The 57,671-nt window shown below is 66.9% G+C and carries 39 protein-coding genes and 2 tRNA genes (1 of these 41 only partly in view); 14 read left to right on the top strand and 27 right to left on the bottom strand.

The annotated features are described in order from the left end of the window. From G503_RS14630 to G503_RS0109315, 4 genes are all read left to right on the top strand, one after another. Positions 1-4,485: DUF11 domain-containing protein (locus G503_RS14630; protein ID WP_202805176.1), on the top strand; the 4,485-nt coding region annotated here is incomplete at its 5' end. 300 nt (positions 4,486-4,785) lie between these two features. Beyond that, positions 4,786-5,064, top strand: coding sequence for a helix-turn-helix transcriptional regulator (locus G503_RS14635; protein ID WP_035022689.1), 279 nt, complete (start codon positions 4,786-4,788; stop codon positions 5,062-5,064). Beyond that, complete coding sequence (locus G503_RS14640; protein ID WP_051191094.1) at positions 5,061-6,380, top strand: type II toxin-antitoxin system HipA family toxin; 1,320 nt, start codon at positions 5,061-5,063, stop codon at positions 6,378-6,380. Before G503_RS14635 ends, G503_RS14640 begins: the two co-directional genes overlap by 4 nt. Positions 6,381-6,952: 572 nt before the next feature. Further along, positions 6,953-11,473 (top strand): isopeptide-forming domain-containing fimbrial protein, encoded by a 4,521-nt coding sequence (locus tag G503_RS0109315; RefSeq protein ID WP_028027360.1) that lies wholly within the window; start codon positions 6,953-6,955, stop codon positions 11,471-11,473. A gap of 277 nt (positions 11,474-11,750) precedes the next feature. On the opposite strand, the gene G503_RS0109320 is transcribed toward G503_RS0109315, so the two are convergent. From G503_RS0109320 to G503_RS14655, 6 genes are all read right to left on the bottom strand, one after another. Beyond that, positions 11,751-14,411, bottom strand: a complete 2,661-nt coding sequence (locus G503_RS0109320) for a valine--tRNA ligase (protein ID WP_235715535.1) — start codon at positions 14,409-14,411, stop codon at positions 11,751-11,753. An 81-nt stretch (positions 14,412-14,492) separates the two neighbouring features. Continuing rightward, positions 14,493-15,893, bottom strand: a complete 1,401-nt coding sequence (gene clpX / locus G503_RS0109325; protein WP_028027362.1) for an ATP-dependent Clp protease ATP-binding subunit ClpX — start codon at positions 15,891-15,893, stop codon at positions 14,493-14,495. Between the two features lie 6 nt (positions 15,894-15,899). Further along, complete coding sequence (clpP, locus tag G503_RS0109330) at positions 15,900-16,532, bottom strand: ATP-dependent Clp endopeptidase proteolytic subunit ClpP (protein WP_028027363.1); 633 nt, start codon at positions 16,530-16,532, stop codon at positions 15,900-15,902. A 307-nt stretch (positions 16,533-16,839) separates the two neighbouring features. Further along, positions 16,840-18,246, bottom strand: a complete 1,407-nt coding sequence (tig, locus tag G503_RS14645) for a trigger factor (RefSeq protein ID WP_051191095.1) — start codon at positions 18,244-18,246, stop codon at positions 16,840-16,842. Between the two features lie 372 nt (positions 18,247-18,618). Then, positions 18,619-19,161 carry a hypothetical protein gene (locus tag G503_RS14650; RefSeq protein WP_051191096.1) on the bottom strand — a complete coding sequence of 181 codons (543 nt, stop codon included), beginning with the start codon at positions 19,159-19,161 and terminating at the stop codon, positions 18,619-18,621. Between the two features lie 169 nt (positions 19,162-19,330). Then, positions 19,331-19,891, bottom strand: a complete 561-nt coding sequence (locus G503_RS14655) for a hypothetical protein (protein WP_051191097.1) — start codon at positions 19,889-19,891, stop codon at positions 19,331-19,333. Between the two features lie 254 nt (positions 19,892-20,145). Between G503_RS14655 and G503_RS14660 the strand changes: the two genes are divergently transcribed. Together G503_RS14660 and G503_RS0109355 are read left to right on the top strand one after the other, a co-directional pair. Next, complete coding sequence (locus tag G503_RS14660) at positions 20,146-21,831, top strand: MFS transporter (RefSeq protein ID WP_084636489.1); 1,686 nt, start codon at positions 20,146-20,148, stop codon at positions 21,829-21,831. Between the two features lie 134 nt (positions 21,832-21,965). After that, on the top strand, positions 21,966-23,594 hold the full coding sequence (locus tag G503_RS0109355) for an amidohydrolase (RefSeq protein WP_028027364.1): 1,629 nt from the start codon (positions 21,966-21,968) through the stop codon (positions 23,592-23,594). A gap of 117 nt (positions 23,595-23,711) precedes the next feature. Here the strand turns inward: G503_RS0109355 and G503_RS0109360 are convergent, their stop codons facing one another. Further along, positions 23,712-25,592 (bottom strand): BglG family transcription antiterminator, encoded by a 1,881-nt coding sequence (locus G503_RS0109360; RefSeq protein WP_028027365.1) that lies wholly within the window; start codon positions 25,590-25,592, stop codon positions 23,712-23,714. Positions 25,593-25,816: 224 nt separating this feature from the next. Between G503_RS0109360 and G503_RS14665 the strand changes: the two genes are divergently transcribed. Continuing rightward, positions 25,817-27,469, top strand: a complete 1,653-nt coding sequence (locus G503_RS14665) for an MFS transporter (protein WP_084636491.1) — start codon at positions 25,817-25,819, stop codon at positions 27,467-27,469. A 639-nt stretch (positions 27,470-28,108) separates the two neighbouring features. Here the strand turns inward: G503_RS14665 and sstT are convergent. The 6 genes from sstT to rpoD all read right to left on the bottom strand — a co-directional run bounded on the left by sstT (position 28,109) and on the right by rpoD (position 34,294). Further along, positions 28,109-29,362 (bottom strand): serine/threonine transporter SstT, encoded by a 1,254-nt coding sequence (sstT, locus tag G503_RS0109370; RefSeq protein WP_371821130.1) that lies wholly within the window; start codon positions 29,360-29,362, stop codon positions 28,109-28,111. 83 nt (positions 29,363-29,445) lie between these two features. Next, positions 29,446-29,531 (bottom strand) — tRNA-Leu (locus tag G503_RS0109375). Between the two features lie 88 nt (positions 29,532-29,619). Continuing rightward, on the bottom strand, positions 29,620-30,069 hold the full coding sequence (locus tag G503_RS0109380) for a GNAT family N-acetyltransferase (protein ID WP_028027367.1): 450 nt from the start codon (positions 30,067-30,069) through the stop codon (positions 29,620-29,622). A gap of 155 nt (positions 30,070-30,224) precedes the next feature. Further along, positions 30,225-30,299 (bottom strand) — tRNA-Asn (locus G503_RS0109385). Positions 30,300-30,388: 89 nt separating this feature from the next. Then, the gene (locus G503_RS0109390; protein WP_028027368.1) at positions 30,389-32,890 is read right to left on the bottom strand and encodes a THUMP domain-containing protein; all 2,502 of its coding nucleotides are present in this window, start codon (positions 32,888-32,890) and stop codon (positions 30,389-30,391) included. Positions 32,891-33,145: 255 nt separating this feature from the next. Beyond that, the gene (gene rpoD, locus G503_RS0109395; protein WP_235715538.1) at positions 33,146-34,294 is read right to left on the bottom strand and encodes an RNA polymerase sigma factor RpoD; all 1,149 of its coding nucleotides are present in this window, start codon (positions 34,292-34,294) and stop codon (positions 33,146-33,148) included. Between the two features lie 497 nt (positions 34,295-34,791). On the opposite strand from rpoD, the gene G503_RS14670 reads away from it, so the two are divergent. Beyond that, complete coding sequence (locus G503_RS14670) at positions 34,792-34,992, top strand: hypothetical protein (protein WP_051191099.1); 201 nt, start codon at positions 34,792-34,794, stop codon at positions 34,990-34,992. Here the strand turns inward: G503_RS14670 and G503_RS0109405 are convergent. The 3 genes from G503_RS0109405 to G503_RS15680 all read right to left on the bottom strand — a co-directional run bounded on the left by G503_RS0109405 (position 34,968) and on the right by G503_RS15680 (position 37,706). Next, the gene (locus G503_RS0109405) at positions 34,968-35,423 is read right to left on the bottom strand and encodes a hypothetical protein (protein WP_028027370.1); all 456 of its coding nucleotides are present in this window, start codon (positions 35,421-35,423) and stop codon (positions 34,968-34,970) included. The two genes, G503_RS14670 and G503_RS0109405, sit on opposite strands and share 25 nt — an antisense overlap. Next, complete coding sequence (locus tag G503_RS0109410; RefSeq protein ID WP_028027371.1) at positions 35,410-35,883, bottom strand: DUF3990 domain-containing protein; 474 nt, start codon at positions 35,881-35,883, stop codon at positions 35,410-35,412. The genes G503_RS0109405 and G503_RS0109410 overlap by 14 nt, the downstream gene beginning before the upstream one ends. A gap of 146 nt (positions 35,884-36,029) precedes the next feature. After that, a complete protein-coding gene (locus G503_RS15680; RefSeq protein WP_051191100.1) occupies positions 36,030-37,706 on the bottom strand; it encodes a BspA family leucine-rich repeat surface protein in 1,677 nt (558 codons plus the stop codon). Between the two features lie 415 nt (positions 37,707-38,121). Between G503_RS15680 and G503_RS0109420 the strand changes: the two genes are divergently transcribed. From G503_RS0109420 to G503_RS0109435, 4 genes are all read left to right on the top strand, one after another. After that, positions 38,122-38,385, top strand: coding sequence for a hypothetical protein (locus G503_RS0109420; RefSeq protein WP_156891989.1), 264 nt, complete (start codon positions 38,122-38,124; stop codon positions 38,383-38,385). Positions 38,386-38,394: 9 nt separating this feature from the next. Continuing rightward, positions 38,395-39,393 (top strand): hypothetical protein, encoded by a 999-nt coding sequence (locus G503_RS0109425; RefSeq protein ID WP_028027373.1) that lies wholly within the window; start codon positions 38,395-38,397, stop codon positions 39,391-39,393. A 499-nt stretch (positions 39,394-39,892) separates the two neighbouring features. Then, positions 39,893-40,162 carry a hypothetical protein gene (locus G503_RS0109430; RefSeq protein WP_035022697.1) on the top strand — a complete coding sequence of 90 codons (270 nt, stop codon included), beginning with the start codon at positions 39,893-39,895 and terminating at the stop codon, positions 40,160-40,162. Between the two features lie 9 nt (positions 40,163-40,171). Next, the gene (locus tag G503_RS0109435) at positions 40,172-41,740 is read left to right on the top strand and encodes a hypothetical protein (RefSeq protein WP_028027375.1); all 1,569 of its coding nucleotides are present in this window, start codon (positions 40,172-40,174) and stop codon (positions 41,738-41,740) included. Between the two features lie 54 nt (positions 41,741-41,794). On the opposite strand, the gene G503_RS0109440 is transcribed toward G503_RS0109435, so the two are convergent. Continuing rightward, positions 41,795-42,061, bottom strand: coding sequence for an ATP-binding protein (locus G503_RS0109440; protein ID WP_156891990.1), 267 nt, complete (start codon positions 42,059-42,061; stop codon positions 41,795-41,797). Between the two features lie 498 nt (positions 42,062-42,559). Continuing rightward, a complete protein-coding gene (locus G503_RS0109445; protein WP_028027377.1) occupies positions 42,560-42,805 on the bottom strand; it encodes a hypothetical protein in 246 nt (81 codons plus the stop codon). A 327-nt stretch (positions 42,806-43,132) separates the two neighbouring features. On the opposite strand from G503_RS0109445, the gene G503_RS0109450 reads away from it, so the two are divergent. Continuing rightward, entirely contained in the window at positions 43,133-44,074 is a 942-nt protein-coding gene (locus tag G503_RS0109450; RefSeq protein ID WP_156891991.1) for a hypothetical protein, read from the top strand. Between the two features lie 132 nt (positions 44,075-44,206). Here the strand turns inward: G503_RS0109450 and G503_RS0109455 are convergent, their stop codons facing one another. From G503_RS0109455 to G503_RS0109485, 7 genes are all read right to left on the bottom strand, one after another. Beyond that, positions 44,207-45,181, bottom strand: a complete 975-nt coding sequence (locus tag G503_RS0109455; RefSeq protein WP_028027379.1) for an FHA domain-containing protein — start codon at positions 45,179-45,181, stop codon at positions 44,207-44,209. Then, positions 45,178-46,995 (bottom strand): protein kinase domain-containing protein, encoded by a 1,818-nt coding sequence (locus G503_RS0109460; RefSeq protein ID WP_028027380.1) that lies wholly within the window; start codon positions 46,993-46,995, stop codon positions 45,178-45,180. The genes G503_RS0109455 and G503_RS0109460 overlap by 4 nt, the downstream gene beginning before the upstream one ends. Before the next feature lie 77 nt (positions 46,996-47,072). Next, positions 47,073-48,266, bottom strand: a complete 1,194-nt coding sequence (locus tag G503_RS15685) for a hypothetical protein (RefSeq protein WP_051191102.1) — start codon at positions 48,264-48,266, stop codon at positions 47,073-47,075. A 348-nt stretch (positions 48,267-48,614) separates the two neighbouring features. Continuing rightward, the gene (gene priA, locus G503_RS0109470) at positions 48,615-50,951 is read right to left on the bottom strand and encodes a replication restart helicase PriA (protein ID WP_028027381.1); all 2,337 of its coding nucleotides are present in this window, start codon (positions 50,949-50,951) and stop codon (positions 48,615-48,617) included. A gap of 316 nt (positions 50,952-51,267) precedes the next feature. Continuing rightward, complete coding sequence (gene ybaK, locus G503_RS0109475) at positions 51,268-51,753, bottom strand: Cys-tRNA(Pro) deacylase (RefSeq protein WP_028027382.1); 486 nt, start codon at positions 51,751-51,753, stop codon at positions 51,268-51,270. 1 nt (position 51,754) lies between these two features. After that, positions 51,755-52,630, bottom strand: coding sequence for a lipoprotein intramolecular transacylase Lit (locus G503_RS14685; protein ID WP_051191103.1), 876 nt, complete (start codon positions 52,628-52,630; stop codon positions 51,755-51,757). Positions 52,631-52,675: 45 nt separating this feature from the next. Beyond that, positions 52,676-54,031 (bottom strand): hypothetical protein, encoded by a 1,356-nt coding sequence (locus G503_RS0109485; RefSeq protein WP_156891992.1) that lies wholly within the window; start codon positions 54,029-54,031, stop codon positions 52,676-52,678. Positions 54,032-54,171: 140 nt separating this feature from the next. Between G503_RS0109485 and G503_RS0109490 the strand changes: the two genes are divergently transcribed. Next, on the top strand, positions 54,172-54,906 hold the full coding sequence (locus G503_RS0109490) for a gamma-glutamyl-gamma-aminobutyrate hydrolase family protein (protein WP_028027384.1): 735 nt from the start codon (positions 54,172-54,174) through the stop codon (positions 54,904-54,906). Between the two features lie 43 nt (positions 54,907-54,949). Here the strand turns inward: G503_RS0109490 and G503_RS0109495 are convergent, their stop codons facing one another. Both G503_RS0109495 and G503_RS14690 read right to left on the bottom strand, forming a co-directional pair. Then, a complete protein-coding gene (locus tag G503_RS0109495; protein WP_051191104.1) occupies positions 54,950-56,335 on the bottom strand; it encodes a circularly permuted type 2 ATP-grasp protein in 1,386 nt (461 codons plus the stop codon). Continuing rightward, positions 56,332-57,671, bottom strand: the 3' portion of a protein-coding gene (locus G503_RS14690; protein ID WP_156891993.1) for a carboxylate--amine ligase. Its footprint extends 130 nt past the window's final position; 1,340 of the gene's 1,470 nt are visible here — the last part of the coding sequence; its start codon lies off the right edge, out of view; its stop codon occupies positions 56,332-56,334. The genes G503_RS0109495 and G503_RS14690 overlap by 4 nt, the downstream gene beginning before the upstream one ends.

Consider the following 57,671-nt stretch of genomic DNA (forward strand, 5'->3'; position numbering starts at 1 on the left):
CCCGCCCCTGCGCCCGGCGCGGCGGCGCCTCTCGCCCAGGCGCCCTCCAATGCCTTCGAGCTGGGCGGGTTCACCATCTGGGGCGTCGACGGCGATACCGTGACCGCCGCCGACTTCGCCTACGATGCGGCGGCCAAGACCCTCACGGTGAACACCGACAGGCACTTCGCCATCCAGAACACCGACCAGACAAAGGTGACCTCCGGAGACGGGACCGGACGCATAGCCAACCCGACGGACGTGGGCCTGGTAATCCCCTCCGGCCGAAATGCCACGCTGTCCATGGAAGGTCTAAGCATCGAAAGCACTCAGCCCATCGACATCAAACCCGGTGCCGCGCTCACTGTCATCCTAGGCGACGGCACGAAAAACGAACTTGCGGCCACCGACGGCATGAAAGCCGCCCTCCACTGCCCGACCGGCGCATCGCTCACCATCGACGACACCGTGGCCAACCGCACCGCCGAGGGCTCGCCCATCATCCCGGAAGACGGCGCCATCCCCGCCGACTGCATCCTCGCCAACGGGCAACGGGTATCCAAAGGAGACCCCCTCTCCAAGCTCGACAGCTCAAACCCTGGCGAACTATACGCCTGGACGGTATCGGGCTCCAACGCGGCGGCCATTGGAAGCGACTACAACGGTGCCGGATGGAGCATAGCCCACGCCTGCGAGGGTGAGCCGGGAGGCAATATGACCTTCGAAGGAGGCCGAATCATAGCCACGAGCGGATACAACGCTGACACAAGCTGGACGAACGGAGGGGCCGGCATCGGTGCGGGAACCGACGGCAACGGCACGGGGCCCAACGAGTGGATCACCATCAACGGGGGCCGCATAACCGCCACAGGCGGCGGCCACGGAGCCGGCATCGGCGCGGGCCTCTATGCGGCATCAGGCAACATCCGCATTAACGGCGGCTTCGTGGAGGCCTTCGGCGGAGTGCACAGCAGCGGATTCGGAGGAGCCTGCAACCCCCAAGACAGCTCTGCCTTTAAGATAATCCTCACCGGCGGCACGCTTCTTCCGACTGGCGGAAACGCAGCGTTCTCCTCCGATGCCGGAGCCCCCAACATCAAGGTCATCGTCACCGGAGGCTCGCTCGGCAACCAAAGCGGCGCTGAGGGCTTCAGGTTCATCGGCACCGCTACGAACGGCAAGGGCGACTCCATCACCATGGTAGAAGTGGACTTCACCTCGGACGTGGGCGAGAGCCCCTACCCCATCGTTAAGTGGCAGCTGCTCGTGGACGGCGTGCCCTACGACTACGGCGCGCCGGCCGAGTTCGACAAGGGGCACCTGTATTTATGGCTCCCGGAAGAGGTCAAGAAGAACAGCGAGGTCACCGTCAAGTTCACCTACCTGAATACCGACAAGCTGGACGAGAGCGGCAACCCCACCCCCGTCACGCCGCTGCCCCTGTTCCGCCCCGCCGACAGCCAGCGGCCCCCCGGCGCCCCCGATGACGGGAAGCTGCGCCGCTACGTCGACTTCGAGCTGCCCGGATCCTACACCGACCAGCTGACCAAGTACTACGACGGCAAGCCCTTCCCCTCCCTGCCGCTGCCCTTCGAGGCCCCCGACGGCCGCAACCTGACCGACAGCAACGCCATCACCTATAAGTACCAGAGGCTCGACGCCAACGGCGACCCCATCGGTCCCGAGCTGGAGAGCCACGACCCGAGCGGCGCGAGCCAGATGCCCTCCGACGTGGGCTCCATGAAATTCACCGCCATATCGACCCAGTACTCCGACGACACCGAGGGACACTTCTCGGAGAGCTACTGGGGGCATCGGGCGACCGGCACCTGCGAGATCCTCCCCATTGGGTCGCACATCAAGATCGAAAGCGCCACCTGGGAGAACTCCGAGACAAGCGAGCAGGAGAACGAGTCCAGCATGGAGCTGACCCTCACCTGCACCGTAAAGCGCGCCGAAACCGACCCCTCCGGCGCCCCCACCAAGGCCACCTGCGCCGCGCCGGCGGGCTACATCCAGCTGTTCGTGGACGGAAAGAAGGCGGGCGACCCCATCGAGATCCTCTTCGCCGACAAGACGCTGCCCGACGGGACGGTGCTGCCGGCCAACGCCACAGCCAGCGGGGACACGACCACCTTCGCCTTCACGGCGGCGCCTTCCGCCATGGATCACCTCGTGCCCGTGGCCACCCCCAACGGGCGTCACGTCATCTCGGTGCAGTACCTGCCCCCGAACGACGATGATGCGGCGCCGGCGAACTATCTGGCCAGCGCAAACCCCCTGGAAGATCCCGATGCGGCACCGAAGGTGGAGGTGGCCATCTCGCCCATCGACCCGAACCCCACGGTGACGCCCGAGCCCGACCCCGACTGCGCCGACCCCGACGCGCCCGAGCCCGAGGTGTCGACGGGACCGGGGCAGCCCGCCGACCCGGGCGCCGACCCGGCCAAGCCCGGCGACAAGGCGTTCCGCGGCACCATCGTCACCACCTGGGGCGAGCCGAGCGAGGCGAACCCGCACCCCGGGCGCGTGCTGCTGAAGGTGACGACGCCCTCGTCGGGGCCGATCAGCGTGACCGACGCCAAGGGCAACGTGTTCGAGGCCGACTTCCTGCGGGGCGAGGACGGCCAGCCGGTGCGGGGCGAGGACGGCAGCTACACCCTGGTGCTGGACCCGACGGCGGTGGGCAAGGGGCAGCTCACCTTCAGGCAGGAGCCCAACGGCGCCTACACCGGCAGCACCTGGATCTACGACGTCATCGTGAGGCCCGACGCGACCGTGGCCCCGGCGCCCGCGCTGGCGAAGAGGGCCGAGAACCTGACGCACCCGAACGGCCCGACGCAGCCGGGCGACCGCATCCGCTACACGATCGAGGCGTCGAACGGGGCCAAGGGGTCGCTGTGGACGGACGTCGTGGTCACCGACCCGCTGCCGGCGTGCCTGGAGCTGGACGAGAGGTCCGTGAGGCTGGACAACCCGTCGGCGGCCATCGCCGACCGCGCGCTCTCGAAGGCGCCGTCGGTGGCGGCCGCCGACGTGGGCAGGTTCTCGCTGTCGACCCCCGGCGCGGGCGGGAGGCCCGTGCTGACGGTGCCCGTCGGGGACGTGGCCGGCGGGGCCGCCGCGACCGTGGCCTTCGAGTGCACGGTGCGCGCGGGGCTGGACTTCTCCGACCCGGCGGCGGTGGGCCTCGGGAACATCGCCTCGGCGGAGGGCAAGCGCCCGAACCCCGACGACCCGGACGGCCCCGACGTGGGGCCCGTGGCCCCGCCCGACACCGACCCGGCGACGCCTCCCGGGGGCGGTACCGTGGCCCCGGCCGACCCCGACGCGCGGGTGTCCAAGAGCGTGGAGAACCTCACCGCCCCCGGCGCGAAGGTGACGCACCTGGGGGACCGCCTGCGCTACACGGTCGAGCTCTCGAACGCCGGGCCGGCCGACAGCTGCCTCATGGGCGCCGTCATATCCGACCCGCTGCCGGCGGGCATGGAGCCCGTGCCGGGCAGCATCCGCCTGGCCGTGGACGGCGGGAAGCCCGTCGCGGTGGACGACGCGGCCTACGACCGGGCGAGCCGCACCGTCGCCGTGGCCTGCGGCGATGTGTGGGGCGGGCACAGGGCCGTGCTCGTCTTCGACGCGACCGTGGGCGAGGCGGCCCTCGGGGCCGATGCCGCCAACGTGGCCTTCGCCTACGGGCAGGTGCCCTCCGAGAGCCCGGGGGCGCGCCCCGAGGGCCCGGAGCCCGGAGGGCCCGCCGAGCCGCCCGCGGGCGAGCCCGAGGCGTCCTCGCCGCCGGCGGTCCCGCCCGTCGTCGTGGGCGGCGACCCGGAGGGGGGCGACGTCGCGATCGGGAAGACCGCCGAGAACCTCTCCCGCGGGGACGGGACCACCCGCGTGGGCGACACGGTGCGCTACGAGATAGCCCTGCGCGACGAGGGGGCGGGCACGAGCTGGATGGACGCCGTCATCCGCGACGAGGTGCCCGAGGGGCTGGAGCCCGTGAGCGGCACCATCCGCCTGACGCTTCCCGACGGGAGCGAGGTGGCCGTGGACGACGCGGCCTACGACCCGAAGACGAGGACGCTCGCCGTCGCCTGCGGCCACCTCCACGGCGGGCAGGAGGCCGTCCTCTCCTTCGACGCGCTCGTGACGGGGGCCGCCGTGGGCGCCGACATCGGCAACGTGGCGGTCGGCCTGGGCACGCCGCCGAGCAGCTGGGACCCCGACGGCGAGCACCCCGGGCCGGGCGCGCCCTTCGACCCGCCGGAGGGCTGGGGCGCCTACGACCGCTCGCACGGCAAGGTCGTCTCCGACCCGGCCTACCCGCCGGGAGTGGACAGGCTGGGCGGCGTCATCGACGGCGAGGCCGACGAGCGCACCACCATCGCCCACAAGCTCGCCCAGACCGGCGACGCCCTGGCTGCTGCGGCGCTCCTGCCCGCGGCCCTCACCCTGGCGGCGGGCGCCCTGCTGCTCGCCCGTCGGCGCCTGCGCCGGGAGAGGTAGCACCAACGGGGCCGCTTTCCACGCGCAGCAGGAAACGGCCCCTCCCTGCTCTCGGGTCGCTTTCGGGCAACAAAAGCGCCGCGATCAGCCGGGCCGCCTTCGGGCGGCCCGCTCTGTTTCCTCGCGCTCCCGCCCTGCCGTCATCCCCGGCAGGGCGGGAGCGCGAGGACGTCTCTCCAGATGACAGAATCAAAGGCCATCTCTCCATTTTGTCTCATATTGTTTACATAGTCCCTTATTGGAACGATCTATTTCCTCGCATTATGCTAGAATGTATCAAATTTATAGCAAGGAGAGCCTATGCTGCTTAACGAGGATATCGCAGAGCGCGTGAAGGAGGGCAGGCGCGAGCTCGGCATGACGCAAGGCGAGCTCGCCAAGCAGGCCGGCGTGAGCCGCCCCACCATCGCGCGCATCGAGGGAGGCAGGGCGGAGCACGTCTCCCTCGGCACGGTTGAGCGCGTGCTCAACGCAACCAACTGGGATCTAGCCATCGACCGGGGCGTGCGCCCCAAGGGTCAGGACGACGGATTCGACATCGAGGCGTACCTCGATTCGCTCTACGGTAACGCGCGATGAACCCCGCACGCGAGAAGAGCCTCGATGTCCTCATCGCCGGCACCTTCGCCGGCCGCCTCATCATGTCGGGGGACGGCGAGCTCACCTTCTCCTACCACCCGGCCTACCAGGGTCCCGACCTCTCGGTCGGCATACCCGTTTCCAGCGACGATTACGTCGGCCGCCGCGTGCTCGCCTGGTTCGACAACCTTCTCCCCGACAATCCACAGGTCCGCCGGGGAATGGCGGCGGAGGCGGGAACCAGCACCGGCGTGTTCCCCCTCCTCGCCCGCTTCGGCCTCGACCTGCCGGGCGCCATCCAGGTCGTCGCCCCCGACGAGACGCACCCGAGCGAGCGGGAAGGCGGCTATGTCCTTTTGACCGACAGGGCCATCGGCGCGAGGCTGAGACGGCTCGCCGACGACGACGCCCGCCATCGTGCGCGCTCCTGGACGACGAGAGATGAGCACTGGTCCCTCGGCGGCATGCAGGCCAAGCTCGCGCTCCGCCGCCACGAGGGCCGGTGGTACGAGTGCACGGGAAGCGGAGCCTCGAACACAATCGTGAAGCCCGGCGCCGCCGGACTCGACAACCAGGCGCTCGTCGAATACGCCACTATGCGGCTCGCGGCAGCCTGCGGACTCCCCACCGCTTCGGTTTCCCTCGAGAATTTCGACGGCGCCGAGGCCATCGCCATCGAGCGCTACGACCGCTTCACGTCCCCCGAAAGCGGGCAGGTCACCCGCATCCACCAAGAGGATCTCTGCCAGGCGCTGGCGACGCCCTCCTCGAAGAAGTACACGACGGACGGGGGGCCCTCGTCCGTCCAGGCAATGGAGCTGATGCGCGGCGCCGAGGGCAACAGCACGGGGCGCTTCGTCGACGCCCTTCTGTTCAACTGCCTTACCGCCTCGACCGACGCCCACGCGAAGAACTACTCGCTGCTGCATCCCGCGCAGGGCAGATACCTTCTCGCGCCGCTCTACGACGTGGCGAGCGCAGCACCCTTCATGAAGAAGGGGAAGACCTACCACCTTGCCATGTCCATAGGCGGCGAGAATCGCGTGGGGTGGCTGAGAAAAAGCTCGTTGGAGCGCTTCGCGAAGATCCACGGTCTTGACGCTGGCGCGCTGATCGACAGGACGGACGAGATCGCGGATGCCGTCGTAGCCAACATCGATGCCGTGCTCGACGAGCTGCCCCATCGGGATGGCATCGATCGGCTTACGGAGGTGCTTCGCCTCAGGCTGCTTGCCCTGTGCAGGGCGACCCAGCGCAACATCCGCGTAGAGAGCACACACTTCGAGGCGATCGACATCACGCGCTACAACAGCTAGCCACCTCGACTGCCCGGCACGTATCGGGGGGGGCGGGTCCAGTCCTTACATTTACCTGCGCCTCCTTGCCAGACGAAGCTCGCAGGTGTACACTCCTCCAAGATTTGTCGACAGCTCGGCAACGCTTCGCGTACCCTGGCGCGGCCCCGAAAGGGGCATCGGCAGGCGTCCGATAGGCGCGGCCGAGGGCACCGAGAGAAGGAGAAGCACCATGAAAGAGAAGCGGCAGGGGTCGCTTCTGCGCCTGGGCCTGGCGGCCGCGCTCGCCTGCGGGATGGCTCCCGCGGCGGCCTTCGCCGAGCCACAGGCCCAAATCACGGAGACCCCCCCCCATCGAGTTTTCTGAGCCGGTAGCCGACGCTGCCGACCCCGGCGAGGCCGTCCCGGCCGAGGGCGATCCGCCCGCCTCTCTCCCCTCTCAATCTCCCGGCGCCCCCGATGGCGCTACCGACCCTGGCTCCGCAATCGGCTCCGGCCCCCAAGCCAGCCCAACGGCCGATCCCGCAGCAACGGTCTCCCGGCCGGGCCCCAACGCCGCCCCGGCCGGCTCTTCCGCCGGCGCGCCCGATCCCGTGGCCCAAGCCGTCCTGGCGGCGGACCTCCCCCTGACGCCCGCCCCTGCGCCCGGCGCGGCGGCGCCTCTCGCCCAGGCGCCCTCCAATGCCTTCGAGCTGGGCGGGTTCACCATCTGGGGCGTCGACGGCGACGCGGTGACCGCCTCCGACTTCGCCTACGACGAGGCCGCCAAGACCCTCACGGTGAACACCGACAAGCACTTCGCCCTGCAAACGGACGACCAGACCCTCTCCGACAAAGAGGACGAGAGCGTGCACACCATCGTGGGCGCTCACACGAACCCCGTGAGCACCCGCCTCATCGTTCCCGCTGGCCGCGAGGCGCATATCACGCTTGCGGGCGTGGGCATCCGAGCGGAATCCGCCATCGCTACCAACAGCGCCATCGATATTGCCAAGGGGGCCTCCTGTCATCTCGTCCTGGCCGACGGAACGCACAACTCACTTGTCTCCTTCGCAGCGAATGGCTCCGGCATCCACAATTCCACCGGAGCTTCTCTCGCTATCGACGATTCAGTGGCCAACAAGGACCAGAGGGGCAACGCCATCGTTCCCGAAGACGGCTTCGTTCCCGCCGACGCTGTTCTGGCCAATGGGACGCGAATCAAGAAGGGCGATCCCCTCACGGTCATGGACAGCGACCACCCGGGCTCCCTCCTCGCCTGGTGCACGGCGGGCTCTGGCGCGGCCATCGGAGGTCGCGGAGACACTTCGTTCGGCAATGCAGGTGAAGACGGAGGCTCCTTCACTATGGACGGGGGCGTCGTCACCGCCCGCAGCTCTTATAATTACGATGCGGGCGGATGGCATTGCTCGGCCGGAGTGGGCGGGGGCAGCTGGGGAGGCAATGGAACCGGCGCCGACGAGTGGATCACCATCAACGGAGGGCGCCTCACCGCCATCGGCGGCAATCATGGTGCCGGCGTGGGCAGCGGCAACCAGGGCGCCTGCGGCAACATTCGCATCAACGGCGGCTACGTCATCTCCAAGGGCGGCGACCACGGCAGCGGGTTCGGTGCTGCTTGCATCCCCGCCGACAGCTCTGCGTTCAAAATGATCTTCACCGGGGGTACCCTCATCCCCTCAACCGTCTACCCACCCGCTTATGCTGGCACGGGTGATATCGGCGCGCCGAACGCCGACATCACCATCACCGGCGGCTCCATCGGCAACGGCCGCGACCCCGAGCACTTCACCTTCTCAGGCAATGTCCACAACGCCGAGGGTGAGCCCATCAAGATGATCCAGGTAGATCTCACCTCGGACGTGGGCGAGAACACTTTCGCCCTCAGCGAGTGGGAGCTCAAGGTTGACGGTGTGCCCTACGACTACGGCGCGCCGGCCGAGTTCGACAAGGGACATCTGTACCTGTGGCTGCCCGAGCGCGTCGTGAAGGACTCCGAGGTGACCGTGGAGTTCACCTACCTGGACACCGACAAGCTGGACGAGAGCGGCAACCCCACCCCCGTCACGCCGCTGCCCCTGTTCCGCCCCGCCGACAGCTCGCTGCCGCCCGGCGTCACCAACGACGGCAAGCTGCGTCGCTACGTGGACTTCGAGCTGGACCCCGACTACCTCGCCGGCCTCAGCAAGTACTACGACGGCGAGCCATTCCCCGTCTTCCCGCTGCCCCTGCGCGCCCCCGACGGGCGCGACCTCACCGAGGCCGACAAGATCACCTTCAAGTACCAACGCCTCGACCCGTCGGGCAACCCTGTGGGCGCGGAGACCGACAACGGCGCCGACGTGGGCACCATGACGTTCACGGCCATATCGACCCAGTACTCCGACGACACCGAGGGGAACTTCTCGGAAAGCTACTGGGGCCATCGCGCCACGGGCCGCTGCGAGATCTGGCCCATCGGATCCCAGGTGGCCATCAAGAGCGCCACCTGGGAGAACGGCCAGGCTAGCGTGCAGGAGAACCCCTCGGATCGCAAGCTGTCACTCACCTGCACGGTGAAGCGGGCCGACACCGACCCCTCCGGCGCCCCCACCAAGGCCACCTGCGCCGCGCCCCAGGGCTACATCCAGCTGTTCGTGGACGGGAAGAAGGCGGGCGACCCCATCGAGATCCTCTTCGCCGACAAGACGCTGCCCGACGGGACGGTGCTACCGGCCAACGCCACAGCCAGCGGGGACACGACCACCTTCATCTACACCGCCTCGCCGGCCGAGGTGGACCACCTCGTGCCCGTGGCCACCCCCAACGGCCGCCACGTCATCTCGGTGCAGTACCTGCCCCCGAACGACGATGATGCGGCGCCGGCGAACTATCTGGCCAGCGCGAACCCCCTGGAAGATCCCGATGCGGCACCGAAGGTGGAGGTGGCCATCTCGCCCATCGACCCGGCGACCGAGGTTGTCCAGAAGGACGACCCCGACAACAAGGACCCCGACTCCCCCGAACCCGACGTCAGCGCCAGCGCGCCCCGACCCGCCGACCCGGACGCCGAGACCGGCAAGCCCGGCGACAAGATCGTGGACGGCACCATCGTCACCACCTGGGGCGAGGCCAGCGACGACAACCCGCACCCCGGGCGCGTAGTCATCGGCATCAAGACCGAGTCCTCCGGGCCGGTGAGCGTGGTCGACGAGAGCGGCAACGTATTCACCGCCGATTTCCTGCGGGGCGAGGACGGCCAGCCGGTGCGCAACGCCGACGGATCCTACACGCTGGTGCTCGACCCGACGGCCGTGGGGAGCGGCAAGCTTTCCATCCGCCAGGAGCCCAACGGGGCCTACACCGGCACCACCTGGAACTTCGACGTCACCGTGCTGCCCCAGCCCAAGATCGCGCCGGCTCCGGCCCTGTCGAAGAGAGCCGAGAACCTGACGCACCCGGACGGGCCGACGCAGCCGGGCGACCGCATCCGCTACACGGTGACGGCCTCGAACGCGGCGGCCGGGTCACTGTGGACCGACGTCGTGGTCACCGACCCGCTGCCGGCGTGCCTGGAGCTCGCGGGGGCCTCGGTGGTGCTCGTGGGCGCTGACGGGGTAAAGCGGACGCTCTCCGCCGCCGCGCCCGGGGCCGCGCCCGCGCCGGGGCAGTACGCCCTCTCATCACCGGGCGCCGACGGGCGGCGCACGCTGACGGCCCCCGTCGGCGACATCGGCGGCGGGCGCAGCGCCGTCCTCACCTTCGAGTGCACCGTGCGCGGGGACGTCGACTTCTCCGACCCGGCCGCCGTCGACCTGGGCAACGTCGCCTCGGCGGATGGCAAGCGCCCGAGTCCCGACGACCCGGACGGCCCCGACGTGGGGCCGGTGGCGCCGCCCGACACCGACCCGGCGACGCCGCCCGGCGGCGGGACCGTGGCGCCGGCCGACCCCGACGTTCGGGTGTCCAAGAGCGTGGAGAACCTGAGCGCGCCGGGCGCCAAGGTGACGCACCTGGGGGACCGCCTGCGCTACACAATCGAGCTCTCGAACGCCGGCGCCGCCAACAGCTGCCTCATGGGCGCCGCCGTGTCCGACCCGCTGCCGGCGGGCATCGAGCCGGTGCCCGGCACCCTGCGCCTGTCGATCGACGGAGGGGAGCCCGTCGCCGTGCCCGACGAGGCCTACGACAGGGGCAGCCGCACCATCGCCGTGGCCTGCGGCGATGTGTGGGGCGGCCACGGGGCCGTGCTCGTCTTCGACGCGACCGTGGGCGAGGCGGCGCTCGGCGCCAACGTGGCCAACATCGCGCTCGGCCACGGCAAGATGCCCTCCGAGAACCCCGGCTCGCGCCCCGAGGACCCCGAGCCCGGAGGGCCCGCGGAGCCCCCGGCGGGCGAGCCCGAGGCGTCCTCGCCGCCGGCGGTCCCGCCCGTCGTGGTGGGCGGCGACCCGGAGGAGGGCGACGTGTCGATCGCCAAGACCGCCGAGAACGCGAGCCGCGACGACGGCACCACCCATGTGGGCGACACCGTGCGCTACGAGATAGCCCTGCGCAACGAGGGGGCGGGCACGAGCTGGATGGACGCGGTGATCCGAGACGAGGTGCCCGAGGGGCTGGAGCCCGTGAGCGGCACCATCCGCCTGACGCTGCCCGACGGGAGCGAGGTGGCCGTGGACGACGAGGCCTACGACCCGAAGACGAGGACGCTCGCCGTGGCCTGCGGCCACCTCCACGGCGGGCAGGCCGCCGTCCTCTCCTTCGACGCGCTCGTGACCGAGGCCGCCGTGGGCGCCGACATCGGCAACGTGGCGGTCGGCCACGGGACGCCGCCGAGCAGCTGGGACCCCGACGGCGAGTCGCCCGAGCCGGGCGCGCCCTTCGACCCGCCGGAGGGATGGGACGCCTACGACCGCTCGCACGGCAAGGTGGTGTCCGAGCCCGCCTACCCGCCGGGGGTCGACCGGCTCGGCGGCGTGCTGCCCGGCGACGAGGGCGGCAAGCAGCGCACCACCATCGCCCACAAGCTCGCCCAGACCGGCGACGCCCTGGCCGCGATCGCCGGCACCGCCCTTGCCGGCGCGCTCGCGGCGGCCGCCCTCGCCCTGGCGAGCCGCCGGCGCCGGACGCGGTAGGAGGCGCGGGACGCCTCCCGACTATTCGCAGGGCCGCCGCCCGAATGCGCGGGCGGGCTGAAAGCCGCCCCTACGGAGAGCTGCAGGGTTACGGGCGGCTTAGACTTCGTAGGGGGCGGCTTTAGCCGCCCCGTGAGACAGATTATGGTTGCGGGCGGGATGAATCCCGCCCCTCCGGGGCATGGCGGCGGCACGAGAAGTCGGAGCACACGCAAAAGGCCGCCCCTCGGGCGGCCTTTCGGTTGATACGGAATGCGAGCGGTAAGAGCTGGCTTCGCTAGCCCAGCTCGGCCAGCTGGGCCTCGATGCGGGCCAGCTTGTCGGCCAGATCGGCCAGCTTCGCCTTGTCCTTCTCCACGATCTCGGGCGCGGCCTTCGCCAGAAAGCCCGGGTTGGAGAGCTTCTTCTCGAACTTGGCAACATCTTTGGCCAGGCCATCGCGCTCGCGGGCCAGACGCGCCCGCTCGGCATCGAAGTCCACATGGCCCGCCAGCACGATGTACACCTCGAGCCCCGAACCGAGCACCACGGCGCTCTCGGCAGGCTTGGACGTTTCCACGGCCACCTCGAACTCCTCCACGTTGGCCAGCTGGCCGATGAGGTGCGCTTGGGCCAGCAGCAGGGCCGCGTCGGCCTCGGCCGCCACCTTCACGGCCACGGGCAGGGCCACCTTCGGCGAGATGCCGTAGCGCGAGCGGGTGGAGCGCACCGCGCCCACCACCTCGCACACCATGGCAATGGCACGTTCGGACTCCTCGTCCACGAAGCGGCTGAGCTCGGCGGCATCGGGCCACGGCGCCACAATGAGCATGGGCGCGGCGGTGTCGCCCTTGGGCATCTCGCCGTAGACCTCCTCGGTGATGAACGGCATGATGGGATGCAGAAGGCGCAGAATCTGCCCCAGCACGAACACCAGGTTGCGCTGGCAGGCGGCGCGGTCGGTCGGATCGGCGTCGGCGGCCAGGCGCGCCTTGGAGAACTCGATGTACCAGTCGCAGAACTCGTTCCACACGAAGCTGTACAGCTCGCGGGTGATCTCGCCGAACTCGAAGTTGTCGTAGGCCGCGTCCACCGCCGCCACGACCTTCGCCAAGCGGGAGAAGATCCAGCGGTCGGCCGGCGTGACCGGCTCGGGCGCGCCGGGCTCGTATCCCTCCAGGTTCATGAGCACGAAGCGGCTCGCGTTCTTCACCTTGTTCGCGAAGTTGCGGGAGCTTTCCAGCTTGGCCTCGTTGAACTTCATGTCCTGGGCGCCGGTCACCTGCATGAGCAGGCCGAAGCGCATGCCGTCGGCGCCGTAGTCCTCCATGAGGCGCAGCGGGTCCACGCCGTTGCCGCGGCTCTTGGACATGGGCTTGCCGTCGGCGGCCATGACCGTGGGATGGATGATGACGTCCTCGAAGGGAATGGTGTTATCGCAGCAGTACATGGAGGCCATAACCATGCGCGCCACCCAAAGCCCCATGATGTCGCGGGCCGTGGAGAGCACCTGGGTCGGGTAGGCCGTGCGCATCTGGGGCGCGTCCATGCCCTCTTCCGTCCAGCCCATGGTGGCAAAGGGCCACAGCTGGCTGGAGAACCAGGTGTCCAGCACGTCGTCGTCCTGGCGCACCGGCGCCCCGCACACCGGGCAGACCTCCACCTCGTCCACCGAGGCGTCCTCCCAGCCGCACTCATCGCAGTAGTACATGGGAATGCGGTGGCCCCACCACAGCTGGCGCGAGATGCACCAGTCCTTCAAATTCGCGAGCCAGTCCAAATACACTTGCTTCCACCGAGCCGGGTGGAACTGGATGGAACCGTCCTCCACCACGCGGGCGGCGGCCTCCTTCAGGCCGTCCACGGCCACGAACCACTGCTCGGATTCCCAGGGCTCCAGCTTGGTGTGGCAGCGGTAGCAGGTCATGACCGAGTGGTCGTGGTCCTCCACATGATCGAGCAGGCCGAGCTCCTCGAAGGCGGCCACCACGGCCTCGCGGGCCTCGTCGCGGTCCATCCCCGAGAACTTCCCGTAGCCTTCCACCACGTGCGCCGTCTCGTCGAAGATGTTGATGCGGGGAAGCCCCGCCTTCTCCCCCATGGCCCAGTCGTTGGGGTCATGGGAGGGGGTCACCTTCACGCAGCCGGTGCCGAACTCGGTGTCCACATGCCAGTCGGCGAAGATGGGAATCTCGCGATCCACCAGCGGCAGCTTCACCGTCTTGCCAACGAGATGCCCGAAGCGCTCGTCCTTGGGGTTCACGGCCACGCCGGTGTCCCCCAGCATGGTCTCGGGGCGCGTGGTGGCCACGACCAGGTACTCCAGGCCGTCCACCGGCTCGGTCAGGGGGTAGCGCAGGTACCACAGATGTCCCGCCTCGTCCACGTACTCGGCCTCGTCGTCGGCGATGGCCGTGGTGCAGCTCGGGCACCAGTTCACGATGCGCTTGCCCCGATAGATCAGCTTGTCGCGGTACCAGTCCACGAACAGCTTCCGCACGGCGCGCACGTAGGAGGGCTCCAAGGTGAAGTGCTCGTCGGAGTAGTCGCAGGAGCAGCCCATGCCCTTGATCTGGTTCACGATGGTGGTGCCGTACTCCTCACGCCACTTGTAGCATTCCCCGATGAAGGCCTCGCGGCCGATCTCCAGGCGGCTGATGCCAGCCTCGGCCAGGCGCTTGTCCACCTTGGTCTGGGTGGAGATGCCCGCATGGTCGGTGCCGATGATCCAGCGGGTCTGAAAACCGCGCATGCGGGCGCGGCGGATGCAGGCGTCCTGGATGGTGTCGTTTAAGGCATGGCCCATGTGCAGCACGCCGGTGATGTTCGGCGGCGGGATGACGATGGTGTAGCTCTCGCCGGCATGCTCGCCAAAGCCCGGCGTGCGCTGGAAATAGCCGGCGTCCTTCCACGCCTCGAAGATGGGCCGCTCCATGGCGGCGTAGTCGGTCTGGGTCATCCTCATCCCTTCTCTGCGAAATCGGTGGGTACGGAACACGGCGCCGGCGCCCCCATGGACGCACGGCGCCGCCCATAGCTGCTAGGAAGCGTGCAGGGCTCCCTCGGTGTTGGCCCGGGGCTTGATGACCGGCTTCGTCTCGCCGGTGATGTCGCTGGCCCGCACGGTCACCTGGGAAGCGCCGTCGAACTCGGGCAGGTCGTACATCACGTCCATGAGCACGCGCTCGCAGATGGAGCGCAGGCCGCGGGCGCCGGTACCGTGCTCGACGGCCTCGTGGGCGATGGCCGTCAGGGCCGCCTTGTCGAAGGCCAGGCGGCAGTCCTCGAACTCGAACATGCGGGTGTACTGCTTCACGAGCGCGTTCTTCGGCTCCACGAGGATGCGCACGAGGTCTTCCTCGGACAGCTCGGAAAGCGACGTGATGACCGGGATACGACCCACGAACTCGGGGATCATGCCGTACTTGTTCAGATCCTCGGGAAGCACCTGGCGCAGAAGCTCGGCCTCGGACTCCTTCTTGGAGGCGGCCAGCTCGCTCGCGAAGCCCAGCGAGGTAGTGCCCACGCGGCTCGCCACGATGTCGGCCAGGCCCACGAAGGCGCCGCCCAGGATGAACAGGATGTTGGTGGTGTCGATGGGGATGAGCTCCTGCTGGGGGTGCTTGCGACCGCCCTGGGGCGGCACCGAGGCCTCGCAGCCCTCGACGATCTTCAGCAGGGCCTGCTGCACGCCCTCGCCGGACACGTCGCGGGTGATGGAGAGGTTCTCGGCCTTGCGGGCGATCTTGTCGATCTCGTCGATATAGATGATGCCGATCTCGGCCCGGGGCACCTCGAAGTCGGCGGCGGTGATGAGCTTCAGCAGGATGTTCTCCACGTCCTCGCCCACGTATCCCGCCTCGGTGAGCGTGGTGGCGTCGGCGATAGCGAAGGGCACCTGCAGGGTGCGGGCCAGGGTTTGGGCCAGAAGCGTCTTGCCCGAGCCCGTGGGACCGATGAGCATGATGTTGCTCTTGGCCAGCTCCACGTCGCCCTCGGCGGCCGCAGCCCCCATGGAGATGCGCTTGTAGTGGTTGTACACGGCCACGGACAGGGCCCGTTTGGCCTCCTCCTGGCCCACCACGTGCTCGGACAGGCGCGCGTACAGCTCGTGGGGCGTGGGCAAGTCTCCCAGCACCTCCGCCGGGGTGGGGGCGTTGTCCACCACGGGGCTCACGTCGCGCTGCAGCTGCGCCTCGGGCGGGTTGCCCCAGCGGCCGGCGGCGCGCTGGGCGTCCTCGTCCATCATCTCGAATTCCTGGGCCATGGAAAAGCCCAAGTCGCGCATCATGGCGTCGGCGCACACCGAGATGCACTCGTCGCAGATGTAGATGCCGTTGGGACCGGAGATCATGGCGTTCACCTGGTCGGGCGTCTTGCCGCAGAACGCGCAGAAGTAGTTGTCCTCGGGCGGATTGTAATCGCTATGGCGGTGGTTCATGATGTCCTATTCGCTCTTCTTCTGGCCGGGCATGGCACCGTGGTGGTAGATGATCTCGTCCACGAGGCCGTACTCCTTGGCCTCCTCGGCGGTCATGTAGTTGTCGCGCTCGGTGTCCAGCTGGATGCGCTCGATGGACTGGCCGGTGTTCTCGGACAGGATCTTGTTCAGGCGCTTGCGGGTCTTCAGCATGAAGTCGGCCACGATGGCGATCTCGGTCTGCTGGCCCTGGGCGCCGCCGAGCGGCTGGTGGATGAGCACCATGGAGTTCGGCAGCACGAAGCGCTTGCCCTTGGTGCCCGAGGACAGGAGCACGGCGGCCATGGAGGCGCACTCGCCGATGCAGATGGTGGACACGTCGCACTTGATGAAGTTCATGGTGTCCAGAATGCCGAGGCCTGCCGTGACCGAGCCGCCCGGGGAATTGATGTACAGGGAGATGTCCTTATCGGGATCGGTGGCCTCCAGGTGCAGCAGCTGGGCCACCACGGAGTTGGCCACGTGGTCGTCGATCTGCTCGCCCAAGAAGATGATGCGGTCGTTCAGCAGGCGGCTGTAGATGTCGTAGCTGCGCTCGCCCCGGGGCGACTGCTCGATGACGTAGGGGATGAGGGCGTTGCTCGCGCGTTCGATGCCCATAGGTGCCTCTCTTTCGCAAATAGGGCCGCGTTATGCGGCCTGTCTATAGTTCAGAACCATATTGCTATACATCCGTTCGCAATGCAAGCCAAACGGGGAAATGAACACAGCAGCAAAGGCTGAGTGCAGAGGGAGTGCCCGGTGTTCTGACCGAGCGAGTTCCGCAGCGACTGCGACAGTCCAGTGGACTGTCGCACAAAGCGAGGACTGCCCGAGCGAATCAGAATACCGGGCACTCCCGACCGCGAGGAGCCACTACAGAAAGGGCGGGGTCTCCCCCGCCCTTTGCGATTCGCCGTGAGACGTGCTACTCGGCAGCTTCCTCCTCGGCGTCGGCCTTCTTGGCGGCCTTCTTCTTCGCGGGCTTCTTGGCGGCCTTCTTCTCATCGGCGGCCTTCTGGGCGGCGAAGTCGACCTCGGTCACCTTGGCGTTCTCCATGAGGTCCTCGATGGCGGCCTGACGCAGCAGACCGGTGCGCAGCAGGTGCAAACGGCCCGCCTCGCGCCACTCCTTCTCCAGGGCCGCGGGATCCTCCGCGCCGCTCTTGGCGAATTCGGCGGCGATGGCCTCATCGGTGATCTCGACGCCGGCGTGGCGCGCCCAAGCCTCAAGGGCGAGCTCTTCCTTCACATGGTCGGCGGACTGGGCCTTCAGGTCGGCCTTGAACTGGTCGGCCGTGATGCCCTGGCTGGCCAGGTAGGCGTCGAAGGTCATGCCGGCGCGCTGCATCTGGGTGAAGAAGTCCTGCAGAAGCGAAGTCTCGGCCTCGTTCACCAGGGCCTCGGGAGCCTCGCCCTCGAAGCGCTCGATGAGCTGGGCCATGATGGCGTTCTCCTTGATGCGGGGCATGATGGAGGCCTTCTGCATGGCGATGGACTGCTTGATCTGCTCGCGCATGTCCTCCACGGACTCGAAGCCCATGGTCTCCTTGGCCCACTCGTCGGTGATCTCGGGGACGGCCTTCTTCTTCACCACGTTGCAGGTGACCTCGAAGGCGACGGTCTTGCCGGCCTGGTCGGCCAGAAGCGGGGCGGTCTCGTCGGCGGGCACCTCCAGGGTGAACTCCTTGGTCTGGCCCTTCTTCATGCCCATGATCTCGGCGTCGAAGGCCTCGGGGAGCAGCCCGGTGCCCGGTCCGTACAGGCGCGACTCGCTCGTGAGGGAGGCGATCTCGTTGCCCTCGGCGTCGGTGGCCTTGATGGCCAGATCGGCGTAGTTCTCCGGCTTCATCTTCGTGGCGGCAGACGCGTCCTCGAAGGTGGTGTAGTGCTCGGCCATGGCAGACACCTGGTCGTCGATCTCGGCCTCGGTGGCCTCGGCGAAGGGCAGCTCGATCTCAACGGCGTCGTAGCTGGTCAGCTCCACCTCGGGGCGCAGCTCCACGGTGAACACCACGGTGTAGGGCTGGCCGGCCTGGACCAGCTCGTTCTCCTCCATGGCGGGCGTGCCCGCGGGAGCCAGCTTCTCGGCCTCGATGGCGGCCGGATACGCGCTGTTAATCAGCTCGTCGGTCACCGTGGCCAGCACGGCCTCGGCGCCGAGCGCATTGTCGATAACCGGGCGCGGGGCCTTGCCGCGGCGGAAGCCCGGGAAATTGTACTTGCGAGCGAAGTCCTTGTAGGTCTTGGTGATGCGGCCGTCAACGTCGGCGGCATCGATGGTGACGGTGACCTTGGCCTTGTTGCCCTCAAGGGCCTCAACTTTTGTTTCCACGAATAATTCCTCCATCGTTTCCTAGCACGGCGCGAAACCTGTGCCCGCGCCCACACTTCCTCGGCGATCCGCCAGGCGGGTCTCCCGCGGAAGCGCACAGCTGCCCATTATGCCACAACCTCCACAACCTGGCTACAATTCCCCGCCCCGGACACAAAAAAGAGACGCGGGCAACCCGCGTCTCAGAAGGAACGGATAGGGCGCCTCCTCCCCGTGACCCGACAAAGCAGGCCCCGCCTGCGGGGAGGGAGTCCGCTCGCAGATTCTGCAGCGACGAGAACAGGACTCTATATCCTGTTCTCCCCAGCGAGGACCGCTCGAGCACGGCGCCTCTTCCCCGCAGGCGGGGCCGGAAAAAGCGAAAAGCGACCCTTAGGCCTCGGTCTTGCCGGAGCGCACGACATAGCAGATGGTGAAGTAGCCGGCCACGCCGCCGCCCACGGCGCACACCACGCCCTTCAACAGCATCATGCCCGTCATCGACAACGGCAGGGACAGAAGCGTGGCCGTGAAGGCCCCCACGCCCATGATGGCGACGGTGGCCACCACGGTGGTGACCAGCAGGGCCGGCGCGTAGCTGGCGGGCACAAGCGACGCCGCACCGCCCAGATTCGCCACGTTCGGTCCGGCGAAGACGCCCTTGCGCAGATCCATGCGCGTGAGCGGCACCACGATCACGAACAGCAGGATGCCCAGCAGCACGCCGGTGAGCGCGAAGTCGTGGAAGATGTCGGCCTCGCCGAACAGAGCCGCCGGCTCGCCCATGTGCAGCAGGTAGAAGATGACGGCGTTGATGATGCCGTTGATCACGCCGTAGCCGATGAGGCACTTGTTGAGCAGATAGGAGTTGAACGGCTTAGCAGGCCGCGCCGGCACCGGGGCGGCAGGGCCCGAGCTGGCCATCGTCTTTGCCATGAGAGTTCCTTTCCCTATGCGACGACGCCGAGGGCACAGGCGCGTCCTCGGCGGTTTTCGTCTCGCATTATGGGCTGCGCTCAAGCGCGATCAGGCAAAACAGCAGGTCCTGTTACGGAAAGGTGGGCGTTGGGGAACCTTCGCCGCCCAACTGCTGCCAACCAGTAACCTAGGCCGCGGCCTCGGCGGTGCGGGCGGCCATGGCGGCGGCCACGGCATCGGCCTGCTGCTGGGCGCGCACCACGAAGCTCAAGGTGCACCAGCCGGCGATGGCGCCGCCCAGGGCGCACAGCACGCCCTTCAGGAGCATCATGGCGGTCACCGAGATGCCCGCGGCCGGCAGAAACAGGCTCGCCACGGCGGACAGGCCCGTCATGGCCACCAAGGCGATGGCGCCGGTGGCGAAGAGGGACCCGACGTAGGAGCCGGGCATGAGCGCGAAGGTGCCCTGGCCAGGCGTCGGCAGGGAGAACCTACCGTGCCTCAGATCCATGCGGGTCAGCGGCACCACGCAGGCGAACAGCAGCATGCCCAGAAGCAGGCCGGTGAAAGCGATGTCATGCACGATGTCGTGCATACCGAACATCGCGTCGGGGGCGCCGGCGTTGATGGCGGCGAAGATAGCAGCGTTGATGATGCCGTTCACCACGCCGTAGCCGATGAGGCACTTGTTCAGCGCGTAGGACTTGAAGGACTTGGGGGCCGAGGCGGTCTTGGCGGACTTTGCCATGAGGTGTTCCTTTCTTCTGCAGTGCGGGTGCAACGAATTGCGGAGCCGGCGCGGGGCATGCGCGGCGTTTGACTGAATGCAGTATAGGAACCGGTGTTCCCTTTTTCCGCATGAACTGTTTCCGTTGCAACGGAAAACGTTTCACAGTCGGAAAGGATTCAATCTCTCTACAATGAGCGCCGCCGAATCACGGAGTGCACAGACGAGACTACTCTTTTCGGCGGAAGCATCCACTTATGATTAAAGGAGGAACAATGGCGAAGAACACAACGACGCACCCCGAGGGGGGTGTTGAGAAGTTCCTCGTGCTGCCCATCATCGTGCTGATCCTGGCCCAGATGGGAACCTCGGGAGACAACGGCGCGCTCGGCCTGGCCAACCAGCAGCTGGTCGATGTCCTGGGCGCCACCACCCCCGACATCCAGCTGGCGAACATGGTGTACTCGCTCATGGCCGGCGCCTTCATGGTGGCGGGCGGCCTGGTGGGCACCATCATCGGCTGGCGCACGAACTTCCGCCTGGGCGCAGCTTTGTGCGCGGCAGGCGAGCTGGTCATGGCGCTGTCGCCGAACATGACCATCTTCATCTGGGGAGGCCGCATTCTCGTCGGCTTCGGCGCCAGCTTCATGATCCCCTCGGTGCTGGGCCTTATCCCCTTCATCTACCACGGCAAGAACCGCGTGCTGGCCTTCGGCTGCATCGGCGCCGCCTCCGGCCTGTCGGCCTTCCTGCCGCTGATCCTGGGCATCGTGATGCAGTTCGGCGGCTTCCGCGTCACCTTCGGCGTGCTCGCCGTGTACTTCGCCCTGGTGCTGCTCTTGTCCTTCAAGCTGCCGGCCATCGAGAAGCCCGCTGAGAAGCTGAAGTTCGACGGACTGGGTACCGGCATCGCCGCCGTGGGCCTGTTCCTGTTCCTCGTGGGCCTGTCCCGCATCTCCGCCTGGGGCCTCATCGAGCCCTTCGCCGAGTGCCCCTTCACCATCTTCGGCATCTCGCCGGCCCTGCCCATGGCAGCCCTCGGCCTGATCCTTCTGGTGATCCTCGTGCCCGTGGAGAAGCGCGTGGAGGAGAAGAACGGCATCGCGCTTCTGCCCCAGTCCTTCCTGAAGACCCCCCAGGTGCGCGCAGGCCTGGTGGCCAGCGCCATCACCTTCTTCTTCATGGGCGTCCAGGCCATCCTGCTCTCGCCCTACCTGCAGCTGGTGGCCGGCTGGTCGCCGGTGCTCATGGGCGTCATGGCGCTGGCCGTGGGCATCCCCACCTTCATCTTCGCCTTCGGCATCCCCAAGATCGCCCCGAACGCCAACCCGCGCCGCGTCATCCAGATCGGCTACATCGTGATGGCCGCCGCCTTCATCCCCATGGCCTTCTCGCTGCACGGCTCTGAGGTCAACGGGCTCATGTGGGTCGGCCTGGCCATCGCCGGCGCCGGCGCCGGCATCGTGTCGGCCCAGGCCTCCAACATCGTGGCTTTGGCCGTCAACGAGCGCGACGCCTCCCAGTCCGGCGGCATCCAGACCACCATGCGCAACGTGGGCCAGGCCATCGGCGTGGCCGCCATCGGCGCGGTGCTCCTGTTCGGCATCACCGCCAACATCGACAACGCCATGGCCGACAGCCCCGTCATCACCCCCGAGGTGCAGCAGGCCGTGGCCGAGCGCAACATCACGCTCATGGGCGACGCCCAGTTCGAGGCTACCATCGCCGACATCCCCATGGACGACGCCCAGCGCGCCGAGCTCGTGCAGTTGAACTCGGATGCCCGCATCCAGTCCACCATCACCTCCTACGTGGTGTCCGCGGTGCTGATCCTGCTCGGCCTTCTCTCCACCCGCTGGATCACCATCTTCAAGAAGGATGAGGACGGCGCCGAGGAGACCGTAGTTCCCGAGACCGCCGGCGAGCAGCCCTTCGAGCCCGTGGTCGACCGCGAGATGTAGGCGCTCTCTCCGCTGATCGCGCCTCGCCCGCCACACGGGACGGGACGACCCGAGAGGCGGGCGGCCCCCAGTCGCCCGCCTCTTTCTATGACCTACCGTCTACCCACCGGTCCCTTTTCGAGAAAGGACAACCTATGAAACGGCTTTTCACCAACGCCACCTTCGTCACCATGGTCGACGAGTTCGATACCGCCGACGCCCTGCTCGTCGACGACGAGGGCCGCATCGCCTTCGTCGGCCCCCTGGAGGAGGCTCGCAAGCGCGCCGAGGGCGCCGAGGAGGTGGACCTGGGCGGCGCCGCCGTGCTGCCCGGCCTCATCGACCCCCACAGCCACTTCACCGGCTCGCTGCAGTACCTGCTGTTCGCCGACTTGTCCGCGTGCACCTCCTTCGCCGAGATCACCGAGACGCTGAAGGAGTTCGCCGCCAAGCGCCATATCGGGCCCGACGGCGTCATCATGGGCAACGGCTACGACCAGAACAACCTGATCGAGCAGCGCCACCCCGACAAGTCCGTCCTGAACGCCGTGTCCGAGGACATCCCGGTGCTCATCACCCACGTGTCGAACCACATGGGCGTGGCCAACGACTGCCTGCTGAAGATGGCCGGCATCACGCCTGCCACCCCCGATCCGGAGGGCGGCCGCTACGGGCGCATGGACGGCACCGGGGATTTGGACGGCTACGCCGAGGAGCCGGCAGCCATGAACCCCTTCTACGCCATCACCACGCCGCGCCTGGGTCTGGACTTCAACGCCATGATCGGCGACATGCAGCGCATATACCTGGAGCACGGCGTGACCACCTGCCAGGACGGCGCCACCGCCCCGGACATGGCCGCCGTCATGGTGGGCCTGGCGAAGGCCGGCCTCTTGCAGATGGACATCGTGGCCTACCCCATGTGGGGCACCGATGTCATGGCCACCCTGGCCGATAACGCCGAGTTCGACAGCCAGAGATACACCGGGCACTTCCGCTTCGGCGGCCTGAAGATGTTTTTGGACGGCTCGCCCCAGGGGCTGACCGCCTGGATGACCGAGCCCTACGTGGAAGGCCCCGACGGCGAGAAGGACTGGGTGGCCTACAGCACCATGACCGACGAAGACGCCACCGCCTTTGCGAAGATCGCCATCGATTCCAACCACCAGCTTCTGTGTCACTGCAACGGCGACGCGGCCGCCGACCAGCTGCTGCGCGTCTACGAGGCGGCACGGGACGCGTCGGACAACCCGGACAAGATGGGCCTGCGCCCGGTGATGATCCACGCCCAGACGGCCCGCGCCGACCAGTACGAGAAGATGGCCGCCATCGGCATGATCCCCTCGATCTTCTCCTCCCACATCTGGTACTGGGGCGACGCTCACCTGCGCAACCTCGGTCCCGTGCGCGGCGGCCGCGTGAGCGCCTGCGGCGACGCGGCGCGCTCCGGCATCCCCTTCACCCTGCACACCGACACCCCGGTGCTGCGCCCGAACCTGCTGGAGGCCGCCTGGTGCGCCGTGAACCGCATCACCAAGGCCGGCGTGCAGTTGGACGAGGACCAGAAGGTGACGCCCTATGAGGCGATGCGCGCCATCACCTTCAACGGCGCCTACCAGTACGGCGAGGAGGCCGACAAGGGCACCCTGGAGGCGGGCAAGCTGGCCGATCTCGTGGTGCTCGACCGCAACCCGCTGGCCGTGGACCCGCGCGAGATCCGCGACATCCAGGTGCTCGCCACCATCAAGGAGGGCGAGACCCTCTACGAGCGCGACGACCAGTAGAGGCGCCGCAAGCGTTCCACAGGGGCGGGCTTCAGCCCGCCCGCGAGAAGGGGAGGCTTTCGCCTCCCCTTCTCCCCTTCTCCCCCTCCCTCTTTCCTTCCCCTACTTTTCCTTCCCCTACTCGGCAAAGCGCACGAAGAACCCGTCGTCGGTCATCGCATCGGAGGTGTCGGCGTAATCTTCCACGAGGCGCTTGAAGGCCTGGGTCGCCGGCGTCAGATCGCCGCGCTCCTCGGGCGCCACCAGCAGCACCGCGGCCATGGTACAGCGCATCGATTCCGTTTGATCGGTGTCCTCCAGGCGGAAGATGCGAATGCCAGTCTTGCGCACCCCTTCCCCGCACCAGGCGAACACCAGCGTGCGGTCCTTCACGATGGACAGCGTCCAGGCGAGCCACTGGAACCGGTCGAAGTCCATGGACAAAAGCCCGTCGGCACCCAAGTGCTCGAACAGAGCCGCGAACAGCCCCTCGGGGGACGGCGAGCAGGGCAGCACCTCCTGCTTCCACACCGCCCGGGCCGCCCGGCCGCGCCGCCACAGAGGGATGGACGCGATGATGTGATCGATGTCGCTGCGGCTGACCGCCGGCGATATGGTCACGCTGGGGAAATCCACATCGAGTGGCTCAAAGGCCACGAGGAGGTCGAAGCGCTCGGCCAAAGGCGCAGGCTCGCGGCCCGGCGACGCGGCGGCGGTCACCTCGTTTTCCGTCAGCACATCGGTCACCGACAGCCGGCTCGACAGCTTCTCGATGCGGTGGGCGCCCCACAGGGCCAGATCGATGCCGCAGTTCACCACAAGCCCCACTCGATAGCAGCGCATGGCCCCCACTTGGTCCAGGTAGTCCAGCAGCACCAGGATCAGCCGCGCGTAATCGGGGCTGAACAGGTCGGCCTCGCGCAAAGACGGCAGACAGGCCAGCACCGAGGACAGCAGGCAGGCACCGTCCATGGCCTCGTACTTCACCGCCTCCTCGTTGGGATTGGGCGCCACTAAGCCGCAGGTGCGCCGGGCCAGGCCACTTTCAAGCAGAATGGCCAACGGCTTCGCCATATCTGCCGGCAGAGGCGCCCCGAAGGCGGCAACGAGGGCCGTATCGATATCGTCCACCAGACGCCGGGCGCGCTCGCTCGGCTCGTAGGCGCGGATGGCTGCCAGGCTCCACTGCCAGGTGCAGCAGTTCGCCATGTCGCGCAGAAGTCCCATTTCCGCATCGCTGACCGCAATGGAGAAGTGGCGCTCGAGCCGCTTTTGGAGGTAGGTGAAAAACGGCGTGACCGGCTCGTCTGCGCGCCAGTGGGTCAGCGAGCAGCCCAGGCGGATGCGGGTCACCATGATGCAGAGGTACACTCCGAACTGCCACTGGGCGTTGCTGGAGAACTCGAATCCCAGATCGCGCTGCATCTCGGCGATGCAGCGCTCGAGGAACTGGCGGTCGTAGGGATCGATGGTGCCGAGCAGCGAGGGCAACACGCGCCGCCGCACCGCCGCAGCGGGAAAGGAGAACAGCATCGACATCACGAAGCCGCGGATCGTCCATTCCGGGCCCTCCACGGTCACGCTGCGACCGAGGCGCAGCGAAAGGCCGCTTACGGCCAGCACCCCCTGCCACCAGCGCAGGTCGGCCTGGATCTGCTGCTTATTGCGGAACATGCGCCGCGCCAGCAGATCGGCGCTGTGGGGGCCCGGGTGACAGGTGAGCGCAATCATCTCCTGGCAGAGGCGCTCGTAGCGGGGATGCATCTCCGCCTTGGCCTCGCCGAGCAAACGCTCGATGCGGTTCTCCTCGTCGGGCATTACCAGGATGCGCAGGCCGGCCCCGCGCTGACGGGCCACGCGCGAGGCGAAGCCCTCGTGCTCCAAGGTGGCGTTGAGGGCCTTCACGTCGGTGCGCACGGTGCGCTCCGAGCAGCCCAGCTGGCGCGCATAGTCCGACGAGGTCTTGTAGTCGGTGGCGTTCAGCAGCGCCCGCAGAAGCGCTCCCTGGCGGCTGTTCATGACGGCTCCTCTCGCACGGCCCTTCGATGAGCGCTCGGCCCATGGATACAGTGTAGGCCGCGCCCGTGGGATCGATGCGACAAGTCCGTGGCAAGATGGCAACAATTGGAAGTGATTCACTCAACTGAAGCGGCCGCGTCTTCGGTTATGGAGGAAAATCGGTATCGGAAACAAGCTATCGGCCGGGCGGCTCCAAGCCGCCACAATCCGTTGAGGGGTTCTCCATGGCAACCAGCGTCTCCGCCGTTGACCAGCGCCAACGGCCCACGTCTCTTTCAAAGGCATCCTATGTGCCCTTAGCCGTGCTCGCCTTCGCCCAGATCGGCACCTCCAGCGACAGCGCGGCCATGAACCTGGCCACGGCGAGCCTCGTGAGCGCCTTGGGCGCCACCCTCGACGACATCCAGGTGGCCACGACCCTGTTCTCGCTCATCGCCGGCGCCTTCATGATCGCCGGCGGCTTGGTGGGCATCACCATCGGGCTGCGCCGCGCCCTGCGCATCGGCCTTATCATGGCGGTAGTCGGCGAGGTGGTGGCCGCACTGTCCCCCAACATCTTCGTGTTCACCTGGGGAGGCCGCGTCATCATGGGCTTGGGCGCGTGCCTCATCACCCCCTCTATCCTGGGATTGGTGGCCGCGCTGTACCAGGGCCGCCAGCGGGCCATCGCCTTCGGCACCATCGCCGGCGCCGCGGCCCTGTCCACCCTATCGCCTTTGGCCCTCGGACTCGTGATGGACACCACGGGCTTCCGCCTCACCTTCGCCATCATGGCCGGCTACTTCGCCCTCGTGCTGCTCTGCGCCCATCTGGTGCCCTCGCTGCCGCCTGCGGGCAAATCGTCGCACTTCGACGTCGCGGGCACCGTGATCGCCGCCCTCGGCCTGGGGCTCGTGCTGCTCGGCGTGTCGCACCTGTCCGACTGGGGCATCACCACGCCCCAGAAGCTGTGTCCCTTCTCCCTGTTCGGCCTGCCTCCCACCCTGCCCGCCATCGCCATCGGCCTGGCCCTGCTGGGCATGCTCATACCCACCGAGCAGCGCGCCCAACGCCGCGGCAACGCACTCATTCCCACGGCTTTCGTCGGGTCGCCCGGCGTGCGCGCGGGTCTGACTGCTGTGTTCGTGCCCTTCTTCTACATGGGTGCCGTGGGCATTCTGGCCACCCCCTATCTGCAGCTGGTCACTGGCTTCACCGCCTTCCAGACCGGGCTTTTGTCGGTGTTGTCCGGTGTGCCCATGTTCCTGCTGGCCACCTTCCTGCCGAAACTGGCGCCGCATCTGTCCTCCCGGCTCATCATCCGCACGGGCTTCGCGCTGCTGGCCGTGGCTTGCGCTCTGATGGCCGTCGGCGTGCAGGCCCATGGTGTGAACGCGGCCCTGTTCTGCGGCATGACCTTAGGCGGCTTCGGCGTGGGCGCGGTGAACTCCCAGGCCAACAACGCTGTGGCCTGTGCCGTGACCAAGCAGGAGGCCGAGCAGTCCGGCGGCATCCAGGGCGCGGCCCGCAGTATCGGGCTGGCGCTGGGCACCGCCCTGGCCGGCACGGCCCTGTTGTTGGCCATGGGCGCGGGTTTTGCCGCCCAGGCCGCCGCCGAGGGCATCGATCCCGCGCTGACCGTGAAAGCCAGCGAGCAGGCCGCGGCCCTCATGAGCGACGGCTCCTTCGAGGCCCTGGCCGACCAGTGGGGCGCCGACGAGGCCCAAACCGCCCAGCTCATTGAGGCGAAGGCCGCCGCCCAGGCCACCGCCATGCGCCTCACCTTCGGCGGCCTCGGTGCCATCGTGCTCGTCAGCCTCATCGCCACCCGCCACCTCGCCGAGACCTCGATTCCCCGCGAGCGGAAGGCACCTGCGGCACAGGAGCGCACCGCATAGGAGGGGCCGGGCAGGCGCACCGAGGGCAGATGACCTCACGGGCAGGCCGGTATCGGCCGCACGGGCGGGCCGGTATCGGCCGGAGACGAGCAGATCGGCGTCGGCCGCACGGGCAGGTCGGTATCGGCCGGAGGCGAGCCGTTCGAACCCGGCACCCCTGTGTCAAGCCGGTGTCGCGCGAGCTTTTTTCCGCTCCCCTTCGCTTCCCTTCATCACCCTGTTCTCCCTCCCACCCGCTTCGCCGCCCCTTCTCGTTTCCCAATGGCCCCTTTTTGTGCAACAAACTCCGATAGGTAGACATCCAGGGTCGCCCTTCGGACGCTCTTCCCTTTACCGCAAGGGGTTTTCCTGGGGAAACGCCGTTGAAAAGAACCAGAACGTCCCTTTGCGGAGCGACCAATGTCTACCTATCGGAGTTTGTTGCAACAATCGTGCTCGTTCGCGAACAAGAACATGTAAGCGCCAGCCGAAGGGAGGGGCGCCGGACCATTCTCTCCCGCCCCTTCCGCTCGCCCCCCATCTCCGCTCGTCCTCCGCCCGCACTTCTCCCCCCTCCCCTTCCGCATGCCCCCCAAACAAAAGGGCCCGCAGATGCGGACCCTTGGCTGGTACGAAAACCGTTGAGGCTCGTTGCGGAAACTAGGCGAGCTCGTCGGCCGAGAAGGCATCCTGGCCGAGGCGCACTTCCTTACCCTCCCTGATGAGCTGGCGGTACTCGGCGGTCGCCGTAAACACCACGTCGGACGAGGAGTTCAGGCCCGTCTCGCAGGAGTCCTGGATCACGCCGATGATGAATCCGATGCCCACCACCTGCATGGCGATGTCGTTGGTGATACCGAACAGCGCGCAGCACATGGGAATCAGCAGCAGCGAGCCGCCAGCCACGCCCGAGGCGCCGCAGGCCGACACCGAGGCCAGCACGCAGAGGATAACGGCCGTAAAGGGATCCACTGCCAAATCGATGGTCTGGCAGGCGGCCATGGTCATCACCGTAATGGTGACCGCCGCGCCGGCCATGTTGATGGTGGCGCCCAGCGGGATGGACACGGAATAGTTGTCCTTGTTCAGCCCCAGCTTGCGGCACAGCTCCATGTTCACCGGAATGTTCGCCGCCGAAGAGCGGGTGAAGAACGCCGTGATGCCCGAGTCCTTCAGGCAACGCAGCACAAGCGGATAAGGGTTCTTGCGCGTGCAGAACCACACGATAAGCGGGTTGGTGCCCAACGCGATGACCAGCATGCAGCCCACGAGCACCAAGATGAGATGGCCGTACTCCACGAAGATGTCCATACCCGAAGTGCTCACCGACGCGTAAACCAGACCCAGAATGCCGAAGGGTGCCAAGTTGATCACCCAGCGCACGGCCGTGGACACAGCGTCGGAGATGTTGGTGAATACCTCTTTGGTGCGCTCGCCCGCCGCGCGCAGAGCGATGCCAAGCACCACGGCCCAGGCGAGAATGCCGACGTAGTTGGCGTTCATGAGAGCATCGACGGGATTCGCCACGATGTTCATGACCAGCGTCGTCAGCACTTCCCCGATACCCTCGGGAGCGGCGTGCTCCACCAGCGAGGAAGTATCCAGCGTCAGCGTGGAGGGGAACAGCTGACTGCCCACCAGCGCCACCAGCGCGGCCACGAACGTGCTGATCACGTACAGGACGATGACGGTCTTCATGGTGCCGGCACCCTGGGCGTTGCACAGCGCACTGATAACGAGAAAGAACACGAGCACCGGGGCCACCGCCTTCAGGGCGCCCACGAACAGGGTGCCCAGCAGCATGATGACTTCGCTGCCCGGAATGACAAGGGCGAGAATCACACCGATGATGAGGCCGACGAGAATGCGCTTGATCAAGCTGATCTCGTTGTACTTCTTCAAGATACCGGGGATTGCCAAGACTACTCCTTTCGGGACCCGCGCCAAACCGCGGGCATGCTCGCAATCGGCTCGCAGCGGAACCGACGAGCAAAAAATGGTGCGGGCGAAAGGACTTGAACCTTCACGGGGGTTGCCCACCAGAACCTAAATCTGGCGCGTCTGCCAATTCCGCCACGCCCGCATATCGGACTTGCGCTAGAAATCCTGTCTATCGCAAGTGGCCATAATAGCAAAGATTCCCGCTGACAAGGGGTCAAAGGAGCAAATGATTACGAGATGCTCTTTCCCATCCACTGGTGTTCCACATGTTCGTCCACCTCGATGGGCCCCCAGGCCTCATAGCCAGCGCGCTCGTAGAAGGGCGCCACGCGGCACTGGGCGTGCAGTTGCAGTTCGGTGGCACCGGCCTCGGCCGCCAGAACCTCGGAGGCAGCCAGGATCTGAGAGCCCAAACCGCCCTCGCGACGGTCGGAAAACACCGCCAGGCGCCCGAACACCCAGCGCCCCGGGACGTTCTCGATATTCGGCTCCAGAAAGGCGGGGAACACCCGTGCGCAGCCCACCAGGGCACCAGACTCATCGTAGGCGGTCACGTGGATCATGTCAGGATGTCCATCGGCCGCGTCGAACTCGTCGCAGAACCCCTGCTCCTCCATGAATATCGCGCAGCGCACTCGGGCCGCGTCATCGAATTCCCCCGTCTTGAACGTCAGTTCCATGACAGCCAGCCTTTCCGTCAGCGCGCTCGGAACCCGCCGCCCAGCGCATTGCGGCCTCACGCCAGGGAGCGGCAAGCCATTCCCCCAGAAACCACCCTTGCCGTCCGTGCCCCATAAACAGCGAACCCGCCAGATGGCGGGTTCGATTAGATTCATGGCTCCCCGGGTAGGATTCGAACCTACAACCCTTCGGTTAACAGCCGAATGCTCTGCCGTTGAGCTACCGAGGAATTTCGGCGGGGCTTACGCCCTCACGCGCAAGATAGAATTATACCGAAGCGCGTTTCGTTTGCAAGAACTTTTTTGCCCAAATGCCAAATTAGTTCGAGGAGGCACGGCGCGCCAAGTAGCAATGGTGGATGCGGGGATTGCGCTCGAAATCGTGGGGAATGGTGCTCGCCGTGATGTCCTCGATTTTCACGCCAGCCTTCGCCAGAGCCTCGGTATCGGGCTTGAAGCCGCGCAGGTTGCACGAGAACACCGCCACACCGTCGGCGGACAACAAACGCGAGACGCCGATGAGCAGCTCGGCATGGTCGCGCTGCACATCCCACGTGCGCCGCCCCATGGACTTCGAATTCGAGAACGTGGGCGGGTCCACGAAGATGAGATCCCAGGTGCGCCGCTCGCGCCTCATCTGCTGGATCCACCGGGTCACGTCCGCGCGCACCAGCTCGTGGACGGTGCGGCCGCGCGGACGCGCCGAGCCTGCGCCCCGCGGTCCGCCACGGCGCTCGGGCGCGCTGCCCGCCACCGTAAAGCCGTTGGCCCCCAGGTTGCGGCCGGCCCAATCCAGATAGGTCTGGGAGAGATCTACCGTGGTAGTGGAGGCTGCGCCGCCGGCCGCTGCGTGCAGCGTGGCCACGCCGGTGTAGGCGAACAGGTTCAGAAAGCGCTTGCCCGCGGCCATCTTCCCCACCATCTCGCGGGTTATGCGATGGTCGAGAAAGATGCCGGTATCCAGGTAGGCACCCAGATCGATCTCGCAGAGAAGACCGTCTTCGGCCGTGTAAGTCACATAGCTGCGGCCGCCGGCGTCGCGGTACTGGCCACCGCCCTTGGCACGCACGCGAGCCTTCGAGAACACATGATCGGGGCGGATACCCAGCACCACGGGCACGATGGCCAACATATCCTCAAAGCGCGCCCGGGCCACTTCGGCGCGTACCGATTTAGGAGGGGCGTACTCGGCCACATGGGCGTACACCGTGCCCGCCGCCGAGCCCGCGCCCTCATACAGGTCGATGGCGGCCGCGTAGTTGGGCAGATCGGCATCGTAGAGGCGGTAGCACTGGATGTTCTCGCGGGCGGCCCACTTGCGGCGCTCGCGGGCCATCTTGCGCAGACGGGCGGCGAACTGGGCGGCGTCTGCGTCGTTCACCTCCACGGCGACGTCGGAGCCGCCGGCGGGGTTCGGCACCGCGATCACCGCCGGCTCGCAGGGGGCCTCGTTGAAGCACTCCATCACCGCCTCGGCGCGACCGCGCCCGATGGTCACGCGTCGATCGGCGCAGATGCGGAAGCGGGCGGCAAAGCCGCCAACACCGACAAAGCCGAACCGCGAGCCGGCCGGCGCGCGACGGGAGGCGGCCACGCAGGCCGTCTGCTCGGCCACGGCGCGGGCATCGTCCTCCACGCGCCCGCTGGGGGCCACGTTGGCGATGACGAGCGCGGGGCGGGGCGATTCGGGAGCACGGGCAGGCGGGGCGGCGGCCCTGGCGGCGTCGGCGGTTTCAGAGGCCTCGCCGCTCTCGGAAGCTGCCTCCCTGTCGGCACCCGCTGCCGCCGCGGGGCGCGCGAACGAGCCGGCAGCGCGCTCCACCGCACGCGTCAGGCGTTCCTCCACGGCCGCGGCCTCCTCGGGCCCGGCCGCCTCCACGCTCGCCACCGCCCGCAGGCCCGCGGCCCGCAGATGGCCGCGGGCGCGGGCCACGGCCGGCGACGAGGCCGACAGTCCCACGATGCGCACGGTGCGCTGGTCGGGCGCATCCGCCGTGGCGCTCGCCGCGCCCTCGGCGCCGAGCACGCGAGAGAGTCCCGCCTCCAAGCGGTCGTCGGCCTCGGCCAGCAAATCGTCCCACGCCGCGGCGTCAAAGCGCTCCCATCCGGCGAACCCCCAGCGATCACGCACGAGGCCGGGCGCCTGGTCCGCTAGAAGGGCCGCCGCCTCGCACACCAAGATGCCGTCGTCGCATGCCGGGTCCAGGAACCCCCAACCAATCGCCAAGCGCTCCGGCGCCCCCAGCGCCGCCAGCAGCGCCGCGGCCTGAGCCACGGCCACGGGGGCATCGGGGCCGTCCTCGGACCGCAGGTAGCTGCGCCGCGCCAGCGACGCCCCCGATAGATCGAGGGCAATGGTGGCCCGATCGTCGCGCAGGCGCACCTCAATGAGCGCGTCGGGCGCCTGGGCGTCCACATCGGGACGCGCCCCCCGCGCCTCGGCCAGGCGATCGCACACGGCGTCCTTTACCTTCAACGCCGTGAACTGGGTGTTGCGCAGCTCGCCATTCACGCCGTTGGCCCGCACGGCAATGCTCGCCCTCTCGGCCAGCACCTCTTCCCAGGCCAGGTTCCGCGCACCCGCGTACAGCGCGTCGGCATCGAAAGCATCCACGCGGCCCACCACCACATTCACGCGGCCCGCCAACCGCGACCACAGGCAGACCCGCAGGACCGTCTCCGGCGAGCCGTAGAAGGCCACGCCGCCGGCCAGCGGGCGCACCTTGCGCACCGCGAGCCCGTGCAGCTCGTCGGATAACAGCGATTCGACCCCCGGCAGACAGGTGGCGAAGAACTCGTGCTCGTGCTTTTTGCTTGTCATCGCAAGCTCCTTCAAGAGTAGAAAGTGAAAAAGTGGACAAAAATGCCTCGAATGCTCCCGATGCTCGCCAAAAAAAGCTCCGCAGAAACCCGCAGTGGGCCATTTCGACGCTTCTGGGGGTCCCTCAGACGCCTTCAGAGCCCGAAAACCAACCTACCGAGAGCAAGAACAGCGCACTCGAAGCCTTTTTGTCCACCAAAAGCCAAAGTGCTCTCACCCCAAGAAGAAGGCCGGCACGACGGCCGGCCTTCTCGCTTAGTCTTCCAGATAGTCCTTCAGCTTGCTGGACCGCGAGGGGTGCCTCAGCTTCGCCAAAGTCTTGCTCTCGATCTGGCGGATGCGCTCGCGGGTGACACCGAACTCGCGGCCCACTTCCTCCAGGGTACGCGGGTGGCCGTCCTCCAAGCCGAAGCGCAGGCTGATGACCTTGCGCTCGCGCTCCGCCAGGCCCTCCAGCACCTTGGCCAGCTGCTCCTGCAGCATGGAGAAGCTGGCGGCATCGGGGGGCACCACGGCGGCATCGTCCTCGATGAAGTCGCCGAGCTGGGAGTCCTCCTCCTCGCCGATGGGGGTCTCCAGGCTCACCGGCTCCTGGGAGATCTTCTGGATCTCGCGCACGCGCTCGGCGGTGAGCCCCATCTCCTCGCCGATCTCCTCGGGGGTTGGCTCGCGGCCCAGCTCCTGCAAAAGCTGGCGCTGGATGCGCACGAGCTTGTTGATGGTCTCCACCATGTGCACGGGAATGCGGATGGTGCGGGCCTGGTCGGCGATGGCACGGGTGATGGCCTGGCGGATCCACCAGGTGGCGTAGGTGGAGAATTTGAAGCCCTTGGTGTAGTCGAACTTCTCCACGGCGCGGATGAGGCCCAGGTTGCCTTCCTGGATGAGGTCGAGGAACAGCATGCCGCGGCCCACGTAGCGCTTGGCGATGGACACCACGAGGCGCAGGTTGGCCTCGATGAGCTGTTGCTTGGCATCCAGACCCACCTGCTCGATGCGGGACAGGCGGCGCTTCTCGCGGCGCTCCAGCTCGATGCCGTCTTCCTCCGCCTTCTCCAGTTCCTCGGTGGCGGCCACGCCGGCCTCGATCTTCATGGCCAGGTCGATCTCCTCGGCAGCGGTGAGCAGGGGAACCTTGCCGATCTCCTTCAGGTACATGCGCACCGGGTCGCCCGTGAGCATGGTCACGCCGCCGTCGGCCGAGCGCTTCGTGCGCGCGCGAGCGCGAGTGCGCGGTGTCACCTTGGGCAGCGCCGACACTTCAACCGTGGCCTTCAGCTCTTCCTCGGGAATGCCGTCGAGCAGGTCTTCCTCGGGGTCGATGCCCGCCTCGATCTTGTCTTCCGTGAGGTTGTCGCCAGCCGTATCCGCCGTGCCGCTTACCGGCGGCTCGGCGCTATCCATATCATCGTCGTCCATGTCGTCGTCAATGTCCTCGACGACCTCGTCCACGACGACCTCTTCAGTCTCTTGCTCAGGATTCTTTGCAGCATCTGCCACGCGATAGTCCTTTCTCTGGCGTCCGCGCCTGATTTTGGGCATGAAAATGCAATTCTGGCGCAGAGATACAGCAGAGAAGAATACTACAAATCAACGTGCCCTTCAAGAGCCCATTTTCAGGAATTTTTATCCGGGGTGAGCGCGCACCGTGAGCCGACCACAGCCCCCCCGGAGGGGGATGAACTGAACCCCGATAGTGGGACTGGAAACAAAAGTTTTCCGGTCCCACTTGCTTTGAGGAGTGATGCATTGAGATACGGAATGGACGTCAAGGCCGAAGCGGCACGGTGCTTCGAGATGGGCTTCGCGAGCAAGTCGGTCGGAAGGATGCTCGGGGTTTCCGCGAGACGGTCAAGAGATGGCTGTATGCTTGCAGGGCGCTCGGAAAGGAGGCCCTGCTCGTGACGAGGCGCAAGGCCTATCCGCACGGCCTGAAGGTCGGGGCGGCCCGCGCCGTCGTCGAGGAGGGGAAGGCCAGGCCCGAGGTGATGGGGGCCCTCGGCCCCAAGCCGAAGACCCAGCTGGGCGCCTGGTGCAGGCTCTACCGCGAGGGAGGCATCATGCGGAAAGAAAGGGGCTACGTCAGCTCTCCCGTTGCATAGGCGTCATAGATGGCCTGGGGGGAATCATAATAAAAGCTGCCGTTGTAGTCGTCGATGAGCGCACTGACGGGCGACCGGTAGGCCCGCAGCAGGGCCTCAGGCAGATCGACACCCTCGCGATCGGCGATGGCCAGAACAAGGCGCTTGTAGACCTTCCCCACGTCCCAGTGGGAGGGAACGGCATAGCGGGCAGCCGCCACGTTATCGAAAGACCCCTCACTGATAGTCGCCTCTTCGATAAAGCCGTCGCTCACGGCATCAATGTTGTCGCTGTGGTACACGTCGGCCAGCTCGATAATACGGGCCACGCGCCCAGCCCCCAGAGCCTCAGCCACATCCACCCGACGGTTCTTCGTCTTCCGCGCGATGTAATCGATGAGGCTGCATGCGAAGAACACATCGTTCGCTCGGCGGCTCTCACGCCCTGCCATGGCCAACCTCCTCGCATCCGACGAACTCCAACGATCGCAACGCCGCTTCCGTGCAGAAGGCAATCTGGTGCGTGGGATATTTGAATCTGGCGAGGGACCAGAACTGCTCCCGCGTGAGAGCCCCCTCGATGTAGTCGGAAACGTAGTTGTACACCTGATCGTCGGCCATGGCCCCAATGACCACATCATGGCCATGGGACTCGCCGTGGCGGCAGGCAACGATGAAGTCGAGCCATTCCTCGGTCATCTCGCGAAACTCCAGAATATCGAGCCCTTCGGCGAAGCGCACGGTATAGGTGTTGACGCGCGGCACCGACATGCGAAGCGCCCAGCGTTCGGCCTGCTCGCGCATGATCGTGCAGTAGAATCCCGGACCGAAGTCCTTGGTGTAGCGTCTAATGCGAACCTCGGGGAATTCGACCACGCCCCCACTGCCGTGATACACCGTCATGAGAGCCATGGAAACCGCGCTCCTTTCTAAGAAGGAGCCCATTATACCGCACCGCCAACGCCAAAAAATGGCCGAGGCCCGAAGCGTCATGCCTCGGGCCTCGGATGAGGGGCAGCTTGTATTAGCGGAAGCAGCTGCGGAATTGCCGACGAGCGCTACCCGCGTGCCCTGCGCCGGACTGCGACGGCGGCGGCCAGGGCGCAGGCGGCGAGGGCGGTGGTGGCCGCAGGCACGGCCACGGGCATCTCGTCACCGGTCTGGGCGAGGCGGGTGGCGGACTTTGCGGTGGGCTTCACCGGGGCCTTCGCCGCCGGGTCGGCCACGGTGTAGGTCACCTCGATCACGCGCTCGGTGCCGTCGGGCATGGAGTACACGGCCGTCACCTCGTAGGTGCCGGCGCGGCGGGGATCGATGGTGTCGACCTCCTCGCCGCCGAGCATGATGGTGACCGCCACGTTCTCGGCATCGGCCGGGAAGCCCTCGCGCGAGCCGAAGCGCTTGGCCAGGTCGCGGACGATGTCGTCCCCGTCCATGGCCACGCCCGTGGCGTCCAGCGGCAGCGCCACGGCCTCCGAGAAGGCCACCGTGCGCTTGGGGGCGGGAGCGGTGGAGCCGCCGGAACCGTTGCCGTTGCCGGAGCTGGAGTTTCCGCCATTGCTGCCATTGCCGTTATCTCCGCCCGGGCCGTCGTTGTCGGATCCATCATCCCCAACAACAGCAGTATAGGTTCCCGCCGTACGAGCCGGAATAGCATCGGCCGCGAACACCTCCCCGTTCTCGTTGCGCCACTTCAACGGCGCACCACCGCGATCGCCGGGAAGTCCTACCTTGGCGAAATCGCCCGTGGCCGGCAGGGAGATCGACTCCAGAGAAGCACAGCCCGAGAGCATCTCATCAGAATCCGTTACCTGCGTCATATTGAACCGCGAGAGATCGAGAGTCTTCAGGGAAGAGCACATCTCGAACATCGACTTCATGTTCTTCACGTGAGCGGTGTCGAATACGGACAGGTCGAGTGTCGTCAAGCCAGAGCATTCGCCAAACATGCCGAGCATATTAGTTACTTTAGAAGTGTTGAACTTCGAGAGGTCGAGGGCCTTCAAAGAGGAGCAGCCACGGAACATACCGTACATATCGGTCACTTGAGCCGTATCGAACTTGGAAAGATCCATGGCCTCGAGCGACGAGCAATCCCAAAACATGCGGTTCATCGTCGTCACTTTTGAGGTGTTCAGCCCTGAGAGATCAAGCGACTTGAGGGATGCGCAGCCATAGAACATCGCTTCCGCATTCTCTAAATTCGAGGCATTCAACTTGGACAGATCCAGCGATTCCAGCGACTGGCAGCCGAAGAACATGCCGAAGGCCTCTTTCAGGCTCGACCCGTCGAACCGGGAGAGATCGACGGCTTTCAGAACAGCGCAACTGTGAAACATATTGCTGGCATTCTCCACTTTGGACGTATCCAGCTTCGAGATATCCACCCGCTCCAAGTTCGTCAGGCCTTCAAACCAATAGGATGTGTCGGTGGGTTGGAGCGCGTCGGCCACAACCGCGCTCGTTACGGACGACCTCTTCTCTTCTTTCCACTGGGCACCAGGACCGCCGTTGAGATAATCCTGCAGAGAGCAAGCCTCTTCCAAGGTGCCACACTCGCTCTTTTCCGCATCGCCCTTCTGGAACGCGAGCGTGTAACCGCCGTCGTCGCGGGAATACAGCGCGACGAACACATCGTCGTCAGCGATAGGAGCGGCCTCGTCCGCCCAGGCGTTAGCGACGAAGGCTAGCGCAAGGACAAACGAGCATGCGACGGCAAGCGCAGCGAGAAGCACCCCCCCCCTCCCGCCTTTTTCGCAAGCAATGCCTCCATGTTTGACAGCGGACATGATCTTCCTTTCCCTCATTGCGCGCTTTCCGCAATCTGACGGCGAAGAGCGCCTCTCCGGCTAAAGCTGATGGAGCGGATGGGGCAAAAGCGGGGAGCCCCATCCGCACTGCTATTATCGCGGCTTTTCACCGCAATTTGTTGTGCAACAAATTGCGCAAATCACCAGGTAAGATAGGTGTGCTGAGATTCCGAAAAGCCGCGGTGCCCCCGGAATCGCAAGAGAAGAAACCCTTCCGCGCTCCATGCGCAGCCCCCGAAAGGACGCCGCCCTGCCTTCGCTCAATTCGTGGAGCGCCGACGTCGGAGCCCGGTGCGCCTTTTTCTACCCGAGAGCACCGTACCGAGAGAAGGAGATTAACGTGTACTACAGTTCCAGCGACATATCCGCTTTTCTACTCATAGGGGCCATTGTCTTCCTTGCTCTATGGATCGTCGCCATCCACCTTCTGCTGGAGGCAGCCAAAGCGAAGGGATTCCATCGGGATGACGCTTGGTTTCCCTTCCTCGTCGGTTTCTTCCTCTCCCCCATCGTGCTGGGGCTCTACACCGCGTCGCTGCCCGACCGCGGCGCTCCCACCGCACCGACGCAGGAAGACCCGCGCGACGAGCTCCCCACGGTCTAGGAGAGCGCCATGGCAAAGTACAAAGTCATCTTCCGCAGCGACAACAAGAACGCCGACACCGCGCCCGGCTGGGAGCCGGGCTGCCCTGTGCTCATCAATGCCGTACAGGTGTCCCGCAACACCGAGACCGGACAGTGCTATCTGCAGCTGAAACTGTCGAACCTCACCGACGTGGTCATCGGCCGCTTCGCGCTGCGGGCCGAGGTGACCTATGCTGACGGCTCCACGGAAGCCGTCGAGCTGAAGCCCCTCGACTCCGACATCCAGCCCGGCCGCGCCTATCGGCCCGATGCCGTTCTCCTCGCCGGCTCCGACGTCCAGCATGTCTCCGCCCGCATCGTCAGCGCCACCTACGGGAACGAACAGTGGATGAGCGCGGGTAAAGTTTGCGCCAACACCGCTGGCGGCCACCTCGACCTCGATCAAGCGACGACCGCCGAGAGAGACCGTCTCTTGGCCGATCTCGGCAAGAGTCCAGAGAAATACCGTCACCATATGGTGCAGGGCGACGACTGGTGGATATGCTCCTGCGGGATGCCCAATGTGAGGAAAGACCAATGCATCTGCGGCCTCGCCCGCAAAGCCGTTGAGCAACTCGAAGACGAGGGTTACCTCAACGCCGCGGCCGCAGAACGCGAGGCGACCGAAAAGAAGGCTCGGGCCAAGCGCAAGCGCCGACGGATCATCGCGGCCGTTGCCGCCACCATTGCGCTTGTCATCGCCGTCGGAGCCACCGGAGCCATCGCGGCAATCCTCTCAGACGAAACGTATCAAGCATACCAGGCGGCCGCTTCACTGGAGGATACGGGCAGCTACAAGACAGCTCATGACCGATTCATTGAACTGAAAGACTACCGTGACTCCGCAGACCGAGCTCGCGAATGTGCGCGCCTGGCGGCCGAGCGCGCGGCATCGGTAGGCGACTACATAGATGCAGAAAGATGGTACGGCAAGGCCGGAGAAACCGAACTCCAGCAAGAAGCCGCAGCCATGATCGACAAAGAATAAAAGTTCGCTCACAAAAGAGACACAAGCAGCGAGGATGGGGCAGAAGCGGGTAGCCCCATCCTCGCTCTCATTATCGCGGCTTTTCAGCGTGATTTGTTGCGCAACAACTTGCGTAATTCACCAGGTAAGATGGTTGTTCTGAGATTCTCAGAAAGCCCCAGCACTCCCCGAGAATCACCGAAGACAAGCCCTTCCTCGCGCCATACGCAGCGCCCCCGAAAGGATGCCGCCCTGCTTTCGCCCAATCACATAGCACCCCCCCCCGAGCGATACAGCGCGTTGTAGCTGATCAGCCCTGCCGCAAGCGAAAAACCGCCGCTGCATTCCCCGCTTGCCCTCGCGCTCTTCCATCATCCCCTATCCCCACCGATAGCTGCATTTACCCGGCCTTCCCCATGTCGCGGCCGCCTCCCCGTCACGCCATTCGCAGAGCGCCAGCACGCCGGCGCTCGCACACCTTTTCTGCCCGAGAACACCCCACCGAGAAAGAAGGATTGCTATGTACGGACCAGCCGCAGGAATCATGGGATTCCTCTTCTTTATCTTGATCATCGCGTTTTTCATATCCCTGCTCGCCATCAGCCTCCTCGTCAATGCCGCCAAGGAGAAGGGCTTCCACCGAAACGACGCCGGCGTGCTGTGGGTGATCGGCATCTTCGCCTCCCCCATCGTGCTGGGGCTCTACACCGCCTCGCTGCCCGATCGCAGCGCCCCTGCCGCCACGGCCGCGGCACCGGAGGACCCCCGCGACGAGCTCCCCGCCATCTAGGAGCGCGCCATGGCAAACTTCAAAGTTGTCTTCAGGGCCGACAGCGACGGAGCCGAGAGGCGCACCGGCTGGGAGCCGGGCTGCCCCATTCTCGTCAAGGCGATCCAGGTGGCCCGCGACACCCAAACGGGTGATGCCTACCTGCAGCTGAAAGTGTGGAACCTCACCGATCAGACTGTCGGCAGCTTTACCCTGCAAGCCGAAGTGACCTACCAGGACGGTACCCGCGAGACCGTTGAGGTGAACCCCCTGGATGCCGACATCGCGCCGCGCCACGACTACAAGCCCCTTCCGGTGCATCTGGCCGGCGGCGCCATCGCCGATGTGCATGCCCGCGTGCTCGAGGCAACCTACGGGAATGCCAGCTGGCACTCTGCGCAGCCTGCGGCCCCTCTTCCCCAGGGCGCGCCCCTCAACCTGGAGCAAGGCCTCCTTGTCGAGCGGCAGGAACTCCTGGCGAGCCTCGGCAAATCAGCCGACAAGTACGCTACGAGTGTCCTGCGCGAAGATGCCTGGTGGGTCTGCCCCTGTGGCACGCCCAACGTCGAACGCAGCCATTGCCTCAGGTGCGGCATGCCCCTCGACACCCTCGATAAACTCGAGGACGAAGACTACCTGCGCGGCAAGATGCGGGAGCGCAAACAGGCCAAGGAGCGCAAGAGGCGAAAAACCATCCTGCTTGTCCTGGCATTGGTGCTGGGCGTCCTGGCGGCGGCTGCCCTTGCCGTCAACTTCCTCGTTATCCAACCGAAAGCGAAAATCGACTCCTGGCCCTCTTCCTACGTGCCTTCCGACATCGCCTATTACCCCGCCGGCCAGTTATCCGACGTTGGCTACGACAACCCGATGGCGATCAGCTTGTACACTCGCGACGAACACGGCAACATCACCGCCATCGAGGAAACGGAGTATGGCAAGAGCGATTACGCCGGAGAGGACTCTGCCGGGCAAAGCCAGCGTGCCTACACGCCATACGCCTCGGCGACGACTTACTCCGGCACCATCACGAGCGATGCGGTCGGTTTTCCCGTCGCCATTGCCTCGGACCGCTTCGGTGGAACGGTCGACATCCTCGACAAGAAAGGAGACGGAAGCGGTGATCTCCCCTCCTCGGCCCAAGATAGCGAGGGGAACTCGTATTCGTTCTCCTACTATTCAAGCGGGGCTCTGATGACCGCTGCCGTTCGGGAGGCCGACGGTCATCTCCTCAAGGCATCGTACAACGAGTATGGATTCCTCGTCGGCCTCGAGGGGAAGAAATACTACGATACGCTTCAGTGCTCTTATACCTACGATGCCCACACCGCAACCCCCGCGAGCTGCACCGTTCACTACAGTGCCCTTGCGGGCGGAATCGAGTTGAACCGAGAGTACAGCCTGTCGTTCGAGTACGATGAGAACGGCTGTCTGACCAAGGTGTATCGAGACGGGGTCCTCATGCAGGAAATCAGCTATGTCCGCATCGAGCACACGAGCCCCTGGGCCTACGCCACGGCCAGCCTGAAGCCGTTCGCCCAACCGTCCATGGGGGAAATCTACCCCAGCCTCGGTGCACTCCCGCTCCGGGAAACCCAGTAGAACGTCGGGCGAACCCCGCGGCAGGCGCAAACGCCGCACGCCTGTGACGCATCCCTATCCGCAAAGCCAGTCGAGGGCATTCCGAACGCGAATGCCCTCAGAGGTCACACCCAAACCCGGGCGATCCAGCGTAAGAACCGTCTTGTCGAAATTGTCCCGCGCCTTAGAGAGAAAGACCAGCTCCCACGCACGTGCAGCTTCGCCCATAATACTCGCAGAAACCTGGTAGCAGCGAATCTCGCCATCACGTTCTGCGACGAAGTCGATTTCCCCATCATCCACCGCGTCGCAGCCACGCCGTGCACTCAGCTTCAGCGTCAAACTCATTGTTCGAGAGCTGTTGTCCGCCCCATCCCGGAGGCCCTCTTCTCTGGACGCCTCTCGGCGGCGCATCGCGTGGGCAGTGTTTGATGGTACAATGCGACTACCACACTGCGTTGCCCCTCGGGGAGGCGCTTACAACTAAATTCGCGCGGCGGAATCTCGCCTGTTGTTTTTTAGCGCACACGGTTGAACCATTGATAAGGAGGGTATCTGCCTATCCGGTGGTTCGCCGTGTTTCGAGCGCCCCGACGCAGTGTGGTAACTGTGGCGGATACCTTCCTTAGCTTTGCATGCCCCGCTGCGGGACATCGTCCCATGAGGGTTTTATTGTCGCAGGTCATCCCTATAGTTTGTTGCACAACAAATTGGCGTGAACTGCGCATCTGGCGTTTGGGGAGCGCGACGGGATGCAAGACGCGTCGCGCTCCGTACAGCTTCCAACAAGCAGATTCCCAGTCGCTTTCGCGACCCAATCGCACATATAAGAGTCATGATCTATTCCACGCGCTGGAAGACTATGGCGTTGTCGGGGTCGGTCAGCGAGGCCATGGCGAGCAAATCGACGGGATCTTCCTCCGTTATCACGCCTCCCCATGTATCGCCGGCAAAAGAGATTCCGTAGGGAATGCCATCGATCTGGTCGGACGTTATCCACCGGTTATCGTAGGTCTCATCACCGACGGTCAGCGTCCATGTCCCATCATCCTTGAAGTGCGCATACACCTCTCCGCTGTCACCCAAATAATGGGACTCCCCGGCCAGGTTCGTCTGCAGACACGCCCCGGGACGCCCATCTTCCGAAAAGCCACTCTCTTCATACCTCCTCCTCGCTCTGCTTAAGCGCTCGCCGACCGCTCGACTGAGCGCAACACGGGGAGATCTTAAGGCGGGACGACCGCAATCCGTTGCGCAACAAGGTGCTCGGGCGCCCCCTTTCTGACCGCATCGCCGCAAAAGGGCTACCCCCTTCCGCCGTCAGCTAATGTTGCGCAACAGATTGCCGCGAAAGTGCCCCATTATCGGTGACGGCAGAATTGGCTGCAAAGAACAGAACAAAGGAGAGAAACCATGAGACCAATCAGCCGTCGCGCGATCCCCTGTTTGATCGCCGCCGCACTCACCCTGTCGCTCGGGGGACTTGCCGGGTGCGCACCGAAGGGTGGCCAGTCCATGCCGTTCACCGGCGGGGACGCAACCGAGGCCGCCGAAACCGAGGGAGACTCCGCCTCCGAGCCCGTCGCCGCAGTGACCAGCAGCGACTACTTCAACCTTGACGGCGCCTACCTGGACACCAGCTACGTCGACCCTAACGGCTCGAACGGCCAGATGCTCTACGTCTTTCATACGCTGACCGCCCCCGACAGCGGCCTGCAGACCTCTAGCAACAGCATGCAGCTGCGCGTGTGCGACGAAGAGGCCGCACGCAGCGGCAACGCCTCGGCCGGCGAGAGGATCTTCGCCAACATGGATGCCTCCGGCGACCTCATGACGTCGTACTATTACGACAACGTGATTGAGACCGTGCAGTACGGCAACGAGTTCAAGATGGTGTCCACCTTCCTGGTATCACCGGCTCAGATGGAGGCGGGCCACTTCCTGCTCTTCAAGGACGACGACGTGCCGGGCCTTGACTCCATCATCGTTCCCACCGAGAGCGTCGTCGCCTGCTCCTCTCCCGAGGAAATCGCCGAGATCGCCGACCCAGCCGGCGTTGAAGCCGCCCGCGCCGCCCACGAGCCCGCCGACGAGGCCACGGTCCAAGCCGTGAACGACGCCATCAACTTCTACGAGTTCTACACCATCTACGGCGGCCTGAACCTGAAGTTCTACTTCGAGGCACCCAACTACTTCGAGGAGCGCACCACCGGCCAGGGCAACAGCGGCACCTACGAGGTGCAGCAGGGCTACATCGCCTGCACCTACGACAACGGCAACACCGTTGACATCCCATGGGAATGGAAGGAGGACGGCTCCATCAGTCTCGATATCGCGAACGGCGTCGGCCTGTAGGCACCCCGATCCCAGAACCGGGCCACCGCAACAAAGCCCCCGCGATCATCGACGATCGCGGGGGCTTTCTTCATGGGCGAAGAGACCGTACGGCGCAAGCGGGCGGGCAGTCGCACACCCGTGCGCCTCGCCTCAGCAGGGATACCCTTCGATGACGAGGAACGTGGTGGAAGCGGCCAGCCGCAGCTGGTCGCCAACGGCAAGGGGAATGGGAGCCGGCTGCCAGCCCTCGCGCTGGCCGCGGGGCGGCTCCACCACCGTCTCCTCCCCCGAGACCCCGCTCACCAGCACCGTTCCGTGGCGCGAGTCGAGGCCCTCCACCCACCAGGCGCCCGTCTCGTCGCACCAGATGCGCGCATGGGCTCCCGACACATCGGGACCCACCTCGTTGGCAGCGCCCTCGGTCAGGGCGAGCGCGCCTATCTCGGAGCCGGTGACGGTGGGCTCCAGCCACTGCGGCGCACCAGCCACCAGGCCGTTCATCACCCGCAGAAGGCCCAGCCAGCGCGGCGAATCGTCCGCAGCCGCGGAACCGGCATATGCCGCTGCAGAAACCAAGGTGGGAGGCGGCGTGACCAACCCTCCCCCATGGGCCGTATCGGCGAAGTCACGCGCCTCAGCCACGGCACGGCGCACGTCGGCCGTGCAGGCCGCAGTCACCAGCAGCACCAGGGCCACCTCGGCGCGTTCGTCGGCGGAAAGCGATCCCTCGCAGGCAATGCGCGCGAGCATGTTGCGGTACAGCGCGGGATTCTGCCCGTGCACGCGCAGGGCATCGTCCATGGCCCGGCCCGCTTCTCCGCACACGATATCGAGGATGGCCTCGCCCGAGAGCGCGCGCTTGCTGCGCGACTTCATGCGCGCCGCCAAACGCAGAGCGCCCACGGTGTAGTCGCAGAAGTACCGATCGGTCAGCGTGCCCACCGGCGCGTGGACGATAAATCGCGACACCCACGTGCGATCGTCCACACGGCTCTGGGGGCTGCGTCCATCGGACAGGGGCCGGCCCGACAGCAGCATGGTGGCCAGTTCCTTGTGGCTCACGCCGCACTGGCGCTTCGCCAGATCGAACAGCACGGAAACCGGGGTGATCTCGGTCGGGGTCATGCGAGCTCCTCACTCATCTCATCTACTACTTCGTAGGCGGCCTCAGCCTCGTCGCCCGCCGCAACTGAGGAGGCGTCCGGCAAAGCCGCAGCGGTAGAGCCGGCCCCCTCACCGCCGATATTCGACGGGGGTGCGCCGGCCGCCGCGGACGACGCGATCCAGGGAAGCACGGGGCGGCTGGGCGCCGGGGCCACCGGGACGGCAGCGCCTGTGGGCGTCAGAGCGCGATCGGCTACCAGCAAAGGCAAGGGCGCCGCCGTTGCCAGGAACAGCGCCCCGTACAGAGCTTGCTCCACCGCCGGCGTGGGCCAAGCCGTGAGCGCCGTCAGAAGACCGGCCAGAGCCGCCCCCAGCAGTGCGCCCAAAGCGCCCGCCACCAGCCCCAGCGTCGTGGGCACCGCCCGCCCCCGCGCCGCCAGGGCGCCCACGAAGGGCAGCAGCAGAGCCGCAGCCGCCACCGCACCGGGCAAGGGCCCCGTCCACCACGGCTCGTTCGCGGGGAAGGTCACGGACATGCCCTGCACCAGGACGCCCACGCTGACCGCCACCCCCACGGCCACCGCGGCCGACAACGCCCGAGCGGTCATGCGGGCCCCGCGCCGCAGACGGCGACCCCGGCGCGTCGCGGCCGCAGCGGGGCCCAGGGGACACGGCGCCAAGGGCTCGCCCTTCAAAGCCCGGGCCACATTGTCGGCGTACTGGGAGCAGAACAGAGCCAACGCGTCGCGCATGGCCGCCGGCGACGGGCGGCGCGCCGCGACGGGCGCCAAGCACGCAGCGAGCAACGCGTCCAGCTGACCGTCAACCGTGGCCAGAGCCAGGCGGATGCCGTGGGGCGAGGGCGCATCGGTCAGCTCGGCGACGGCGCGCCCCACGGCCACCGCCACCTCGGGCTCGGCCGCCAGCACCGCCCGCACATCGGTTGCCGCGCCATGGGCGCCCGCGGGCGGTTCCGGAGAGAACTCAGTCTTCATGCGGAAGGCCGAAAGGCCCCCGCACCGGTCGCGCGCCTCGAAGCTGAGATCGTAGGGCGGCCGCCCTTCCAAAAGAGCGTACAGCACGCCGGCGGCCGCGTACACGTCCACCGCTGGCGAGTGCCGCAGCCTGTCCATGCCGGCCACGTCCTCGGTCAGCATCTCGGGAGGGGCGTAATCGGCCGTGGCCCCGCACGCGGCGCCGTAACGGGCCGTCAGGGACGAGTCGCCATCCTGAAGAGGCGCCGCCGAGCCGAAATCGATGAGCACCAGCTGGAAGGACCCCTCCTCCACCTGGTCGGCTACGGAAAGCCGCGAGGTATCCACCATCACGTTGCGCAACGAAACATCGCGATGGGCCAGACCGCCATCGAGATACGCCATGCGAGCCAGCAGGTCGAACAGATCGCGCCCGATACGGGCAGCCACCAGAGGCGACAGGCGCCCCGCGCCGTCCACCGCGAGCGCCCGGGCCGCCGTCTCCAAGGTGACGCCCTCCACCCATTCCATCACGATGACCGGATCACCCTCGACGCGCCCCCGTCCAAAGAGGCGCGGAAAACCGCGAAGCGACGCCAGGGCGCGATGGGCATCGTATTCCGCATCGAAACTGGCACGCAAAGCCGCGGCCGAACCGCTATCCCCGTCGTCGACCCCCATCGCCCGCAGGCGCTTCAGAGCGAAGCGCTCGCCACGGGGGCTGACAGCGCGGATAACCTCTCCCACGCCGCCTCGGCGCAGCGAGCCCTCATCCAGCAGCAGGGTGACGAAGCGACGGTCGTAGGCCGCGCGATGCTCGGGGGCGATATAGGCAGCGGGCTCGAAAGACTCTAGGCGCACGAGACGCAGCCGCTTCCCCTCAAAGGCGCCTGCGGCGGGCGCCCCTGCGGGCCGGGCCTCGAGAACTGCCGCAGCCGTCACGGCCGAATCCCCACTCGATGGATCTCATAGTCTTCCAAATGCACCATTTGACCCGTAGCCTGGTTCATTGTCACGTGGTTTGCCCACGCATCGGTATTCGCCGCTGGATCATCGAGCCAGCGGTTGGCATCCCACGCATGGTACAGCTCGGCGGCCGCGGAAACGAGGTCCTTATAGGCATCGTTCATCCGAGCATAGTTCTTGACGTAGCGCGATGTGCTCCACATGAATCCACTGGAATTGCCGCAGGCATAGCCTATCTCATAGGTCATAGCCACGCCAGCCACCTGAACGTCATGAAAGAGATTGTAAGCCGCCTTCGCAGCTTCCCAACGCTGCGGTTTGGAGGCCGTCAGGCACAGACGGTGGTACTCGGCCTCGCCAGCATACACCTTCGCCGCCCACGTCTCGAGCACGTCGTACTCGCTGCGCAGAGCATCGCGAATGCGCAGCTCCATCTCTTCGGGAACCGGGCCGCCCTGCTCGGGTGGGAGAACGGGGTCGGGCGCGGGAGGCGGGGTGGGCTCGGGGGCCGGTGCGTCCCCGGAATTGCCCGAGTCTCCGGAGTTGCCCGAACCTCCAGAATTGTCTGGGTTGCCACCGTTGCCGGAGCCGTTGCCGTCACCCGAGCCGTTACCGCTGCCCGAGCCGTTGCCGTCCGAATCAAAGCCGTCGCCGATGCCTGAGTTGCCACTGCCGTGATCCGAGCTGGTCGAGCCAGCCGAGTCGCCCGACGGCGTACCGACATCCGCGCCGCCGTCCTCCCACGGAGCCGACGCGAGGGGCGTGTATCCGAAATCGGAGGGAGATAAGAACAGCGGATTATCTGCGGGCGCCGTCCCATCCAAAGGAGACTTGGCCCCCGGGCCCGTGGTGCCCAGCAGCAAATCGGCGCCGCCACTGCCGGAACCGGCACCTGAACTATCGGGGCCAGCCGAGTCGTTCCCCGATTCCGTCATCCCCAGGGTCTCCATCAGCGGGCCATAGGGATCGAGCGACCCATCCGCGCCGGTCAACTGCCTCACCAGCGGACTTTCCGCCGCCAGAACGGGCACCGCCCCGGCATATACGGCCACACCCACCGCCATAAGCCCCAGCGAGAACGTCAGCGCACCGGCCAGAGCCGGCGTCACCGACGCATGGCGCAGAGCACGGCCGACATGGGGCCAGAAGTGCAGGGACTCTCTCATAGTTCGCGCGCTCCTCCTCCACCGTACCCTTCCGAAGAGGGAAACGAAACGGACTTGCAATTGACACAGTGTGGTAACCGTAAGTATAGCACGCGATCTGCGCAAAAAACCCACAGCAGACAAGCGGAACGAACCCCGCGCCCACAGGATTCGCAGAAGCAGGACGATGCCGGGCTGAAGCCCCGGCGGGCTGAAACCCGCCCGGGGCATGTCGATCGCAGGCGGACTGAAACCCGCCCCTACGAAAAGCGCCCCGTCCGAGAGGCACCCTTCTCGCAACCGCCTCCGTAGAGGCGGCCTTTGGGCCGCCCGGGGCATGCCGATGGTGCGCGGGCTACCTCACCGCCCCTACAGCAGGTCCATGGGGTCGACGTCCACAGCGGCGTTTACCTGGGGATTGGGTTTGCGGGCACGGAAGAGCTTCGCCAGCGGTGCCGAGATATCGGCGTCCTGGGGAGCCTTCACCACGATGTGGTAGCGGTAGGTGTTGCGCAGCTTCCCCAGCACGCAGGGCACTGCGGGCAGCACCTGCCAGCGGGAATCCCCCACCTCGCTGCGGATGAGCTCGTGAATCTGCCCGTAGAGCAGCTCGGCCTCGCGGCCCACCTCGTGCTCGTCGGCGCCCCACACCAGCACGTTGGCCATGCGCACGTAGGGCGGGAACCCCAGCATCTGGCGCTTGGGCAGCTCGGCGCGCAAAAAGGCAGCACGGTCATAGGCCGCCGCGGCGCGGATGGCGATACTGTCGGCCTCGTAGGTCTGCACCATCACGCGCCCGGGCAGATTCGCCCGCCCGGCGCGACCCGCCACCTGCTCGATCAGCTGGAAGGTGCGCTCGCCGGCGCGGTAGTCGGGCAGGTGCAGCTGGGTGTCGGCGTTGATAACGCCCACGAGCGTCACATCGTCGAAGTCGAGGCCCTTCGCGATCATCTGCGTGCCCAGAAGCACGGCCGCGTCCGCCGCGGCGAACTGCTCGAGCAGCGCCTGGTGCGCGCCTTTCGCCTTGGTGGTGTCGGCGTCCATGCGGATGATGGGCACGCTCGGACCCACCCCGGCCATGCCGTCTAGAAGCGCCCGCAGGTCGGCCTCAACCCGCTGGGTGCCGGCGCCGAACTTCTTCAGATAGGGGCTGTTGCACTCGGGACAGACGGGCGGTGCGGGCACGGTGTAGCCGCAGTGGTGGCACACCAGCTTGGCCCCCTGCTCGTGGTAGGTGAGGCTCGTCGAGCAGCTGGGGCACTCGGGCACGAACCCGCAGTCGCGGCACAGCAGAAACTTCGCGAAGCCGCGCTGGTTCAGCAGCAGCACCGCCTTGCGGCCGGCAGAAAGCTCGGCGGCCAGCGCGCGGGTGAGCCTGCTGGAGAACATCGAGCGGGCACCCGAGGCGAACTCGGCGGCCATGTTCACCACCTCGATGGGAGGCATGGGGCGGCCGTTGGCGCGCTCGGTTAGGGCCACCTGGGTCCAGCGCGGGTCGCGGGCGCCGTGGTAGAGCGCCTCGATGGAGGGCGTAGCGCTGCCGAGCACCAGCGTGCCCCCGGCGCGCTCCATCATCCATGCCGCCACCTCGCCGGCGGCGTAGCGCGGCGCCGAGTCCTGCTTGTAGGAGCCCTCGTGTTCCTCGTCGATCACCACGAGCCCCACGTTCGCCAGCGGGGTGAACAGCGCGCTGCGGGCGCCCACCACCACCCGGGCCGCACCGCTTCGGATGAAGTCCCACTGGTCGTAGCGCTCGCCGGCGCTCATGCGCGAGTGCATCACGGCCACGGCGTCGCCGAAGCGGCCGCGGAAGCGCGCCACCGTCTGGGGCGTGAGCGAGATCTCCGGCACGAGCACGATGGCGCTGCGCCCCTCGTCAAGAGTGCGGGCGATGGCCTGCAGGTACACCTCGGTCTTGCCCGAGCCGGTCACGCCGTCGATGAGCACCACGCGCCCGCAGGCCGCCGCCCGGGCCTCCTCGATAGCCGCCACAGCCACGGCCTGGCCCTCCGTCAGCGGGGGCGCCACCGTGGGAGAGGCGGCCGGGCCCAGATCGCCCCGCAGCCGCCGGCGCTCCTCCACCACCACAGCACCCCTGGCCGCCAGGGTGCGCAGCGTGGAGGACACAGCCCCGAACTCAGCCGCCAGCTCGGCTACGCGCACGTCGCCGGCGGCCACGGCGGCCATCACCTGCTGCTGCCTCACCGCGTTCTTGCGCGGCTGGAAGGCGTCGAAGGCCGGGCCGCGCGTCACCCAGCGATCGTCCACCTCGCCGACGGACGGCTCCTCCAGACGCCACCGCCCGTCGCGGCCGCGCACCACGCGCGGCACCGCCCCGGGCGGCGTGAACAGGCGCACGCAGCTGGCCAGGGGCGCCACGTAGCGATCGGCGATGTACTGGGCCGCCGCGGCCCCCTCCTCATCGAAATAGGGCGCCGACAGCACGGCCTCCACCTGGCGCAACCCGGCTGCAGCCAAAGGGTTTCCCCACAGGTCGGTGCCCTCGTCGGGCGAGGCGGCCGGCTCTTCCAGGCCCACGATGTAGCCCACGGCCTTGCGGCCGCCCAAGGTCACGAGCACCGCGCAGCCCACCTCCGCCGGGTGCGCGCCCCCCTCGCCGCCGAGCATCTCGTCGGGCACGGCGTAGGAATAGGGCGCATCGAGCGCTTGGGTGGGAATATCGATTATGACCGAGGCGATTTTCATGCCCGCCAGTATACCGCAACCCAAAGTCCGCCGCCGCTGCGGCTGCCTCCGCGAAACAGGGCGCCGGGGAGCGCCGCCGTGACACGCAGCGACCCCTATCTGTCGAAAAAACGACTTATATAGCATTGCGAACGGCGAAAGAGGCCGAAACACCGCTCTATAAGTCGAAAAACTCGCAAGGCGCCTTTCCGAGATGCTATATAAGTCGCTTTTTCAGCATTCCACCCGACCTCCCTGTCACCGAGCCAACCGCCGAAGACCCGAACGCCCGCGCGGCGCCCCGCCCCATCAAAGACGGCAGAACAAAACGAGCCACCTAATCCGTGAGATCGGCGTAGGCGAAGGGCACCACGAGCCCCAAGTCGTCGGGGGCCATGCGCACCTGGCAGCCGATCTTGCCGCCGGAGAAGTAGATGGTATCGAACAGTTGGGCCGTCTCGTCCACGAAGGTGGGGAAGCGCTTCCGCATGCCCACCGGCGAGCAGCCGCCGTGGACATATCCGGTCAGCGGCAGCAGCTCGCGGGACCGCACCATGGCCACGGCCTTCTCGCCGGCGGCCGCAGCGGCCTTCTTCAGGTTCAGCTCGGCGGCCACGGGAACGAGGAACACGTAATGCCCGCCGGACTTCCCCACGGTGACGAGGGTCTTGAACACGGCGTCCACCTCCTCGCCCTGGGCCTGGGCGATCTCCACGCCCGTCATGGCGCCGTCGGCCTCGAAGAACAGCGCCTCGTGAGCCGCGCCGGCCGCCTCCAGCTCGCGCAGGGCGTTGGTCTTGTGGTCTTTGGGGGGTCGGGCCATCCTAGCGACGCTTGCCCTTCTTGCCCTTTTTGGCGCGGCGCGCCACCTCGGCCGCGGCTTCCTCCAGCTGGGCGTGCTGCACCTGGGCGCGCCAGGCGAACAGGCAGCCAGCCGCGAAGCACACCAGCCCCAGGCCCACGGTCACGATCAGCCACACCGCGCCCATGCCCATCCAGAAATCGAGCGGGTACATGGAGATGAGCAGCGAGTCGGCGCTGAAGGTCCAGGTGCCGTCCACGAAGAACAGCGAGTGGAAGGCCGCGAACAGGCCGTTGAAGTCGATAAGGCCCCACAGCCCCAGCACCACCAAGAGGGCCACCAGCATGGCCGGCCCCATACGCAGCATGAAGGCCAGGGCGGCGAACTGCTTGCGGATACCCAAAAGCAGCGCCACGATGAGGGCCGCCACGCCGGCCATGGACAGCATGGGCACCAACCCCACGATGAGCGCGTTGCAGTCCTCCAGGTGGCTCACGGCCGCCCCGTCCAGGGCGTAGCGGTCCGACACCGTCGCCAGGGCCTCCATGGCATCCACCGGCGAGGCGCCCGCATCCAGGGCCGCCCGGGCCTCGTCGGTCCAGGCCGCGGCCTTCGGCGCGCCGGGCGCCGAGGCCTCGCGGGCCGCATCCACCACCGTGCCGGCCAAATCCTTCACGGCCATATCGGCGTCCCGGTGGGAGTCCACCGTGAACGCCCGCGTGGCCTTCGCCAGGTCCACCAGTTGCTCGTGGGTGTAGGGCGAGTCCGCCCCCGTGCTCACCGCGCCGGCCAAGCGCTCGGTGGTCACCGGCAGGCAGCAAGCGGCGAAACCGCAGACCAGCAGCATCACCGCCAGCACCGTAGCCCCGATACCCGCCAAAATGCTATTCGATCCCATGAATCCCCTTCCGAAAATCCGTCAGCGCCGCCGCCGTCGGGCAGCCTAGCGCGCAACCAGGTGAATGACCACCCCGATAAGCAGTACCGCGATGCCCACGAGGATGAGCGCGTTGGGCTTGGCCGCGACCCGGCGCGGCGCGCCCGCGGCCCCCGACGAGGCCTCCGTCGCCCGAGCCGATGAGCCGAGCCGGCCCTCGATCAGCCAGCCCAGAGCCCCGAACGCGATGAGCAGCGAGCCCAGCATCACCACGATGAGCGCCGCCCGGGACCCGAAGTCCATATCGCCGCCGATCTGAATCGAGGCGATGATAAACGAGATGATGCCCGAGAAGAAGCCCAGAAACTCCAGCATGTTCACCTGCTGGTCGCTCAGGCGCCCGTCCAGCTCCTCGGTGCGCTGGGCGAGCTCCTTAGTCTTGCGCTCCACCTCCTGGCGCGCCTCGTCCAGCGACTGGCGCACGGCGAAGCTCGCCCGCAGGGCGGCCATGGTGGACTGGGCCTGCAAAATGGCGCCCAGGGCGTCCATGTAATCTTCCTGGGCGGCGAAGCGCGGGTTGCCCTCGGCGCGCAGGCAGTCCAGGCGGCCGCGGGCCTTCACAAAGCAGCTCTCCGCCTCGTCGAAGCGGCCGATGCAGCCGCATAGACGCCCCTTGGTGATGAAGAACGACGGATACACCAGGCTGCGGCCCTCGGCCTCCAAGCGATCAATGGAATCGATCAGGGCCTCGAAGTCATCGCGCCGGGCGTTCTCGCGGCTCAAGGCCCCCGCCTGGCCCGACAGCACCTTGCCCTCGGTCTGCTCCAGCAGGATCTCGCCGTAGTTGTTGGTGAACCCCATGTGCCCCACGGCCAGCTCGGCCGCGGCCTGGGCATCGGCGAGGGCCTCATCGGGCCGGCGGGCCGCCCGATGGTAGCGGGACCGCGCGTAATGGAACAGGGAAAGGCCCTCGTAGCGGGTGCCGCTCATAAAGAACAGCTTCTTCCACGCCGCCAGTCGGGCCGTCTCGTCCTTCTCGTTGCGATGGTACCACTCGAAGCAGGCGTAGAAATAGGGCAGCATCAGCGCGGGGGTGGCCTCGCCGGCCCCCGCCGCCTGGCTGTAGGCCTCCAAAAGGCTGTGGGACTGGGACGCCGTCAGGGGGTTTCCCATGGCGACCGCCTCGCGGATGCAGCACTCGTATTGGGCATCGTCCATATCGATGGTTGCCAGCCGGGCCAGCATCTCCTCCAGGCGATCGGCCAGATCGCCGTCGGCCACGCCGTCCATGCCGCAAGCGACCAGCGACGCGCGGGCCGCCTCCCTCTCGGCCGGCAACGGAGCCGGCCTCTCGTTGCAGGGTCGGCCGGCGTCCCGACCGCCGCGCTCCTCGCTTATTTCCTCGCTCATCTGCGCGCTCATCCCGCCTTTCGCGGTCATCGGCTTTCATATCTCGCGTTACAGTGTAATTGACCTGCGACAGATTTGCCACCCTGGCCCCATGGCGGCGCCGCCCGTTCAATGCTACTCTGTTCCCAACGCAACCGACCCAGGGAACCGCCATGACCAAACCGCTGATCGCCGTGCCGCTGCAGGTAGAGAACCCCGACACCTCGCTGTATTCCATCAAGAAGCGCTACCTCGCCAGCCTCAAGCAGGCCGGCTGCGCGGTGGTCGCCCTGCCGCCGAGTCTTACCGAAGACGAGGCTGCCGTCGTGCTCGATCGCGTAGACGGCCTGCTGCTGCCCGGGGGCGGCGACGTGGATCCGGCCCGCTACGGCGCCGTCGTGGCAAGCCCCCACTGCTCGCCCACTCCCGAGCGCGACCGCCTCGAGGCCGCCCTGATCCGCCAAGCGGCCGAGCGCGATATGCCGATTCTGGGCATCTGCCGCGGCATGCAGATCATGAACGTGGCCCTCGGAGGCACCCTGACCCAGGACGTGTCGCCCGCCGGCGCGCGGGTGGCCCACTGGCAGCCCGAGCCCTACAACGCCCCCTCGCACCCCGTGCGCATCGACGGGGAAAGCCCGCTGGCGGCCTATCTGGGACTGACCGGCGAATGCGCGGCGATCCCCGTGAACAGCATGCACCACCAAGGGGTGCGCGACCTCGCCCCCGCGCTGCGCCCCTGCGCCTGGGCCGACGACGGCCTGGTGGAGGCGGCCCTGTGGCCCGAGAAGCGCTTCTTCGTCGCCGTGCAGTGGCACCCGGAGTTCCTCGCCGACGACGAGCCCTCACTCAACCTGTTCCGCTGCTTCGCCGAAGCAGCGCGCGCCTTTGCCGCCAGCCGCGCCTAACGGCGCCCGACCCGCCACCCCGGGGGTCGGGCCGACATCGCGCCTATCGCGGCCGTACGCGCACCGAGGCGGCAGTGTAGTCGCCCGAGATCACCTTGCCCATGCCGAGTCGGCTGTAGATGCCGCTCATGGCGCCGTTGAACACGTAGAGTCCCGTCAGATTGTGGGCCATGCCGCAGCCGGGCACCCCGGGCAGCACCCCCGGGGCGACCGCGCGCAGCTCCTCGGCACTGAAGGCGGGCACGAGCAGGCTGCGATAGGGCCGCACGTACTCCTGTACCACGTAGCGTCCCGGCCCCGCGGCCAGACGGCGCACCGTGGCCTCCCATTCCTCGGCGGCGCAGGTGCATCCGGCATGGATATCGCGGGCCCCGTAGCCGTCCACGGGTTTGATGATCCAACGGTCCTTGTCCGACAGGATCTCGGCCGAGGCGGCCGCTTGCTCGTCCAGGGGCAGCGTCAGCGGAATGGTCTCTTCCAAAAAGAGCCAGTCCTCCTCGCTTACCAAGGGGCGGGTAGCCGGATGGCGCAGCACGCAGAAGGTGCGCTTGTCGTGGGCCACGGCACTGGCGAAGCCGCCCACCACCGGCACGACGCCATCGCGCACCGCGGCGACGAACGCGCTCGACTCGTCCCAACGCTCCAGCAAGTCGCAGGGCACGCAACGGCGCCACACCGCGTCGACGGCCGTCCCCTCCCCGTCGCGCAGCACGCCGCCGGCGTAGGTCAGGTCGCGGATGTCGACGAAGGACGCCGCGATGCCCCGGGCGCGAAACGCCTCCTCGTACACGGCGATCTCCGACAGCGTGGCCGCATCGGCATAGTCCACAATGGCCACGGGCCCCGCAAGCGGGCGGCCCCAGCCCTCGCGCACCGCCGCGGCGAAGCTGTCGATCCACGAGTCGAACAGCTCGTTGCCCTCCACGGTGAAATCGGCGGCGAACCGCTGGAACGTGGCCGTGGGCTCGATGGCGGCCAGCACCTCCCGATCCTCGTTAATGCCCGAGGACCCATCGGCGTTGAACTCGCAGAACTTGAAAGCGCCCGTCTCCTCGTTCAGGAAGATGTCGGCCCGCATGATGGGAATGAGCGGCCCGCGGTGGCTCTCCACGATCAGCGCCTCCAAGCGCTCGTCGAAGCCGAACAGGGCACGGTAGGCGGCGTCGGTGCGGTAGCGCGCGGTCACGGCCGTAAGGATGCGGTGCACCCGCCGCGCCACTCCCGCCAGACATCCGTAGGCCTCTTCGGTGAACAACTTCGGCATGAAGGCGCCCAGCACCGGCTCGCCGTGGATGATGGCCGTGGAATTTTGGATGGCCTCCCAAGCTTCCACGCGGCCGACCGCGTCTCCCCCGAGATCCTCCATGACGGCCACGAAGGCGTCCTGCGCCCCGCGATCGTTCGCGCAGCTCCAGTTCCGGTTGCTCATGCCGCGCCGTCCTTTCCCGCCTCGGCCGCCGCGGGCGCCATGCGCCCCGCCCCGGCCCCGGTCGCCTCGGTCCCCTCGTCCCAATCCGCGTCCACCCACAAAGTGCCCGCCGTCAACCCGCCGTACTTCCCCAGGATGATGGGCCCGGGCCCCAGACGGCTGAACACGCCGGCGAAGCGACCGCCGACAAGGTAGAGCCCCGAGAGGTTGTTCATAGTCTCGGGCGGCACCTCGCAGTCGCCCGCACTTCCGCGCAGGGCCCAGGCCGGCGAGCCGTAGGGCACGCAGAACTCCTGGACCAGATAGGGCTTGCCCGTGCGCCCATCGCGGCACCGCTCCACCACATCATCCCATTCCGCGGCACTAAAATCGCGGCCGGCGAACACGCCGATGCAGCCGTACATGTCCGTGGGCTTCACGATCCAGCGATCGCGCTCGCGCTTGATCTGCTCCATGTCCACCCGCCCCGTCTCCAAGTAGTCGGTGAAGGGGATCACCCGCTCGACCACGGCGCGCTCCTCGGCGGTGAGCAGGGCCAGCGTCTCGGGGCGGCGCAGAACCACGAACACGCGCTTGTCGTGGACCACGCTGTTGGCGAAGCTGCCGATCAGCTCCACCCGCCCCGCTTCCAGCGCCTCGATGAAGGCGCCGCTCTCGTCCCAGTGCGCGAGCACATCGCTCGCCACGCTGCGGCGCCACAGAGCGTCGATGGGGCGGGCGGCCTCGCCGATCAGCGGGCGGTCGCTCATAAGACCGTCCTCGGTCAGCACCAGGTCGCGGATATCGTAGACTGAGAAGCGCACGCCGGCGGCCTCGAACAAGGGGGCGTACACCTTGAACTCCTCCACCACGGCGTTCTCCAGGTAGTCCACCACGGCGAAGTGGGGCGCGCCGGCCGCCGGGTCGCGATCGCGCAGGTAGAAGGCGGTCAGCTGGGCAACGAGCCCTGTGAAGAGGCGGTCGTTGTCATCGGTGACGCGATGGGCGCGGGCGAAGCGCTCGTAGGCCGTGGTGTCGCGGATAGACGCCAGGGTCTCGCGGTTCTCGTTCATTCCCGAGGCGCCGTCGGTGTTGAACTCGCAGAACGCCATGGAGCCATCGTCCTCGTTGAAGAAGGCGTCGATGCGGGCGATAGGCATGAGCGCCTCGTCGCGGCAGGGCAGCATGATGAGCCGCTCGTGGCGCTCGTCGAAGTCGAACAGGGCCCGGTAGTCCCTGTCGCGGCGGTAGGCGTCGATCACCTTGACGAGGACCCCGTACATGGTCTCGGCCACGGCCTTCATCGCCCGGCGGCTGCCTTCGTCCAGCAGCTTCGGGAGAAACGACGTGTTCAGCA

Source organism: Adlercreutzia mucosicola DSM 19490 (genome assembly GCF_000422625.1).
In the GTDB taxonomy this organism is placed as follows: Bacteria; Actinomycetota; Coriobacteriia; order Coriobacteriales; family Eggerthellaceae; genus Adlercreutzia; species Adlercreutzia mucosicola.

Excerpts from the sequence above, each read along its gene's own strand:
- G503_RS14635 (WP_035022689.1), top strand. The coding sequence starts at position 4,786 with ATGCTGCTTAACGAGGATATCGCAGAGCGCGTGAAGGAGGGCAGGCGC.
- G503_RS14640 (WP_051191094.1), top strand. The coding sequence starts at position 5,061 with ATGAACCCCGCACGCGAGAAGAGCCTCGATGTCCTCATCGCCGGCACC.
- G503_RS0109320 (WP_235715535.1), bottom strand. The coding sequence starts at position 14,411 with ATGACCCAGACCGACTACGCCGCCATGGAGCGGCCCATCTTCGAGGCG.
- clpX (WP_028027362.1), bottom strand. The coding sequence starts at position 15,893 with ATGAACCACCGCCATAGCGATTACAATCCGCCCGAGGACAACTACTTC.
- clpP (WP_028027363.1), bottom strand. The coding sequence starts at position 16,532 with ATGGGCATCGAACGCGCGAGCAACGCCCTCATCCCCTACGTCATCGAG.
- G503_RS14650 (WP_051191096.1), bottom strand. The coding sequence starts at position 19,161 with ATGGCAAAGACGATGGCCAGCTCGGGCCCTGCCGCCCCGGTGCCGGCG.
- G503_RS14655 (WP_051191097.1), bottom strand. The coding sequence starts at position 19,891 with ATGGCAAAGTCCGCCAAGACCGCCTCGGCCCCCAAGTCCTTCAAGTCC.
- G503_RS14660 (WP_084636489.1), top strand. The coding sequence starts at position 20,146 with ATGGCGAAGAACACAACGACGCACCCCGAGGGGGGTGTTGAGAAGTTC.
- G503_RS0109355 (WP_028027364.1), top strand. The coding sequence starts at position 21,966 with ATGAAACGGCTTTTCACCAACGCCACCTTCGTCACCATGGTCGACGAG.
- G503_RS0109360 (WP_028027365.1), bottom strand. The coding sequence starts at position 25,592 with ATGAACAGCCGCCAGGGAGCGCTTCTGCGGGCGCTGCTGAACGCCACC.
- G503_RS14665 (WP_084636491.1), top strand. The coding sequence starts at position 25,817 with ATGGCAACCAGCGTCTCCGCCGTTGACCAGCGCCAACGGCCCACGTCT.
- G503_RS0109380 (WP_028027367.1), bottom strand. The coding sequence starts at position 30,069 with ATGGAACTGACGTTCAAGACGGGGGAATTCGATGACGCGGCCCGAGTG.
- G503_RS0109390 (WP_028027368.1), bottom strand. The coding sequence starts at position 32,890 with ATGACAAGCAAAAAGCACGAGCACGAGTTCTTCGCCACCTGTCTGCCG.
- rpoD (WP_235715538.1), bottom strand. The coding sequence starts at position 34,294 with ATGGATAGCGCCGAGCCGCCGGTAAGCGGCACGGCGGATACGGCTGGC.
- G503_RS0109405 (WP_028027370.1), bottom strand. The coding sequence starts at position 35,423 with ATGGCAGGGCGTGAGAGCCGCCGAGCGAACGATGTGTTCTTCGCATGC.
- G503_RS0109410 (WP_028027371.1), bottom strand. The coding sequence starts at position 35,883 with ATGGCTCTCATGACGGTGTATCACGGCAGTGGGGGCGTGGTCGAATTC.
- G503_RS0109425 (WP_028027373.1), top strand. The coding sequence starts at position 38,395 with ATGGCAAAGTACAAAGTCATCTTCCGCAGCGACAACAAGAACGCCGAC.
- G503_RS0109430 (WP_035022697.1), top strand. The coding sequence starts at position 39,893 with ATGTACGGACCAGCCGCAGGAATCATGGGATTCCTCTTCTTTATCTTG.
- G503_RS0109435 (WP_028027375.1), top strand. The coding sequence starts at position 40,172 with ATGGCAAACTTCAAAGTTGTCTTCAGGGCCGACAGCGACGGAGCCGAG.
- G503_RS0109450 (WP_156891991.1), top strand. The coding sequence starts at position 43,133 with ATGAGACCAATCAGCCGTCGCGCGATCCCCTGTTTGATCGCCGCCGCA.
- G503_RS0109455 (WP_028027379.1), bottom strand. The coding sequence starts at position 45,181 with ATGACCCCGACCGAGATCACCCCGGTTTCCGTGCTGTTCGATCTGGCG.
- G503_RS15685 (WP_051191102.1), bottom strand. The coding sequence starts at position 48,266 with ATGAGAGAGTCCCTGCACTTCTGGCCCCATGTCGGCCGTGCTCTGCGC.
- priA (WP_028027381.1), bottom strand. The coding sequence starts at position 50,951 with ATGAAAATCGCCTCGGTCATAATCGATATTCCCACCCAAGCGCTCGAT.
- ybaK (WP_028027382.1), bottom strand. The coding sequence starts at position 51,753 with ATGGCCCGACCCCCCAAAGACCACAAGACCAACGCCCTGCGCGAGCTG.
- G503_RS14685 (WP_051191103.1), bottom strand. The coding sequence starts at position 52,630 with ATGGGATCGAATAGCATTTTGGCGGGTATCGGGGCTACGGTGCTGGCG.
- G503_RS0109485 (WP_156891992.1), bottom strand. The coding sequence starts at position 54,031 with ATGAGCGCGCAGATGAGCGAGGAAATAAGCGAGGAGCGCGGCGGTCGG.
- G503_RS0109490 (WP_028027384.1), top strand. The coding sequence starts at position 54,172 with ATGACCAAACCGCTGATCGCCGTGCCGCTGCAGGTAGAGAACCCCGAC.
- G503_RS0109495 (WP_051191104.1), bottom strand. The coding sequence starts at position 56,335 with ATGAGCAACCGGAACTGGAGCTGCGCGAACGATCGCGGGGCGCAGGAC.